This window comes from Flavobacterium sp. Root935, from assembly GCF_001429295.1.
Lineage (GTDB): Bacteria > Bacteroidota > Bacteroidia > Flavobacteriales > Flavobacteriaceae > Flavobacterium.
In genome coordinates, this window is record NZ_LMJL01000012.1 from 1559885 (window position 1) to 1616184 (window position 56300).

A 56300-nucleotide genomic window follows, 5' to 3' on the forward strand; every position below is an offset into this window, starting at 1 on the left:
GAAGTCATGCGAGCATCTAAAGAAGGAACAAACCTATAAAATCTGGCAAAATGGTTACCATGCAGAACATATTTACAGCAATAAATTTATTAAGCAAAAAATTGNTCAAAGACAAGAATCTTTGAGTTGTTTTTAAAATTAAAGATCTTCTAAGAAAACCCAAAAATTACATTTTAAAAACCAATTTGGAAACTTAAAACTATAGGTTTCCCTACTCTTCTATTGTCTTTATTTTTAAGCTAATACCCAAACCTTATTCTTTGTTTACATTCCTGTAAAACAAAAATCTATTGTGACGCCACTAACACAATTTTTAAACAATAATTTTTCAAGTTGCATTGTACATTATAAAAGATTATCAAAAAGTCTTTTTGAAGTATACTTCAGCTTGAATTAATTACGGTTACCCCTAAAATAACTGAATACAAGCCTGTAATTTTTAAAACCCGTAAATAATTAATTAAAAATGAGTACAAATCACAACAGAATTAGAGTGGCAGATTTAGAAACAAATCAGCGTAACAAAATTTTAAAGACCAATGAAAAAGGTGAATTAGAGTTTAGCGATCTAAACAATCTCCAAACAGAAAATTATAATGCTTTAGATTGTACAACCGAAGGAAAAGCATTAGATGCCAGACAAGGAAAAGTATTAAAAGATTTGGTAGAGCAATCAGATAGCAACAACATGAAATTATCTGGAAATCAGACATTTTCGGGTGTAAAAACTGCAACAAATACTTCTTATCCACAAAATGCCGGAATTGTAATTAATAATACTTCTGACAATAACGATTCAAAAAATATTGCTCTATCATCAAGTTCAGGAACGAGTTTGTTTTGTGACAACACAAAAGGAAAAGGTATTCTATCTCAAACCAATTCGGGCTATGCCGGGCATTTTTACTGTTACGGTAATGGAGTTGCTTTATATGTAAACTCTCCTAATTCAGCTAATAAAACTGTCTTAATTACAGGTAATACAAAAAATGACAATGTTAATATTTCAAACGCTGGAACAGGAGCAAATATTAAATCAATTTCAACAGGAACGGGTCTAGTCTTTGCAGGTAGTAACGGAACCGATACTACTTCTACAATTAGCAAAGAGGGAAATATTACTGCAAAAACACTTGAACTTAGTGCTGGAACAATTGACAAACCTGCATTAGTGATTCCTAGTGGTACTTTCACTACAACACCACAAAATGGAGCTATTGAGCGTGATGCTTACGGAAAACTTTGGACTACTAGGAATGGCATAAGATATATGCTTACAGAAGATGACAATAGCTACATTAAGATTCTATTAAATGGAGAACAAAAAATTATTGATACACCATCTCCATACATTACTACTAATACTACACAAGATACATTGCTAGGTTCCTTTAATTCAGGAACTTTATCTAATAGTTTTCTTGGTAGATTAACTATGATAGCTAATGTAGACAACACTATTTTCGGTAGCGGAAACATTCCTCCAGAAATCAGTAAATTTCAAATAGTGATAAAATTTAAAAATGCTTTACTTTCTCCAAATCATTATGGAGAAGGGTACCTTAATGAATTAATTTTGATTGATAGTATTAACAAAACAGACACTACAGCAACTTTAGTAGCAAGTCACACAGGATGGGATCAAAATTTAGGAATGTTTAATGAATATTACGTTTATGACAGTATAAACAAATCAAGTTTTAAAAACCTTGCTGATGTGTCAGTAGAAATAGTTTGCAGAAATTTAATAGAATTTAAAGATTCCACCAATACTAATCTTAAAAATCAAGCAATAAGGTCTTATATCAAAATTACTTCAACTTTAATTGAAAGAATTAGAAAATAATTCATAAATAAAAAGACAATATATTTTAGATTTTTTTCAATCTCGATAGCTCAGATATTCTAATGTAAGATCATTATAAAAAATTACATAATTTATTATATCTGGGCAATCTTGATTTGCTTCCCAAAAACAGAATCGCTTCTGTTAATTCCTAATTTAAACCGCAAGACTCATCCACTTCCTTTACAACTCTGTAAAGCCTCAGAACATCCATGTTAAACCACTATGCATCTGCTTTTTAAACCCCAATTTTAGACAGATCTTTACACTGTAATAAAGAAAAACACTTCAAAAACAATTCAAATCAGGCTGTTTTTTGAAACATCTTTTTGAACTCAAAAAAACATAAAACTGAACAAAAACTAATGAACGTTTTAATCATTTGCAAACCCTGTTTGTTTTATACTCCCAACTTAATCATGCCGAAACACGAACCAAAATAAAGTCAAAAACAAATTAGAATATGCCAACTAATCCTATTCCTGCACATCCAATTCCTGCAGCAAGATATTATCCTCGATTATCGGAGGTTATTACTGTAGACGACTTACCCGAATTTCTATCATTTGTTGAAAATGGTCTAAATTCTATTTTCGATAAAATACATTATAAAAATTTACAATATTCAAAAGGATATCGAGGTGATTCTGCTTTTTACAGTCTTGATATTGTAACCAGCAGTCAACTAGCGCTTCCGCTGCCATTTGATCTTAAACTTGTCCTTAATCCAGATTTAAAAGACGGAGATCAGTCTATTTCATCGTTTCCAATTACACTGGAATATCAATGGGAAATTTTAGCTTTTTTAAAAACATTTAGCTCCAGCAGTTTTTCTTTCTCTATACAGGATTTTTATTCTGTAGGTCTTCAGGTTTTCCGCATCAGCGAAGAACAAGTGATTGCCCACATGATGAATATTTTTGTTGAAGCCGAAGAAGGAAAAACCAAATACGAACAGCTTTTAGCAGATATTAACTCTTTAGATGAACTAAAAGAAGATCCAACTTTTGAAGAATTAGGATTTGGAGAAGATGTTGAACAATCAATCGATAGTATTATCACATTAATCAACAATAATAATGCAATTACAAAATCGATTCCGTTATTATTATTTGGTGTTTATATTGCTAAAGCAGGTTTCACAGTAAACGAAATCAAGCAAAGATTACAAGATTTTTACAACATTGTAGCTCCAGACGGAATCGAAGCTCATATTAAGAGAATCATTACTCCAAAAGCCAAAGCCACATTAGAATTAAGTGCTGGTATCGAATTCCCACAAAGCATTCTAAAGCCTGTTGAACCAGACGGCTCTGCTTTTCCAAATCCAGCAACAAAGTCCACCTTCGTATTTGCCAAAGCGCAATTGTATGCAGATACAGAAGCTGGTATTGGTTACCAGGCAGAATTAGGAGGTACATTAACGCCTGCAAATGCCATGATTGGTAATACAGGTTTAATACTGGAATTAGATACTTTAAAAGTCGATTTAAGCAAGAAAACCAATATTCCAGAAGCTGATGCAGATGGACGTCCGAATGATTTCGTTGGCGTTTATGCCCGCGCAGCTTCTGTTAAACTACCTTCAAAATGGTTTTATTCGAAAGACGATCCAGACAATCCTTCAACATTAAAAATTGGGGCTTCAGATTTGTTAGTGGGTTCTGGTGGTCTTTCTGGAAATATTTATCTGGAAAGTGTCCCAGCTCCAAAAAGTGGCTCATTTAATTATTTTAATGAAAAATTCGATTTCTACTACCCCATTACAATGTTTGAAAAAGACGAAGTAAATGGTGTTGTAAATGAAAAAGAAATTGCTGACTACCCTGCTTTGCTTGTTTATTTGCAAAAGTTATACGCAGCCAAATTACCGTACGTTTTTAAATTTCCATTAGCATTAAAAACAAAAGCTGGATTACAATCTTCAGTAATAAATGCGAATACAGATTATTCTTTTAGCAGCGCTATGGATTATCAGGCATTTTTGCTGGAAATAGAAGATAATACTCTTTGGAAAACTATTGGTTCTTCTGAAAAAGGTTTCAAAGTAGGTTTCAATAAATTTGATATAACTTTCAAACAAAACAAAGTTGTCAGCTCTAATATTAAAGGAGCTTTAGAAATCCCTAAACTTAAGGGAGAAGATAATAATGCATTAAAGGTTGGCCTCGAAGGTCACTTATACGATGATGGAGATTTCAATCTTACAGCTTCATTTGCTAAAGATAATAAGCCAAGAGCAAATCTATTTGATCTTGTAAACATAGATTTTAACAGTTTCGAGCTTGGTAAACAAGACGATGATTACTATTTAGGCACATCTTGTTCTGTTTCTTTTCCTAAAGAAACTTTAATGGGCAGTTTATTAAAAGGAAAAGGCTTTGAAGTTGAAAAACTTCGTGTTTACAGCGATGGAAACATTGAAGTCGAAGGAGGATCAATTCCTATTCCGATTAGTCTTTCTGTTAATTTGGGTCCTGTTCAAATGGCGGTTACCAATATTAACTTTGGTTCGACTCAAATTAACGGCCGTAAATATAATTTCTGGGGATTTGATGGTGCCATTAGTATCAATCCGCTTGGAGTAGATGCACGTGGTGAAGGTGTTAAATATTATTATGCTGTTGATGGAGGTCCTAAAGATTCATTTATCAGAATTCAAACTATTGAAGTTGATTTAATTATTCCAGGAACTGCTACAGAAGCTTCTGCTATGGCTATTATCCACGGTATGATTACGCTTCCTGAGCCTGGTAAATCTAAGGAGTTTATTGGTGAGGTTGGATTAAAACTTCCTAAAGCAAAAATTTCAGGAAGTGTTGGAATGCGTTTTATGCCCAAATATCCAGCTTTTTTAATCGATGCTAATATTGATCTACCTGTTCCTATCCCACTTGGATTCCTGGCTATTAATGCATTTAGAGGATTACTAGGATTTAGATATGTTGCCACCAAACAAGCCGCAGGATTAACAAAAGACGATTCTTGGTATGACTTCTATAAACATCCAAAGCCGGGTATTAACATTAAAAAATTCAGCGGACCGCCAGATTCGATGGAATATGACACTCCATTTTCTATTGGAGCCGGAGCTACTTTCGGTACAGTTGCAGATGGCGGTCATGTACTCTCTTTGAGAGCAATGCTGCTGCTGTCTCTGCCTACTTTGTTTTATATTGAAGCAGGGCTTAATGTTATTTCGGGACGTTTAGGACTTATTGAAACAGATCCTAGTAATCCGCCATTTTTTGCGATGGTTGCCTTTGGTGATGATTCGTTAGAATTGGCAGCTGGAGCAGATTTCAGCATTCCAAAAGACAGTGGTCAAATTATTAAACTTCATGCACTATTAGAAGCTGGGTTCTTCTTTAAGAATCAAAAGCCTTGGTATGTAAATCTCGGAAGCAAAAAAGACCCTATCACAGCAGAAGTCTTAACCTTATTTACAGCAAAATCTTTTATTATGATTTCTGCTCAGGGAATTGAAGCCGGCGCAAGATTAGATTTCAAATTGCAGCAGAGTTTTGGTCCCGCCAAAGTTAAACTTTGGGCGTATTTGGAACTAGGAGGCAAAATTTCGTTCAAACGTCCTCAAATGGGTGGTTATATTACTGCCGGCGGAGGAATCCAAATCAAACTTTTGATTATTAATGTAGAAATTGCTTTGGATACAATATTCTCTGTAGAGTCCTTTAAGCCGTTTTTAATTTATGCAAAACTGGAATTAAGTGTCCGAGTAAGAATTGGTTTTGTAAGAGTTCGTAAAAACTTTAAAGTTGAACTTCAGTGGGACATTAACCGAATTGTAGATCGTACGCCATATAGTCCGCTGCCAAAAGGAACAGTTGGAGATGGTGAGGACGACAGAACTTTAGAGAACGTAAAAGGAGTTCATATGTTAACCAATCAGGCATTTGCTCTTGATTATTTTAAATCTATTGGAGATAAAAATTACGATAAAGATAAAGTCTTTGCGAATGGTACTCCAAGACCCGAGTTTATATCCGCAGTAATTCCTTTAGATACTTATATCGATATTAAAATGGCTAAAGGTGTATTGCCTAATCCTGAGTTATCTAAAAAAATTGGAGGATATACCGCTGATGCTAAAAATTATACAGATAAGATACCTCCTGAAGAGACATCGAAAGCGGGTAGAAAATTGCGTCAGGTGAAACATGAATACGGAATTAAATCAATCAATTTAAAATCTTGGAATGGTTCTGCATGGGTAGATTATAATCCTTTTGAAGCAGTTGTATTAAAGAAAGAAAGAACCAATGACTTGAAGAGTTTACCTTGGGCACATTGGCAGAAAGCAATTGACCAATATGATTCTATTCGTGTATTAGCAACCAATCCGTTTTCTTTTTTAAGCGCAGGAGAGCCTGGATGGCATATTCCAGAACAATTAGGAATTACACCATCAAGATTATTTTGTGCCTCTTCTGAAATCGAAAAACAGCATACAGATTTCCTTAACAAGCAAATAGGGAAACGTTATTATGTGCCGATGCAGTATGAAGCAGATAAAATCAATGGATTATTCTTCAAACTTCTTGGTGAACTTCCTGAAATTACAGCAAATAATACTCTTGAAGGCGGAGATTTCATGAGTATTACAAGCGATAGAAATCCTTTTGGCTACAATAGATCTTTGTCATTTAGAAATGATAACGAATTAGAAATTATTTTCCCTGAATCAGCAATTGATCCTACAATTAAGCTAACAACTCAGGCAAAAGAAGTCGTAATTTCTGCTTACCAGTCTGTAATTGAAGATGGCGAAAAACTAACATCTTATATCCCTGTTCGTTTTAGAAAAACCGGAACTGAGCTTTCAGAACAACAAACGTATACCAAAGCAGAATTTTTAAATGAGATAACTTTATATAGTGAGGAGGTTGATGACCAGAAGAAAAAGATCGATAAAATTGTAATTAGTCCTCTTTCTGCAAATGCAAAACGTATTAAAGAAATTAGAAATGAAATTGCAGCATTATTTGATGAAACTTCTTATGATCTAACCGGAGAAACTGAAATTAAATTGACTGATCCAGAAAAGATTGATAGATATAATTCTCTTTTAGCCGATTTAGAAATCTTAAAATTGAATGCCGGTAATGACAATGCTAACTCTGGAGGTAATCCAAATGCATTAACGTTTACACATTATTACGGTTATAACGGAAGAATTTCGTATTCTTTTGATCAGGTAATTAAATTTAATGATTCGTATGTAATAACATTCCACCCTGAAACGAATTCAAAAACAACTATTCTGTTACAAGTTAATTCAGAAGGTAGTATTATCAGAGAGCGTTTGATTAACGGAGTTGTTACTTCTGTACAAGTTGTAAATGGTAATTTATTAGTAACTCAGGCTTTAAATGCAGAACAATGCAAAGGAATCGGAGAAGCAACTGTTGATCTCGATTTTATTGTAGGGTGCCTTTCTCCTATTGCAGCAACGGCAATTGTTGAAATGGATGAAGAATTAAATCCAATCTTGGGAACGCAATATTTGAACACTTATTCTTTAGGATTTAACAAAGTATTGCCACTAACAGGAAATGATTTGCTTTGGATAACTACATTATCAAATGAAACTCAGATATACTGGATTAAAGGAAGCGATCGAACAATTGTTTATCATTCTAATATAAACAACGAAGTAATTAAAGTTCTTCAGCATAATGATACCGAGTTTAGCCTGATCACGAAAGATAAAAAAATCATCCGTTTAGGTATTAACATCTCTTCAAAAGTTATTACAGTAACCGACACAAAGGTACTTTCAAATACTGAAATTGTTGAAATTGTTGATGCAATGACAACGAATAACAAAATTTTGCTTTCGGTTAAATTATCGAACGATAAATTTGGTTTAGCACAAATTGATGGTAATACTGTTTCACTGGTAAAAAATGATACCATTTTTGATTCAGCTGTTTATTTATCAAACAATGCATTAAATAATAATTCTATTGTCGCTTACAATGCACATTATTTGTTTGTATTTAATGAAACATTAGGTCTTACAAGATTAATTCAGAGAGAAAGCGACATTAAAAATGCTTCTATTATTCAGGTTCAAAATGAACCTTCTGTAAATGAGATCATGATGCTTTCTGCTAAATCAAACGAAAAAGGAATTTATTTTTCATTATTCAGTGATGCATTTGATAATTGTTCTTTATATCCTGCTGCTAATGTTACAGTGACAACATCAACAACTGCTTTAACAAACGGAAGTATTAACATAACCGCATTAAGCTCAGTTACCGGATTAGATTTTACAAGAAGTCTTAAAAATTCAAAAATAATTACGACTGATAATGTCATTTGTTCGAATACAGAAAGCTCCGAAGATCCTGAATTAGATTACACGACTTACATTCAAAGTGTAGAATGGCTGAGCAAAGAAGATTATTATCACAATAAAACTATTCTGGATATTCCGGCTGTAGCAGAGCGGTTTCAAGCCATGAAAGCAGCGGTCGAAAATACGGTACAGCCAATTTGGAGACCTAATACAACCTATTGTTTAGATTTTACATTAACTGATACTGTTGATGATAATAAAAAGAACCCAGCTGAATTTAAATATTATTATGGTTTTAAAACACTTGGACCAATCGGACATTATCCTGTTGCAGATCCTGTAACGCCAGAAAACCAAAGTCCACCGGCAAAAAATGAATTGACAGAATTGTCTAAATCTCCATTAACATCATTAAGAAGTTATCTGGATTATAACCGTTCTTATCCAAATGCAGATGGAAGTTTACTGCAGTCTAAACCTTCGTTCTATGGAAATAAAGAATGTACTATTTCTTTATTCTTTAACAGTCCGTATACTTCTCACCTGTTTAAAAACTGGGCTGAATATGATAATGGCAGACCTGAAATTAAAGGAGCATTAAATCTTTTCATTAAAGATCCGCTGACTGATTTGTTGATCGAATTTCCAATGAAGGAAATAGTAGAAGGAGAAGAAGAAATTATTTATCCAAAACCAGAGGAAGTAGATGATGAAAGTGAAAAATGGACCGGCGATAACGATCCAAGAATTCCGGCAGGTATTCAAATATTAAACAATTTTATTAAAGATACTTCTACAATGAAGTGCAGCTTAGAGTTAGGAAATCCTTTAAAACCAAAATCATTAAAATACAAAACGAGTTTAACCAATTTAAAGCCTTCTAAACTTTACACGGTTTTAGTCAATAACTATTTTGATGGTGCTCAAATAGGAGTTACCAGTGAAAGCAAAAATATTCTGGTACATCAATTTGGATTCCAGACTTCTCGCTATAAAGATTTCCACGAACAGGTTCAGAGCTATTTCTTAGATGAAGAAAAAACGAAAGGTGCAATGTATGATGTGAAGGTCAACATGAATCAAGATCGCATTGATGCTTTGTATTATTTAATCGCTCCTAAAAGTGAAAATATTACGAATGCTTTAAGTGATTCTATTGCTGCCAAATATCAGCATTTGTTTGACCGTGCCATTGAAGGAATCTTAAAATTGTCTCCTCTTGATCCTGCTCAAAACACTGAGGTAAATAGAATTATTAATACGAATTCTGGAGAGACCATAGCGCTTTTAATTCGTAATCCTGAGCCATTTAATATTCCGAAAATGCCATTAGAAGAAATTCAAAATACAATTGCAGTACTCGATGGAGCTGGAAATCTAAAATCTGAATACAGTGTGCTGCATTCAAAAGATTACTCTCAGGCATTAATAATGCACAGAGACAAAACAATTCCAGCAGAAGAGCTGAAAATCAAATTTGAATACAAAATGTGGAATACTGAAGGAAATGGAACTTCTGTAACAAACATTCTTGATACACAAATACTGCCATTATAAAATATAAATCTTTAAAAAATAAGACAAAAAATGAGTACTATAAATCCTCAAGAAAGTCAACTCTCGGGTTGTGAAACTTATGTAGCAATTGTAGTCGATGAATCGGGTTCAATCAATGGAAACGAAGCACAGCAGATTCGCTCAGGACTGACTTCATTTATCAATTCTCAGGCGCAAAGTAAAATCACCCTTTCATTAATTGGAATGTCTAACAGCGATACTGCTGTTAGACAAGATAATGTTATTCAGAAAAAAATTTCAAGCAATTATCAGGACTTTAAAGACTGGATTGATTTATATGGCAACGGAAGAGCTTACATACAATCTGATTACTGGGCATCTGGTTTAAATGCTGTTAAAAATCTGTCGGTTACTCCTGATATCGTTTTTGTAATTACAGACGGTATGCAGGTCAATAATTCTAATTTATTGAAAAGCCTATTTACTGATTTAAATCTTACTTCGAAAGTTTTTGTGTATGGAGTTACAAGCTCTGCTGAGAATATTGAAGAGTTGACAACGCCGCTGGCGAACTTTTTAGAAAGAACACCAATCTCTAAAAATGACAATGTTTCTGCGATGAATTCTGATTATATCAGAGTTTCAGATTTTAGTACTTTAGGAATTGAATTAAATAAACTTGCAGACGATTTATCTAAATTTCAAATAGGTTGTTTCCCTAATGTAAGCATTGTTGATAACAAGTTGATTTATCCTTCTTTGAAGAAAGGCACACGAATTAGCCAACCATGCGGAACTTTGGTTCTTACTAACAAAAACCGAGTTCCTCTGACGTTAAATGCAGGTACAAAAATTCATAGTGAAAATAATTTAAACGGACTTGTCTTTAAGCTTCAAAACTCGGTTACAATTCCTGGAAAATCTCAAGTTGAAGTTGCTGTTCAAATTGAAGGCCGACCTCTTGCTCTTGGTGTTTTTTCAGCGCTTGTAACTTTAAATAATGTCAAAAACCCTTCAGGAATTAGTATTAAATTTAATATTGGCAGAACGTCATCAATAATTGATATTTCATCAGAAAAAACAAATCTGCAGTCTACCTATTTACAAATTGCTACAGCCGGTTCGAGAGGAATTGACAGTACGAAAGGAATTCACCTTCGCTGGGTTCTGGCAGGCAGATTAGGAGAAAATCATCTTCCAAAAGGAGAATTATTTACGGGTGACAATTCTAGTTTAAGTTTTAATAAACCGAATGATTTTGTAAAAGTATACAGAGCGCCTTATACAAAAGTCAGTCAAACCATAAATCTAACCCAAAATCCTAATGTTGTCGACAACAAAAAGGCGCTTTGGATTTATAAAACAACAAATCCGCAGAGATCTGTTTATATTAATTTTCAAAATAAAACAAAATATAAAACCGTTAAACTTAGCATAGATCCACTAACAAATCCTACTGCTTTTATGCAGGCTTACGGAAACAATTTGATTGAAATTGAATCTAAAACAGATTTGTTTTTTGCTGCAGAATTGGATTTTTCGTCTTCAAATATTTCAAAAAATGTCAAGCTTGAAACTTTATCTGTAGCCGAAAATAAGATTACGGCTTCTAAAAGAGTTAGCAATCGTAAATCTTATTCTTCAGAACAATTAAATAGTACTATTCGATTAGTTGCCGAAAATGGCCGAAGTATTCGCTTTAAAGCAAATAATTGTCTTTTAAATACTATTCAATTTGAGTTTTATTCTGATTTCATTACAAATGCCAATGCTAACGGAGATTGGAACTTAAAAGGGAATTATGCCTTAAGCACAGAAGACATGACCGTTTTTGGACAGCTAGAACCAAAGCCAAATGCAGTTCATGGAAAATGGTTAAAATTTAATGATGGTGAATATGTAAATATTAAAAATTACAAAGACAAGTGGAATAAACCTACTAACGAAAATGATATTACTGATGAAAACATCAAATGTATTGTATCTAAATACATTGATTTAAGTAAGGAAGGAGATAATCCAACGGCAGAAAAAGATATTCCTTTTGGGGATCGTATTCCTATAAACGAACCAAAAGAAGGAGAAGAACAACAATATGCTGAAAACTTAACTAAAATATCTTATCTGGATCTTTTAAACATTGCTGCAAACGACTACCATGTTGCACGTATGCTAGGATTGGGTTGTATTGATCTTGATGATGAAGTTTTATCTGGAGAATATATTTATTTAACTGAATATACCACTTTTGGAAGTTTGGAAGAAGGTATTGAAGGAACTGAAGTACAACATCTTTCGATGAGTATTCCGACTTCAATAAATACAGAACGAATGCCTCTTCCTGTTCAATTAAGTAAGATTGTTCCTGGATTAAATGTGGACTCAGAAGAAAACCCAAATGCCAGGATTACAGATTCTGAAGGTTATAGTTTTGATGGAAAGAAAAGATATGTCAGCTTATTTATGGATGATGTTTTAGATTATGATATCAGTAAAGATAATAGTGATTTCTTTAAATCTTCAGCAGAGTACGATGGAAGTGCATTTACATTTCCCATTTATTTAGGAATTGATCATAAAACTGAAACAGAATCAAAATGGAAAAGTCCGGAATTATCGCATGATATCGAATACAAAAGTGTTAATCAAAATTTCAAAGAATCAGAATATGAAACCGTTCCGATTATTATTCCTGATGCTGGAAAATCAATTTTAAATGCAGTTCAGGAACAAACAGGAGAACACACTTATATCTATCAGGGATATGGAATTAATATTTTCTCAAGAGCAACATCTGGACGCCAAATCAGCATTAAATCTAATATAAAACCTGCCAATAATTTAATGCCTCCGAGCAACATTAACACACTTCTTGTTACAGAAGAAAAACCATTAATGTTTACCTCCTTGTCTGAACAGGAATTATTGGGTAAAATTACTGGAGAAGATAAAACATTAGTTAGAATTTTGTTTGATTATTATTCAGCTCAGGAATTATTGAGTTATCCTGTTCCTAATGAAATTTCTGTTGAAGAGGCTAAAACTAACAAAGAATCTATTTTTCCTGATGATAAGGAAATACTTGCTGACCATTTTAGACTGTATTATAAAGACGGGCTTCCTGAAGTTGAATACGGTCAAATTGAGAGTATTGATAACAAGTCTATAAATAATCTTACCTCTTTTGTTAAAATAAGAGAGTATAAAATTATCAGCAGCGGGCAAGAGGTTAAAATTGGATTAGACAACTCTAATAAATCACGATTTGACGGAGGAATATTAACGATTGGAGATCAAAATTATGTTATCCAGAATGTTGAAGTTGTACTTAAAAAAGATGCTCAAAATAACGATGTTTTTGATTATGCATTAGTTGAAGTATTAAAAAAGGAAGTAACCGACAAACTTCATGCTGATGGAGATGCAACAATAGATTCTGAACAGATCCAAAACATTCAGATACCAGAGAGTAGATTGTGTACACTGGTTCAGAACATGCAAACAGATTCTAACTGGCATCAGCCTCAAATTGCTTTTAAAGTTGAATATCCTGAGAGTTTGAATGTCATTCATAGAGAGGTTATTGAACATACAAGTGAAAACGGAACTGATTTACAGCTACAAAAAACAAGAGGACTCTGGAAAAATGCAGTAATAGAAAGGCATTTTGAAGTTTCTTATGAAATGAATTCAGACGGAACGTATAAATTGGATAAAGATGATAATCCAATTGAACTAGCTGAGAAAAAGCATTTAGGATTATACAAAATCATTTTCCCAAATTTTAATTTGCCTCAACATCCTCAATTTAAATCACAAAACCAAAACTCTGTAGAATGGTCTAATGGTATTGTACGATTGTTTACAAAAAGTGCAATGCAGGAAGGAAGTTCTGTTCCTGTAAAATCGAGAAAGGAGTTTAAAGTTTTTAAAACAGAAAATATTGGTACTACTGGAGATCTGGTCTTATATATCGATGATCCTGATTTTAAACTTGGTAATTATTCCACACAAACAATGGCGGATAATTATGATGAAATTATTGGTGCAATAGACGGCCCGCTTAAAGAAGATGACGTCCGAAATTATGATGATAATGATGCATCTCAAAGTGTAAACTATTATCCGAGCTATAAAGTTTATTTATACGCTGATGCAGTTTCCGGAATTACACAAGAAAATGTTCAGCCAAGAGAAAATGAAAGTACGCACTACTCTATCTTCGGAATTAGTACACATGCAAAAACTGGTATTGACTACAAATCGAAGATTAGTATTCCGAGTCCGATGTACGCTGTTAAAATTGAGAAACCGGAAAAACCTGAAGAAATTACAGGTGGTAGTTTGTATGCAACCCGCCCTGATTTTTACAACCGATCATCTTATACTTTTATTACTAAATACAGTCAAAAACGCAAGCCTTACGGATTATTACATTACAGAGCCAATGATGAAGACTTTTTAAACATTTTGTACCAACCTGAAACAGTGAGTACTATTCGTGAAGAATTAAACAAATTGGGTGGAAATGATGAAATCAGCTTTAATGAAAGATGGAAAGACTTTTTGGATTTTAATGGTCTTGCTTTGAGTGGGCATTATAAAACTTTGCCAGAAAATGAATCTCAAAATTACCAATTTCCATTGCCTGACAACGAAGATTTTATAAAACTGATTAATGATTTTATTGAATGGCACAATAAAGCGCAAGGTACACAAGAGCATACGATAACCTCTATTACATCATTAAATAAGGTTCTAATTTCACAAGGAGTTCAAGATCCTTTATTAGTAATTCATTTTGTAGAACAAGCTATTCATGCGGCTTTCGTTCCCTTAACCGAAGTACCAGTTGTTTATGAGTATATTAAAGGTAATGACTATGTACCTGTTAACAAGAAACAAACCATTAAAGATAAAAATGGAAACGCTCTAAAACCTACTGATACTGATTTTGAGATCGCACCAATGATGAAAATCATTAATGAAAATAAAAACATAGCGCAATTTACCGATTTCAATCTCGATGGAAATTCACAAAACATCTATTTCTACGCTGTTCGTGAAATGGATATTAAGATGAATTTTGGAGAGTTTAGTGATCTTATAGGCCCTGTAAAACTAGTTGCTTCTACTCCACCAAAAACACCAGAAATTAAGCGAATTATGCCAATTCTGGAAAATCAGGTTTTAGGAATTAAACCAGCAGTTCAAATTGAATTAAATGCTTATCAGCCAGAATATAAAATTAGAAAAATCAATGTTTATCGCGCAAACACAATGCTTGATGCGCAATCGATAAGAACAATGAAATTGGTGAAAGAAGTTTTAATTAATGAAGAAACTTTGTCTGCAGATTTTGAGAATGTATGGAATGTTTATGATGATTTTGAAGATTTAGAAAATGTACCATTTGGTGATGGATTGTTTTACAGGATTACCGTTTCAAAACAAATTGAATATGCAGATTCAGATTCGACAATTGATAATCCTATCATAAGCATCGATTATGCACCATCACAACCGTCAAAAATTACAGCTGTCGTTATTGTGGATAATGTTTCGCCAGAATCTCCGGACTTACAAGCTTCGGGAGTACCAACAGGAACAAATGGAGAAATCTTAAAACCAGTAGTTTTCAATTGGGAGAAAACAGTTCATAATGGTAAATATCATTTATATAAAATGAATAATCAGGGGAATTGGGAAAAAATTCATGAATTCAAGTCAAACTTAAATGAAGTTATTCTTCCTCTCAACGACATTGAAAAATTTACCGACGAATTAGTAATAAAAACAGAAGATGGAGACCGAATCTATCATCACTTTAAAGCGATTTCTGAAAATTCATCTGGTATGTACAGCAGTGATGAAAAAATCCTAACTCTTTAAAAAATTATTAAATACCAATGGCTTATCTCATTGGTATTTAATATCGAGTCTTATCAAAAAACATTTAAAAGCAAAGAAATAAAACTATATAACATGGCAACAAGCAGAAATGACTTTCGCAACAAATTCAATGACGGAGATATTCCCTCACACATTGACTTCGTAGAGATTTTTGAAAATTTCGTTCATAGAGACGATGATAAAGCAAATTTTCAAATGGTCGAAACAGGTACAGATAATGAACATTATATAACTCCAGCACTTTTAAAAGCTGCTTTTCAAAATGCCGGAATTATTTCTGGTAATTGTTATGTTCCTTTCAAGGAATTTCAGGATAACTTTTCAGGATCGTATATTCAGTTAAATCATACCCCTATTGAGGACAGTGTAAAGGTTTATAAAAATGGTCAGTTACTAAACGAAACTAACGATTACAATTTAAATGATAATGCCATCGTTGTTTTTTCTGATCCAATAAGCAACCGCAATATCGAAATAAACTATTGGGCTAAAAATATAGATACAGAAACAGATGATCCTAATTCTGATCCTATTCTTGGAAGTTTATCTGTTCCTTTCAAAGAAAATTTTGATCATGACACTTTTAATGATGATAAAATTACTTTAACAGAAATTCCTATTAAAGATAGTATTCGCATCTACAAAAATGGTCAGCTTCTTAGAGAGGGAACTGGTAAAGATTATATCGTAAACTACAACAATGGAATAATTACATTTTCTGCTGTAATAAGCAATCGTAATATCGAAGTTGATTATTGGTATAAAAGTTCTGTTTCTTTATCAGATTTGGAACTAGATAACAAATACGTTGATTTAACAACGGCCCAAACTATTGGAGGAATTAAAACTTTTACTGAAGCGACAGAAAGTAAAAGTTTCATTAAAACCGGCGGAACTTCAAGTCAATTTTTAATGGCAGACGGCTCAGTTTCGACCTCTCCAGGTTCAGATTATGATGCTGGACATTCTATAGGTTTAATCCCTTTTACTGGAGGCTATCAAAAATTTAGCAACGGATTAATATTACAGTGGGCTCATTTAATGAATAATGCCAATACGTACACTTTTCCTTTAACCTGGCCAAATGGTGCTTTGAGTGTTATGGTATCAACTTTAAGAACAAATTCGGGAAGCAGAGGATATAACCACGTGGGTAATATTACAAAGAATACTTATTATGCCCTTATCGATGCGAATGAAGGATATATGTTCTCAATTGGATATTAACAATAAACTTTAAAAAATGAAAAATACATATAAAGGAACTTACGACCAAAATGGGGAATACACAGGTTTTTATGTTGAAGGAATTCACGAAAACATTCCTCAACCTAATATCGAACTAACCGAAGAAGAATGGCAGCAGGCATTGTCAAAAAATTATAAAGTAATTAATGGAACTCACACTCACTTTCCTTTCATTCAAAGTCAGGAAGAACTTCTAGAAAATATTAGGGCTACTAGAAACACATTATTAACTGAAAGCGACTGGACACAAGTAGAAGATTCACCACTTTCTGAAGAGAAAAAAAGCGCTTGGAAAAATTATAGACAAGAACTTAGAGATTTAACTGATATCGATGATTTAACATCTATTGTCTGGCCAATACAGCCAGTTTAATCAAAATAATTGTTTAATGTCTTTTTTAATGATTTAAGAAAGCAAATTATTAATGAATATATGGAAGAAAACACAACATATAAGCCTTTTTCGTATTTAGACAATTATATTCCTGTTGAAGACGAAACTGTTTATTACAATACAGAAAAAACTTTAAAGAAAACCAAAAATGATTGTGCTGCAGGAATCGGAAGTTCTGTTACACTGATTGCTCCAGCAAATAAATTTGTATCAAATTTAAGCATTAACGATGCAAATGAGCAAGCACAGGAATGGTTAAATACCAATAGTCAAGCGTATGCCAATAATTTAGGAACATGTTTAATTGATTCTACTCCCCCAAATATTTTTTCTTTAAGTCAGACATCTATTACTGCAACTACAGTATTATTAACATGGACTCCTGCAATAGACAATATTGGAGTTGTTGCTTATGACATTTTCATAGACGATAGTTTTTTAGATTCTATTTCATCTAATGTGTTTAGCTATGAGGTCACAGAACTTTCATCATCAACTACCTACAATTTTTATATAAAAGCAAAAGATGCTGCTGGCAATTCGACTAATAGTAATATTCTAACTGTTACTACTCTGCCTATTACTTTAATTTTACCTGTAACTAAATCAGTAATATTTGAAAATAAAAATAGTAACTGGGCAATCTGTCACGATGCCGATGCAGCAACAACTTATTATGAAGGAAATGCTTACTTAGGAGCTGCAAAAGATTCATCAGGATTTTCCCTTAATAGATACAGAGGAGCAGTTGATACCTCATCAATTACATCGAACCCTAAATCTGCTAAAATAAAATTTAAGTTCGCGACAAATGCAGTTGGTAACGCATTAACTTTTAATCTTTATACCTCTAACATTCGAATTCCTTACTTTAAAAATTTTGAACTTATTGATTGGAACGATTGGGATTCTAATAATTTTCTTGGCAGTGTAATAGTACCTAGTAACTCAACTGCATATGTAGAAATTACATTAAATCCTGCTCAATTCTATTTACTAACCCAACGAGAAGGTTTTAATTTTTTTCTAATCTCAAATGGGGACAAAGATATGAGCACACCAACTACAAATAATAGACCAATCCTCTCTACTACAACAGATACTGGTGAAATTTATTTGGAATGTGAGTTTTAGATTTATTTAATCTCAAAACTTAATAATAAAAACAAATTTAAATACCACAAAAAATGGATACAAACTACAATAGAATAAAAGTGGCTGATTTAGAAACAAATCAGCCAGATAAAATTTTAAAAACAAATGAAAATGGCGAATTAGAATTTAGTGATAATGTTACTGGTGGTTCTCAGGATTTACAATCAGTTCTAGAAAATGGAGCTTTTGCTGTATTTGATGGTCGAAAAGTGATTTCTCTTTTTTCAGATTTAGCACCAGAAGATATCCTTTTGAGGGCTTCAAATGAAGATAATAGTAACATGTGTGCTCTTGATATAAATAAGGATTTGGTAAATCTTTTTTTTTATAAAAATGGCGTGCAAGGAGGTTTAAGTATTCAAGATGGATTACTTAAATTAAATCAATCGACTGCTGGATCTGCAAATACTCCTAATACAAATACTTCATTAAGTTTTGAAGCACCTGTAGGAGATTTAAATGATGGTGGAACTGTTATAAAAATTCCCGCAAAGCCTTCCAGAAAAGATGAAAACAACAACCCAATTCCTTATAAATTAGCAACTTTAGATGATGTTTCTATTCCAGTTTCAGCAACAATTCCAGGAATTATAAACAACACATCTCTTCAAGAATTAGGGGGAGTAGATAAAACAATATATGGAGTTAGAATAGGTAGAGGAAATTACTCTGGAACAAATAGTAATACGGCTTTGGGCGGAAATACTCTTTCATCTAACATATCAGGTATACGTAACACTGCGGTAGGTAGATCGGTATTACCCGCTCTAACCACAGCAAGTGATAATACAGGTTTAGGTTCACTTACATTGAATAGTGTAACTACTGGAACTGGGAATACGGGATTAGGATCTTCTAATTTGTATTATACAAAGACAGGAGGTTATAATACAAGCGTTGGTTTTGCTACAATGCAGAATAATATAACTGGATCATATAATACAGCTTTAGGTGGAAATGCAGGATTTAGAATAAATTCAGATTTTAACATTGCTATTGGTTATAGAGCTTTTGGTAGTGATGTTTCGCTTCCAGCACCTTCTACAGGGCAGTATAACACTGTTATTGGATTCCAAGCAGGTAGAGATTTGACAACAGGTTCGAATAATATTTTAATTGAAAATATTACAAACGCAAGTATAACATCTGGAAGCAATAATATTGTTTTAAATCCTCGACAAAAATCAGGAATAAATACAGGAAGCGGTAATACTATTATAGGCGGTTTTGATGGTGCATTTGCTCCGAATGATTCTGAACTAGTAGTTTTAGCTACTGGTACAGGTAAAATTGCTATAAGAAAAAATACCAATGATGAATTAATTGCACCAACATTAACAAAAGCCCTAATCGATTCGGGAGGTGCAAGATCTTTAATTACTAAAGAATATTTAGACGCTACTTTAGATATTATCGGTTTAATTAATAATTCTACAAATACGAGTTTAAACGCTGCAACATTAAATTCTACATATCCAAATGCAAGACAAGGATTAAGAGTTTATTGCCCTTCCATCTCTGGAGGAGCATTAATGTACGAAAAAACAGGAGACAACTGGATTCAATTTGCAGTTACAACCGTGCTTTAAGCATAAGTATATAGAAGAACAAAAAAAATACCACAAAAAATGGATACAAATCACAATAGAATAAAAGTGGCTGATTTAGAAATAAATCAGCCAGATAAAATTTTAAGCACAAACTCCAATGGCGAATTGGAGTTTAGTGATATTGATGCGATTAAAATTGATAGTTACAATGGTTTAGATTATACTGAAGAAGGAAAAGTTTTAGATGCTAGACAAGGGAAAGTTTTGAAAGATCTTATTGATAATATAAATACGATAATTGCGTCCGACAATATTAACTTAAATAGTCTTCAAGAAGTAGCGGATTCAATTGAATCAATAAAAATTTCGATTACTAATATATTAACTAATTATTCAAATAATAGGTCTTGGGCCTTAGGCATTGACAGTGTGTCAACACAAAACTATACTTTAACTTTCGATGATTATAAGAAAGTGAAAGTTTTTACAAATGCAAATCCAACAAACTTTATTATACCGATAAATTCGGTCATTCCAATTCCTATAGGATATGAATTTGAATTTACACAAAAAGGTGATGGAATTGTAACAATTGGAGGAAGTGGAATTACTTTTTTGACGAATATTTCTTTGGCAATGGTAAAAGGGGAAACAAGGATTTTACGAAAAATTGACACTGATACATGGACAATAAGGGGCTCAAAAAACGATATCTCACAGCTTAATGATTCAAATTTGTTATTAAGTCCAAAAATTTGGAACACGATTTTTGTAAACAATATTACAGGAAATGATTCTACTGCTCAATTCGAAAATCCAAATAAACCATTTGCAACTATGCAAAAAGCACTTGAATTCCAATCAAGTTTAGAAGGATATTTCCCCTTTGATATTAAAATAATAATTACAAGTGGTGGGACTTATAATATGGGACAAAAGATGTTGTCGAATGGACCAAACAGTGAAACCAATATTTTACTTTATAATGTGAACATTACTGGCATAAAGGGCACTCCAACACTTGTTTTTACTAATGGAATAGATGTTGGAAGCACAACATTAAATAATGTAAATATAATACATCAGCAATTGACAAATGTTCCAATTAGCGGCGGATTAAAATTTAACGCTGGTAATCCAAATAGCTTTATAAATATTAACTCTATTAGATTTAGTAACATTACTGGTTTAGGAAACGTTTTTAGTCCTGCTGGTTTATTTCAATATGTAAAAATAAATAATATAATTATTGATAGTACATGCACTAATTGCCAAATAGATTTGTCAAGAATTAACACTCTCACTTTTGCAAAAATTGACAATATAACAAACAATGCTAATTCTTTTTCGGCAAGTAGCTCGAATAGCATTTTTTCACCCCCTTTTCAAGATTTTGAATTCAGTTCTATTACCAACAACTCAACTGTACCAATTAGTTTATGGGGTGAATGGTCTTCAACAACAGCTACAATTAAAATTGGAAATATAAGCAGTCCCAATGCTTTAATGAGAATTCCCCTAGGAATAGCTGCGGGAGATTATGGTGTAAATACAAAACTTAAAATACATTTTAAGGACTCAATAATTAACAACTGCTGGCTTTCAGGAAATACTTTAAATAGTCAATGTTATGTATCAGGAAAAGCAAAATTTAATTATTCTCTGCAAACTCCATTCATGACCATTACCAGAAGCCGATTAAACACAGACTTTTCAAACAAGGATACTTGTGTTTTAAAAGATTTAGAATTAGTTATTGATTACTCTATTACACCAACAAATCCAATAATATCCATACCAAACGCTATTAACAATGGTTCTGCAGGAATGACAAACGGAGAAGCACAGGTGATTTTAGAAAATGTTAAAATTAGGACAAACTCACCAGTTGAAATATTTAGAATTCCAGCCCCGAGTAAATTGGACACACCGCGACTAATTGTTTTTCGAGGTTTTAATTCTTTTGACAATTCTAAAGAGCTGATTAATATAGCCGTAACACCAACGGAACCAAAATATATAATATCTCAAAAGGCAACTATTTATCATCCTTTTAATGTTCTTAGCAATAATCCTTCTTTAAGTATAACTCAGGAGCAATCTTATTAATTTAAAACCAAATGAGCACAAATCACAACAGAATAAAAGTCGCTGATTTAGAAATAAATCAGCCAAATAAAATCCTGACCACGAACTCCGAAGGGGAATTAGAATTTAATAATATCAGCAATATTAAAGTTGATAATTATAATGGATTAGATTACACTCAGGAAGGCAAGGTTTTAGATGCAAGACAAGGGAAAGTTTTAAAAGATTCTTTAGACAATCTAAATAATTCTCTAGATATAAAAGAAGACAAGTCTAACAAAGTACAAAATATTGAAGAAAACAAAAACTCAACATCTGCTTTTCCAAGTATTAAATCATTATATGATTGGAGCAAAAGTATTTTTAAAACATGGCTAACAGACATAGAGAATTTTTCGTCTACTGCATATACACTAAATATTGACAATATTAATAAGACAACAATTTTTTCATCATCAAGCCCAATTACAATTACCATTCCTTCTGATTCTGTAGTTTCATTACCTATTGGAACAAAAAAAGAATTTGTACAAAAAGGAACTGGTTTAGTCACAATTAACGGCTCAGGAATTTCTTTTATAGCAAATATTCCTTTAACAATGACAAGTGGAGAAACTCGAACATTAACAAAAATTGAGAATAATACTTGGATTGTAAATGGAAATAAACAATCTTCGCAAATAGTAAAAGGAGTTTACTTCGTTTCTTCGACCGGAAATAATTTAACTGCCGAACCAGAAAACCCAAACAAACCTTATCTAACATTAGATGCAGCGATAACATCCTTTTTTGCAGATCCTAATTCAACATACATACAGATTCTCTCGCCATCTGTTTTTTACATTAATGTTGCCATGAATAACGGAACTACAAAAAAATTTGACTTAAGAAGCGAATTCGAGTGTACAGTAAACGTGATGACAACTAATATTTATACTGTAGATAGGCAATATTTCAATGTAGAAATACCTATGGGAGGTATTAATTTCAATCCCAACACTTCATCAAGAAATGGTTTTAATAATTCATTTGTAGACATTAAATCTTCTTGGATTGAATTTTCCAGTACTTATCAAGCTGGTTCTGGAAACTCTTCCGAAGCTAACTTAGTCTGTAAAATTTTAAATGTAAAGATAACCAATCCTGATGGAATTTTTAGTGGTACTGGAGGATCTAGAAAAATAAACATAGAAGCTAATACTATAAATTTTAGAGGTGCAACATATCTAGTCGGGTCTTTTATGAATTTAACTTTAGAATTTGATAACTTAACTCATGATAGTTCATTTCTACTTTTAAACAGTGCTTTTACATCTGGTGATATTAACCATGGTAGTATTTCATCAGTGGTACCTCATGTAAATTCAACAAACTTTAGTTATTTGTATGGTAATAATGTCAACATTAAGTTTAAAGGAAATGCTCAAATAAATTCAAATATAAGCATAAATAGATTTAATTGTAATGGAAGTTGTATCATAACAGGTATCGCAAAATATACAAATTCTGATCAGTTTATTGCAGGCGGAAATAACTTCCCTGGTTTGATGTTTATTAATGCAAACATTACAGCTAAAAACTTAATAGCAGGACGAGATTTAACCAAATCAATATTATTTTCAAATTGTACATTTACTCTTTTAGGAGGCTGTTTAATTTCGTATGTAGAAACACGTTCATCGGTAAACTATGATGAAATCACAGCTGAATTCGTTGGCAGCAATTATATTATTGTCCAAAATGACAATCAATATATTACTTATGATGAACCTTTTTGGCTATCTACTAATCAGCCAACATGGAATATTAAAAATGGTATTTTATTTACTAATGGAGTAATTTCAGCAGGAGTAAATATACAGCGTAGAAATTTGAATCAGTATAATTCAACAACAATTATCTTATAAAAAAGCTTCATATATTTATTCCATTATATTACTATTTAAAAATAGGATTTATTTTATTTAAATATAACATTTAGAATTGTAATCAAAACAATTATAATGGAAATATTTTACAGAGGTAATTTTAAAACTCAAATAAAAACCCAACTCCAAAATCAGTTGATTTTGGAGTTGGGTTTTTAAAATTAAATACTAGAGCCATTCACTCCCTCTTTCTTACTTTCATATTCCAAAGATTATCCAAATTCAATTGAAATGGAATTACATATTTTCAGAAAATAAAAAAATAAGCATTTATTTATACTTTAAAGCTAAATCCAAATAAAAAAAGAGCTGCTTGCCGACAGCTCTTAAAAGGTCTTTCATAGAAAATGGCTTACTAATTCAGATTCTAAAATGAAATAATGAAAGACGATTACTGATTGATGATTTTAGTCTCAGTTTACAGTCACAGTTTACAGATTAGGTTACTAACTGAAAGCTGTGACTGTAAACTGCCACTAAAAAAACTACTTCAACGGATTACCGTTTTGGTCAAGAGAACCAGATTTGATTATAATCATTTTATCCAGTTGGATGTATTTCTTAATTGCATCGTTTACTTGCTGCAAAGTAGCCTTTTGAATGTCATTTGGGTATTGGTCAATATAGTTTGGCTCTAAACCTCTTTCAATAAAACTCAAAATTGTTCTTGCCATTCCGTTTGTAGTCGACATGCCAACTTTAAAACTTCCTATTAAGTTGGTTTTCTTATTTTCTAATTCTTCTGCCGTAATTCCATTTTTTACCCATTTATCAACTTGAAACATCGTCGCGTCTAAACCTTTTTGAAATAACTCTGGGTTGAAAGAAGCATTTACAAACCAGTAACCACCTGTCTGAATATTTCCGCCAATTCCTGAAGAAATGCTATAGGTCAAACCATCATTATCGCGAACTGTCTGCATTAAACGTCCTGCAAAACCAGCTCCCAAAGTATAATTAGCAATATAAAACGGAATATAATCTGGATCGGCTCTTTTTAAACCTGTAAACTGTCCTATAAATAATTCTGCACTTGGCTTTTCTGGAATTGTTACGACTTCTGTTTTTGCCGAAGATTTTGAAGCTTCTTCAAATTTTAAGTTTTCTGAAACTCCCCCATTCCAATTTTTAAATGATTTTTTTAATGAAGCATTTAAATTCGCTCCATCTGTGTCTCCTACAATTACCAGACGCATTGATGTTGTTCCGAAATATTTTTTGTGGAAAGCTTTAACTTCATCCAACGTTGCAATCTTAATATTCGAAATATTATCTTCAACGTTCAAGCTGTAATTTGGATTGTTTTTTGGATAAATGGCTTGAGATAAAGCAATGCTTCCTCTTTCGCCTGGATCGTTTAAACTTTGTTGTGTGTTTCCGATAAACTGTTGTTTTAGATTTTCAAACTCTTTTGTATCAAACAACGGATTTCTTAATTCTTCAGCCAATAAAGCAATTACTTGATCTAGATCTTTTTTCAAACATTTAAATCCAATATTTATTTTAAATGTTGATGCATTGACATTCAAGTTTACTCCTAGTTTTTGAAGCTTTTCTGAGAATTTAAATTTATCATTTAAAGTTGTTCCTTTAGACAACATAGAAGCAGTTAAAGCTGGAATAATCGGGTTTTTATGTTCTCCAGAATAATTTCCTAACGAAATGCTTGCTGCCACTGTCACAAAATCTTTAGCAGAAGTTTTAACAGAAACTACATCTATTCCAGAAACTTTTTCTCTTTTATAAACGGAGGCTGTTTTTTCAATATTTTCTTTCGAAATACTTTCCTCTAAAATATTTTTTATCGGTGAAGCAGCCACAGATGAACTTTCTTCCTGTACATGTCCTTCCTCTGAATGTCTGTAATAAAATGGTCCGTTTTCTGGTAAAAAATTATTTGACTGAGCTGTTTCTTTATTTTGAGAACCTGACTGTTTCGGAATGAAATATCCGGTTGTACTTTGATCTTCAACTAAATATTGCTGCGCTACGCGAATAACATCTGCCGGAGTAACTTTTTTCAAACGGTCAACTCCTGTAATGTAATCTGTCCAGTCTCCAGCTGCAATGGCTTCGTTTAATTCGGAAGCAATAACACCAGAACCGTCACGTGCCAAGATTGTTTGTGCGCTAATCTTTGCCACAACACGATTTACCTCATCCTGTGTTACGCCTTCTTTCTGAATTTTAGCTACAACTTCAGCTATTTTAGCATCGATATCTTCATGTTTTGATGTGGTTGGAAAACCAACACCAATTGTAAAAAGTCCGACTTCTTTAAAATTCGTTGCATTTGCATACGTATAAACTCCCATTCGGGTATCAACGAAAGTTTTGTTTAAAATAGCCGAAGGACCTGAACCAATGATTTCTCCCAAAATATTCAATGCCGGAAGATCTTCATGCAATGCACCTGGAATTTTATAGGCTTTGTTTACCACACCCAATTCTCCTGGTTTTCTAACCACAATTTTACGAGCTCCATACTGCTGAGGCTCTTCTGTATATGGCTGAGGCATGACCTGTGGCGCTTTCGTAATTTTTCCGAAATACTTTTCAATCAATTCAAAAACATTTTCTTTTTTGAAATCTCCGATAATTGTTAAAGTTGCATTATCTGGCCAATAATAGGTATTGTAAAAGTTTTTTAAGACTTCAATTGGCGCTTTTTCAATATCTGATTTCCATCCAATTGTTGAATGATGATATGGATGTGCAATATAAGCGGAAGCCCAGATTTCTTTATCTAATAAACTGTTCGGATCGTTTTCACCACGTTCAAATTCGTTTCGCACAACTGTCATTTCCGCTTCTTTATCTTCTTTTAATAATAAAGAATTTCGCATTCTGTCAGCTTCGATTTGAATCGCCAATTCGATTTTATCACTCGGAAGTGTTTCAAAATAATTGGTACGGTCGTACCAAGTTGTCGCATTTAACTGCGCGCCTGTATTTTGAAGGACATCAGTAATTGTATTTCCGTTTTTTTTGTTGAAAGTCGGAGTTCCTTTAAACATTAAATGTTCTAAAAGATGCGTTGATCCCGTGTTTCCTAAAACTTCATGTTTTGATCCTACGCGGTATACAATTTGTACCGTTGCAACTGGCGAAGCGTTGTCCTGCAAAAGCAAGATATTCATTCCGTTGGGCTGATATAAATATTCTTCGATTCCGCCGACTTCTTTAATTTTCTTAAAATTAACCGATTTATTCTGCGCAGAAACAAGCGTACAAAAAGCTAATGAGCAATAGCCCAAAAAGATGTATTTTTTCATTTTTTTGTGATGTTATTTTTTTAGTTTTCAGTCGCAGTTCCACTGGAAACTGAAAACTGTGACTGAAAACTAATTTAAGATTTACTGAAGATTTCTTTCAATTTTGATTGTAATTCAGCTTCTCTAAGATTTTTGGCAATGATTTTTCCGTCAGGTCCAATTAAGTAATTGGTTGGAACCATTTTTACACCGTATAAAACGGCAGCTTCGTTCTGCCAGCCTTTTAAATCAGAAACATGAGTCCACGTTAATCCGTCTCTTTCAATTGCTTTTTCCCAAAGTTTCTTTTTATCATCTAACGAAACTCCTAAAACATCAAATCCTTTATCATGGTACGTTTTATAAGCCAAAACTACATTTGGATTTTCTTTTCTGCATGGACCGCACCAGCTTGCCCAGAAATCAACCAAAACATATTTTCCTTTATAATCGGCTAATTTCACAACTTTTCCGTTTACGTCAGGTTGAGAAAATTCAGGTGCTTGAGAACCAACAGCGGTTTTATCATTAAGATCAATGGCTTCTTTTAACTGTTTTCCGTAAAATGATTTTTGTACTTCTGGAGACAAAACAGCAAAATACGTTTTTACTTGTGCTGGAGTTCCGTAAGAAACAATTCGATCATTAATTATTAAAGCAGCGGCTATTTTATCTTTATTTTTTCGGATAAACTTATCGGTTAAATCATCAGCGAAAGCGGCAAGATCTTTCCATTTTTTATCCATTGCAGTTTGCTGTTCTGCATTTAATTTTACTTTTCCCTTCTGAGTTAAAGAATCAGACAATTTGTAAATAGGACCAGCGATGTTTTGTATTTTTTTGAATTCGTTATCATAATACGACTTATAAATATCGTTTTGTGTCGCGCCGCTAACTTTAGCTTTAAAAATGGAATCTTTTTTAGCTTCTACTTTTATATCTTCATTATCCAAAAGAAAATAGGCACCGTATTCTTCTCCCTTTAGTTTAATAGTATGCAGCAATGGTTCTGAAACTTTTCCCGTAAAAGTAAAAGCTCCTTCTGGACTGATTTGTGCGGAATCGGTTATTTTCTTGTTTCCTTTTTCATCTGTGTTTTCCAGATAAACCGTTCCTTTATCTAATCCTGCGATTGTGCCATTGATCGTAAATCCTTCTTTTTTGGAACAAGAAGAAAGCGCGGTTATAAATGCCAAAGCAGTCAAACCTGATTTTAAGATTGTACTTTTCATGTTATTTTTTTGTTTTTATTTTTTATTTAAACACGTAGAATCATAGATGCTGTAAGCTTTAAAAAAGACATTTCATTTATTAAAACAAACATAGTTATAGTTCTGATCAAGTGTTTTTTAATTTTTAATTCTCAATTTTTAATTCCTAATAATTAAGATTTCAAAAGCTCTTTTAATTTTTCTTCCAATTCTGCACCTCTTAAATTATCGCTGATAATTATACCTTTACTATCTACTAAATAAGTGGCTGGAATTGTTTTTACATTAAACGATTTACTTACTTTATCATCGTCTAAAAGGTTGTGCCAAGGCATTTTTTCTATTCCTAGTGCTTTCTGCCAGGCTTTTTCATCTTTATCAATTGAGATACTTAAAATTTCAAATCCTTTATCGGCATACTCAGAATAAGCTGTTTTTAAGTTCGGAATTTCTTTTCTGCATGGACCGCACCACGAAGCCCAAAAATCAATTAAAATATATTTTTTTCCTGAAACGATTTCTTTAGCTGTATAAGCCTTTCCGTCTTTATCTTTTAATCCGAAATTAGCAACACTTGTTCCTATTAGAGATTTAGGATTCAAATCTTTGTCTACCAATTGTCCGTAATAACTTTTCTTTGCCGTTTCAGAAAATTGCTCAAAAAGCGGCTTTTGATCTGGCGTAAAATAACTGTATTGGGTCATCATGAAAAAAGGTCCCCACCAAGTTGTTTTATGTTTGGCGATAAGGTCTGTTGTTGTTTTTTGTACTTTGGTAAAAAATGCTTTTTCATCTGCTTCGAATTTTTTCCATTCTGGAGAATTTCCGATAGAGTCTATCAGCTTTTTATTTCCAGACGTTCTGGCTTTCGAATATAGTTTTCCAAGTTCTTCTGTACCTTTATGATAGTCTTCGTAATCTTTATTTAATTCAGCTTTAAAAGCAGTTTCCTTTTTATAATAGTCGTTTGATTTAGAACCTGTAATAACTTCATTTTTAAAGTTAATTCGCTCGTCTTCACTTTTTGAAACTTCTCCATCGGCCGTAACTTTTATTTTAGAATTTTCAACGATTAAATGAATGTATCCTTTATTCTTTCCAAAAACCAGATAAAAAAAACGCGGTTCATTTAATTTTCCTGTAAAGGTAAATTTACCCTCTTTCAAGGTTGTTTCAGCGACTGGCGATTCAGAAGAATGTGTTGCGCCCGGTGTTAATTGTACTGTTGTTCCGTCTGCAAGACCAGTAATATTTCCTTCGATCGAATAAGAAGCTGGTGCAGCCGTTATTGCTTTTTTCTTTTGTGCAATACCGTGATTTGAAATCACAAATAGGCAAATACACAATCCTAATATTTTGTATTTAATTGTATTCATTTTTTTGGATTGATGTTTAAAAAAAGCTCCCCTTTCGGAATTATTCCTACTCAGGAAGCTTTGGGATTTTTATTTCGCTACATTTTGAGTTATCGTTCCGTTTCCTGGATTTTGCGTTGCTCCCTGTGGAAATGGCATTGTCCATAAATGAGAATCTGATGATAATGTGTACGTAGTTCCGTTTGCTGTTTTAGTATAACTTACTTTATAAACACCTTCTGCATTTAAACGGCGTGCGTCTGCAAAAGGAATCAATGTGTTCGTAAGTTCATTGTTTTTTGTTCTGAAAATAGCATTCAAAGCTGTTGTTTTATCTGTAGTCGAAATATCCTGATAAGAAGCAGGCAGAATACGAGTTTTACGAACTGTATTTAAAACGTTCAGCGCCTCACTAATTTGTCCTGCACGAGCCAGACATTCAGCTTTAATTAAATAAACTTCTACAGTTGTGATTCCGCCGAAGTTAAAAAAGCCAGACAAAGTTCTTCTGTAATAGGTTTCTGCACCAACAGTGTAAATTTTCCAACGAGAAATAAAACGGGCATCACCAGTTTCAAAACGCTGTGCGCGCTCTACTGGAATACTATTTTCTGTCGATAAATTATTTGTAATACCATGACGATAATTATAATTTTCTACATAGTTAAATCCCATAGGAGAAGTTGTTGCTGTATAAGAATTTGGAACATCAATAATTGCTTTATTGGTATTGTAATATCCAATCCAATCATACAATTTATTATTTTCTGCTAATGCTAAATCTGCATATTTTAACGCTTCTGTATAATTATTCATTTGCAGATAAACTCTTGCATAAAAGGCATAACCCGCTCCTAAATTTGGATGTAAAGGCGTTTGAGAAACTTTCAACAAATAGGGTAAAGCTTCTTTGACATCATTCAAAATGAAATCATACATTTCCTGAATCGTTACTTGTTTGCTCGGTGCATTAATATTGGCACTTGTAATTAACGGAACTGATAATTTTGTTGAAGCTGATGAAGCGACATAAGTATCTGCATAAAAATTCACCAAATTAAAGTAATTCATGGCACGAAGTACTTTTGCTTCTGCCCATACTACTCTTTGTTCTGCTTCCGTTGCTTGAGTGGTACTTAATGCATTTTCAATAATTAAATTAAAAGTCGAAATTCCAGCATAACTTGAGTAATACATCGTTTCATCAGATACTTTTAATGCAATACGGTCTGCATTTTCGTCCCACATATAATTGGCAGCAAACAACCTATTATTTGCTAAAGAGGCAACAGTTACATATTGGTCATTTAATAATTGTGAAGCTCCAGTAATATCAACTCTATGATTTGTGTATTCGTCACGTAAAAAAGCTTCATAATCTGCTAATGTTGTTGGTGATTTTGATCCTTTTGGAATGTCACTCAAATAATCTTCGCAAGATGCTAAAGTCAATCCTAAAGCCAATAAGCACGCAATCTTTTTATATATATTTTTCATCGTCTAGTCTTTATAAATTAGAAATTAACGTTTACACCCAAAACAAAACTTGGAGATTGGAAACCATTTAAAAGATACTTTGCATCTCTGCTTTTAGCAAAAGTATATACGTTTTCTGCGTTTAAATTGAAACGTACACCGTCTAATTTTACTCTTTTTATAATGTCACTTGGCATTTGATAAGCCAATGAAATGTTGCTTAATCTTACATTCGATGCATCTAAAATATTAATATCTGCATAGGAATAAATAGTACGAGAATCTGAGCTAAATTCTGGATCATATTCGTATACTGCTCTCGGAATATTTGTGAAAGCTTCGTCTCCAGGCTGCTGCCAACGGTCTGCAATATGATTATTAACAACTGAAATATTGGTAATATAACCTCCCATTGCACCCGAATAAACATTATCTAACATTGGCAGAAACGTATTTCTAATTTTATGACCTAGTTCGTAAATGAAAAGTGCTGAAAGTGAGAAGTTTTTATAATTTGCAGAAGTATGGAAAGATCCACTGTGCGTAGGAACTGTCGAACCAAAATCCTGAATAGCATCTATTTGTCCCGGATTGTATTTTACTGCCGTTCCAGAAGCATCATAAACCTGAGGTATTCCTGTATTGCTTAAGCCAGCCCACTTGTAACCATAAATAGAATTAAAACTTGTTCCAACTCTAGGAAAAGCCTGTGGGTAATCTAATTGCAGGTAATAAACGGGCGCTTTTACATTTACGTAATCGACTTTGTTCTTGTTGTAAGCATATAAAACAGATGCATCCCAAGAGAATGAAGGCGTTTTTACAATAGTTCCTCTTAAAGTAACTTCGATACCTTTGTTCGTCATTTCTCCGTTGTTAAGCGTGTAAGTCGAATAACCCCATCCTTCTGTTGGAATTCCCTGGCTGCTCGCTAACAAATTTTCTCCTTTTTTATTATATAAATCTAGAGTTCCGCCTAATCTGCTCTTAAAAAATGAAAAGTCTAAACCGATATTAGTTGTCGTTGTTTTTTCCCAAGACAATTCTGGGTTTGGTCTCTTACTTACAGTTCCCTGATTTCCTCCAACATTGGAGTTAGAATTATAATATGCTGTTAAGTACGGCGCAGAATCTTTGGCGATATTTCCTCCAATACCATATGAAGCACGAAGTTTAAGCCCGTCTACCCATGCAGCATCAAAAAATGATTCTTTGTCAATATTCCATGCGGCTCCTGTTGACCAAGTTGGTTTGTTTTGGTATTCGCTGTCTGTTCCCCAAAGGTTAGAACGATCCCATCGAATACTTCCAGAAAGCGTATATCTTTTGTCATAAGTATAACCTCCCGTTCCATAAACAGAAACGAAACGATTTTGCAATTCTTTTTCTAATGAAAACTCGTTTTGTCCCATAGAACCACCAAATACAGTTCCGTACACTTTTAATAAATCAGCTTGATTTACTGGGGCAAAACCTAAAGTCTGAGCATCATATCCGTAACGTGTATTGTCGTTATATTCTTGTTTTGAATGACGGATTTCCATACCTGCAATCGCAGAGAAATCATGCTTTTCGGCAAAAGTCTGATTGAAGTTTAACTGTTGACGGAAATTATAAGCATTAGAATATTGATTCGTTTCTTTTATAATATCTCCGTAAGGTAAATTATAAACAGCTTTGTTATTGGCAATTGTCACCATTCCGTTTACCTTGCTTCTTACATAATAAGAGTCTTTACCAAATAATTGACTTGCACGATCTGAACCAAACTCGTATTGAAACATTGCATTGTATGTAAATGCGTTACTAAATTTCACATTAAACTTTGCATAGGTTCTGTTTAAGAAATTTTTGCTTTCAATTAAATTTCTTCCCAGCTCATCCATTGGAGTTATGTTCATATCATAAAGACCATAATTCTTTATAGAATTAAGTGTAAAACTATTGTAGCGGGATTCTGGTGTAGATACAAAATTAGTTCCATCATTATTAACTAATTGATTGTATGGCTGATGTTTATAACTCGCATTAAGGGTACTGGAAGACGAATTAATAGGATTGTAACTCTGCGTATCTCCTTTTCCGAAATTAACATAAGTCCCTAAGTCTAAAGATAACCAGCTGTTAATTTGAGTTGAGTTTTTTAAATTAAGACCAACCGTTTCATTTTCAGAATAAATATCTTCAAGCTGATTATTTTTATACGTTAAAGAAGCATTGAAAGTATTCGTTTCTGTTGCTTTTCCTAAACTAAGATTATGCTGTAAAAAATATTGATCGCGTTTTGCATATCGCGCCACATCATCATAATATTTATAACCTTGAGAGCCAAGCGCATCCAAACGATTGTTCATTTCTGCCATTGAAGTTTTTCCTGCATAACCATTTAAAATAGTCTGCATTCCTAAACTTGTAAATACGGCATTGTTTAGCAATGATTGTGCATACGTACTTGCATTAGCCGTTTTTAAATTAGGATTTCCGTCTGCCCATCCTTTTTCTAAACCAATAATATCAGCAGAACTCGTAAGGTTTCCGGTATAATTTCTATAAGGAGTAACTGTTAAATTACTTGAAAATGAAATAGTTGTTTTTCCTGCTTTTGCTTTTTTAGTTGTAATAACGACAACTCCATTTGCGGCACGAGCACCATAAATAGACGAAGCCGCAGCATCTTTTAGAACCGTTATCGTTTCAATATCTTCTAAGTTCAGACTTGGAAGATTTTCTTCTAGTGTACTATAAGGAGTTAGCCTAGTGTTTTCAACAGGAAACCCATCAATAACATACAAAGGCGCTGTTGACCCAGTCATTGAAGTTGTTCCACGAATTTTACCATCCTGATATCCTACGATACGTCCTTCTAAAATTTTATCTATACTGCTTAAACGTTGTTCTTTAAAGTCTGCAGCTTTTAAATTTGAAAAAGATCCTGTAGCCTTTTCTGCATCAATATTTTGATATCCAGTTTTTAATACTAAACCTTCTAGTTCTAGTACATCTTCTTTCAATACAACATTAATAACACTTCTTCCTTCAACTTTAATTTCTTGTCTTACATATCCTAAATAAGCAAATGCTAAAGTAGTTTCGCTGCTTACCGCTATAATTTGATATTCTCCATTAAAATCTGTCTGAACGCCTCTACCCGAACCATTATCAGAAATTGCGGCGCCAACTAGAGGCATACCTTTTTCATCGGTTACACGTCCTTTTACGATAAAGTCTGCTTCGGCTTTTACTGTTCTTTCTTCAGGAGCTTTTTTAGCCATTAAAACGATATGATTTCCAGAAACTTTATAGTCAGTTCCTGTATCTCCAAAAATGGTATTTAAGAGTGTCTCAATAGCAACATTACTTTCATTAATAGTAATAATTCTATTTAAATCGACAGATCTTACATTGTAAACAAATCTGTAATTGGTTGTGTATTCGAGCTTTTCAATAGCTTTAGCAACAGTCATATTATTAGCACTAAAAGAGATTTTAGCTTTTTGCGAATAAGTAGTTCCGGCGTGCATTATTGTTAAGGCGGTGAATAAAAATAATGTGGTCAATTTCATCTTCAAATCAAATTTCAAAAAAGGCTTGTCGAACCTGATTTTGTTCAATACTTTTTTCATACTTTTAAAATGTTTTTTTAATGTTGGTTGGTTAATTAACTGACCGCATTTACTCTACCGGGAAATGTTGGCGCATTTTCCGGTTTTTTTTATAAATAACGATCCATTTCATTTTTGGACTTTTGTTACATAGGCGCTTTATTTATTTTAGATTGGTGATTTTAGATTTTAGAGTATTAACATTCAAACTAACAACTAACAACTAACAACTAACAACTAACAACTAACAACTAACAACTAATAACTAATAACTTACTTAATCGTGATTTTATCCCTGTCAATGATATAATCTATTGCGTAACTATCACTAAAATATTTCAAAACCACTTCGATGGGTTCGTTATCAAAACGGGCATTGAAAATTTCTTTTCCGAGCATTTTATTTCGGTTTATAAACGTGACATTATAATGACGTTCCAGCTTCTTGATAATATCATTAAACGAAGCATTTTTAAACACTAAACTTCCTTTTACCCAAGCCGTATAATAGTCTGTATTAACTTGTTCTATTTTAATTTCTGAACGACTTTTTATAGTCGATCCTTTTTCACCGGCTTTTAAGTAAACAGGATTTTCTTTTGCTTTCTGATCTTTATAAAGCGATACTTTTCCTTCGACCAAAACCACATCAGTACTTATATTTTCAGTATATGTATCTACGTTAAATTTGGTTCCCAAAACCTCAACGTTTACATTTTGTGTATTAATCATAAACGGATGCTGCTTGTCTTTTTCTACTTCAAAATAGCCTTCTCCAAGAAGATAAACTTGTCGGTTTTGATTTTTTACAAATTGCACTGGATATCGAAATGAAGTCCCAGCGTTTAAATGCACCAATGTGCCGTCTGATAATTGCACTTCAAACTTTTTACCATAAGGAATTCTAAGGACATTATAAATCAGCTCTCCTTCAGAATAAGCTTTGTTATAAACCAATCTATTTTTTTCTTGTTTACCAATGATGTTTCCATTTTTGTCGATTACATTTCTGGCTTCATTGGGATCAAGAGTTTGCGATTCATTTCCTAGCTGCAGTACAATTTCATCTTCTCTCGGAATCACGACATTTTGCTTTGAAGGTGAAGATTCTGAATTTTTATAAAGATAAAATCCTCCCAGAGCCACAATCAAAATCGCTGCATATTTATAATAAGATGAAAATCTTCTTTTTGCAAAAACATTATTTTCGTTTTGAATTCTTTGAGAAAGCTGTTTTCTTACTTCGGTAGAATCAAAATTGTTCATAGCAGTATCTATTGCGTAATTGGTTTTCACAAAATCCTTAAACACAATTTGGTTTTCATCTTCTTTTAACCATTCTGTCAGCTTCTCAATTTCTTCCTGACTTGCCTGATTTGTGATAAATTTAACGATTAACCGCTCTGATTTTTTCACTGTCATTTTTGTTGTTTTTAATATTATTACGAAGCAAAAAAACAAAACCCTAACAATTTGATAAAGTTTTTTTCATTTTGCTGATTTTTTTTCTTTTCACAAGTTTTTTCTTTCAACAAACACTACTAATTCGACAGAAATAAAAGGGTAAATGTTTTACTTTTGCATATTTTGCTCCTTTTATTTGTAATAATTTTCAAATAGAAAATCAAAAAATCGGAGAAATTGAACCAAATACAGTCTAATTTAAGCCCTAAAACCTATTAATTTATATATTTGTTTCTATGAAAACTGATGATTACAACGATAATGATAAACTGATTGAGTCTCTCAGAAATGGAGATGAAACGGCGTATACTTATTTAATCGATACTTATCATCATCAACTTTGCGTTTACGCCAACAGTTTAGTCAAAAATGTGTACAGTGCCGAAGACATTGTGCAAAATGTTTTTATTAAAATTTGGGAACATCGTACACGATTAAAATCCGATCATGCCTTGAAAAGTTTTCTTTACAAACTGACTTACAATGAGTTTATAGATTTGTACAGAAAAAATCAATCTTTATTTTCTTTAGAAAAATCATATTATGATGCTTTGAACGGAATCGTTCAGGAAGATAATTCAGAAGCTTTTCAGAGAGTTTTAAATGCGGTAAATAAAGAGATTCAAAATCTTCCTCCAAAATGTAAAGAGGTTTTCATTTTGAGTAAAAAAGAAGGTTTGACTAATATTGAAATTGCAGAACATTTAGACGTTTCTATAAAAACGGTTGAAGCTCAGATTACTAAAGCTTTTTCTATTCTCCGTTCTTCTTTAGAAGAAAAAGTAAGGAGTGTATTGTTTTTGTTATTTTCAGCTAAAAAAAAATTCAGACTAAATAATTTAATCTGAATTTTCCTTTTATTGTTTTAAAGCATAAATAAATCCTGTTCCCTTTTTTCCGTTTTCGAGTTCATATTCCGTTTGAATTCGCATATAACCGTCGCCTTCAAATTCGTCAAGATAATCCCAATTTGCTGTTAGATCATTAGAAAAAAGTACATAACAATTGATAGTTTCTGCCTCTTCTGCATTGACAGGAATAAAACCATGATATCCTAGAGATGATCCCCAGCCTCCTTCCTGCAATTTCCCTTTTATAGCTGCTTTCTGCCATTCTCCGTTAATAGGATTCATAACAGAATGATTGGATTCGCCCGGTGCCAGCGAACCGTAAATAATTAATGCAGGCATTGATTGTAAATCTTTCATTTATGATACGTATTCCATTTTTTGTTCAAAAAATTCCAGAACTGGCATTTTCATATCGTGGTAAAAAAGCACTTTCCAGTTTTCGTCTTTTGCCTGCTGTTCCCATTTTTTTCGTGATTCCATAGCGCGTTTTCCATCAAAGTCAGTTTTGTAAGCAACGTGCATTGACCAGTATATTTTTTGAGGCAAATCGTCTGCGCCGTAAAAAACAATTTCATCATCGGCTTTGATCCAGAAAACTTGATGATATTTGGTATGTCCGGCTGAAACTTCGTAGAAAATTTCATCAGTAATCTGCCCGCTGTCATTATGCAATAATTCTACATTAGGCAGTTTTTTCAGCTCATTTAAAATCTCAAAAACATAAGACGGATTATTGATTTGCTCTAAAGCAAAATCTATCTCCCGTTCCTGAATGTAAATCTTAGCATTTGGAAAATTACAAACGAAATTTCCATTCTCAAAATAACCAATTCCTTCGATATGATCTTTATGCAGATGTGAAACTAAAACTTTTGTTATTTGGTCTGGTGTAATATTATTCTTTTTCAGCATTTCATGAATAAACGGAATTCCATCATTCATAAATCCTAAACCCAAATCTAACAATATGACATCATTATCTGTAATGACCAAAAAAGGTTGTATTGCCATTTTAAGACCTGTATCGGTTGTTTCTTTTGTAATCAGCTTAAACTCCTTTTTAGAATTAGCTATATAATTTCCTTCTTGTAAAGCTATAATTTTCATTTTTGTTCTGCTTTAATTTTGCGACAATACAAAGTTCTTAAGATTTTTTATATTTGTAAAACCTTATTTTTCGATAAAATCAATCGATAAAACCGATTTAGAAATGGAACTTCGACAACTTAAATATTTTCTGAAAGCAAAAGAATTACTGAATTTTACAGAAGCCGCAACTGCGCTTCATATCAGTCAAAGCACTTTATCACAGCAAATTAAACAATTGGAAGATGAATTGCAAGTACCTCTTTTTAATAGAATTGGAAAACGAATTACACTTACAGAAGCAGGAGATTTATTTTCGGTCTACGCACAGCAGTCTGTCAACAAAGCAACTGACGGATTTGAACTTTTAAAAGATTTGAATAATCTTGAAAATGGAAAAGTAGCGATTGGTGTGACATACGCACTTCGTCATGTGGTTACAAAAGCTTTGATTTTATTTAGTTCAGAGTATCCTAAAATTCAATTCGAAATCGTCTTTGGAACTTCGCAGGAACTGATACAAAAACTAAATCTTTTTGAGCTTGATGTGATTCTCACTTTTGAAGAAATTGCTTCTGAAGCACATTTTAAATACAGGGAATTATTTACATCTCCAATGGCTTTGGTTACCTCAACCGAAACATCATTTAGCACTAAAAAAAGTATTTCTTTGAGTGAAGTCAGTTCTCTGCCGCTCGCACTTCCTTCAAGTGGTTTCAGTACTACACAGTTTATAAATAAAGCTTTTAAAAAAGACAATCTCAATCCGGAAGTTACGATTGAAATTAATGATATTCCCACTTTACTTGAATTAATCAAAACGGGAAAATGGCATACCATTTTAACTAAAACAACAATCGAAAACGAAAAAGATTTGCATGCGATACCCATAAAAGGAGAAAACATGACCAGAACTGCGATGCTTATTTCTTTGAAAGAAGTGTATGAGAAAAAAGCGGTGATTGCGTTTTTGAAAACGTTAATGGAGAATTTGAAATAAGTTTTTACATCATTATTTTAAAATTTGTTATTGATAAAATTCTCTGCATCACTTAAAAAAAAAGCCCTTTTCAGTGCGAAAAGGGCTTAGGTCCATGCTGTATTTAGAGTTTAGAGATTCATTTTTTTAGCATCTTCAACAAATTGTTTCAAACCAATATCTGTTAGCGGATGTTTCAACAAACCTTTAATTGCCGAAAGAGGTCCAGTCATTACGTCTGAGCCTACTTTTGCACAATTTACAATATGCATAGTATGTCGTACTGAGGCTGATAATATTTGAGTTTGGTAATTGTAATTATCGTAGATTTCTCTGATTTCTTCAATTAAATGCATTCCATCTGTAGAAACATCATCTAATCTTCCTAAAAATGGAGAAACATAAGTTGCGCCGGCTTTCGCAGCTAATAAAGCCTGACCTGCAGAAAACACTAAAGTTACATTGGTTTTAATTTCTTTTGATGAAAAGTATTTACAGGCTTTTATACCATCGCCGATCATAGGCAGTTTTACCACAATCTGCGGATGAAGCGCAGCAAGCTCCTCTCCTTCTCTCACCATTCCTTCATAATCGGTTGAGATTACCTCAGCAGAAACATCGCCATCTACAATGTTACAAATGTCAAGATAATGTTTAAGGATATTTTCTTTTCCGGTTATACCTTCTTTCGCCATTAAAGACGGATTGGTTGTTACGCCGTCTAAGACACCCAAAGATTGTGCTTCTCGAATATCTTCTAGATTCGCAGTATCAATAAAAAATTTCATAGTTTTTTGGTTAAATAATTTGATTAAATAGTGGTTTATTTTGAGTATAACCTTGTAATTTGTCGTTTTGATTCCAAGGATCGGAATCGAAATGACAAGATTGTGTATAAACTTTAGTGAGAACAAATGTGCATTTCGATGATTCTGTTCTTCAAAAAACCTTCAATAAAATGCTTTCTTATTATTTTATTAAACTGACTTATTTCCTCGTTTCATTATAAAAAATAGTAACTAAACCTTCGAGCTATTTTTATCAAATTTCAATCTAAAAAAAAGTCATAATCTTAATACACATTTCTCAAATTTCATCTTAAAAAAATATTTAAAATAGTTTCAAAAGAACTTAACGTTATTTGACTATCTCTTTAAATTTCAGGTATACTGTCTCACTAAATATTTTTTGTAGAAACCTAACAGGCTCTGAAAACCTGTTAGGTTTGATATGAAGATCTAAACCAATTAAATATATTGGTTGATGATATTTTCAAACAATTCTTGTTTACCGCTTTGAAGTGTTAATTCTCCATTTTGGTTCGCGATATCATATAAATCTTTAAGGTTTAATTTTCCGTCAGCAAAATCTTTTCCTTTTCCAGAATCGAAAGAGCTGTATCTTTCTTTTCTTAATTTTTCATAAGGAGAAGAAGTGATAATTTTATCTGCAGTCAATAAAGCTCTTGCAAAAGTATCAGCACCACCAATATGAGCTAAGAAAACATCTTCTAAATCTGTAGAATTTCTTCTAATTTTAGCATCAAAGTTAACTCCTCCGCCTTGTAATCCGCCAGCTTTTAAGAAAACCAACATTGCTTCAGTCGTTTCCTGAATATTATTTGGGAACTGATCTGTGTCCCATCCGTTTTGATAATCACCTCTGTTCGCATCGATACTTCCTAACATTCCAGCTTTTGCAGCCACTTCTAATTCATGTTGAAAAGTATGCTGTGCCAAGGTAGCGTGGTTAACCTCGATATTGATTTTGAAATCTTTATCTAAACCGTATTCTTTTAAGAATCCAATTGCAGTTGCCGAGTCAAAATCATATTGGTGTTTTGATGGCTCCATTGGTTTTGGTTCGATGAAGAAAGTTCCTTTAAAACCTTGTGATCTAGCATAGTTTCTAGACATTGCTAAGAATTGCGCCATGTGGTCTAATTCTCTACCCATATCTGTGTTTAGTAAAGACATATAACCTTCTCTACCTCCCCAGAACACATAATTTTCTCCACCTAAAGCAATTGTCGCATCCAAAGCCAATTTTACTTGTCCTCCAGCTCTCGCTACAACATTAAAATCAGGATTTGTAGCTGCTCCGTTCATAAATCTTGGATTTGAGAAACAGTTTGAAGTTCCCCAAAGTAATTTAATTCCAGATTCTGCTTTTTTCTGTTTTAAATAATCTGTAATGAATGCCAAACGTTTTTCAGATTCTGCGAAAGTTGAACCTTCAGCAATTAAATCGTAATCGTGGAAACAGAAGTAATCGAATCCCATTTTGCTGATAAATTCAAAAGCAGCATCTGCTTTATCTTTAGCGGCCTGATATGGATCTGAAGATTGGTCCCAAGCAAATTGCTGTGTTCCAGGTCCGAATGGATCACTTCCTTGTCCGCAGAAAGTATGCCAGTAAGCGATAGCAAATTTAAAGTGCTCGCGCATTGTTTTTCCAGCTACGACTTGGTCTGGATTATAATATTTAAATGCCAACGGATTATCAGATTCTTTACCTTCAAATTTAATTTGGCCAATACCTTTGTAGTATTCTTTATCTCCTAAAACTATCATTTGATTTTTTTATTTATTTGTTAATATTAATTCTAATTCTTTTTTCCATTTTTGATAAGCAGTCTCATATGGTTCTTTGTTGTGAAGTGGTAAAAATGTCATTACATGATCATTGTCACTCACATTAGCTCCAAATTTGCTATAATCACCATCTTTTAAACCAACCGCTCTTGCAGCACCAACTGCTCCTGTTGTATTGTAAATTTCAATTTCGTGGCCAATTAAAGTTGCCACAGTATTAGAGAAAATTTCAGAACGGAACAAATTATCGTTTCCAGCTCTAATGACATTAATCGTCGCATTATCATCTTTCAGACATTCCATTCCGTATACAAACGAAAAGGCAATTCCTTCAAGAGAAGCTCTAAACAGATGGGCGCTGTTGTGAATATTCAGGTTTAGATTTAAAAAATGTGTTCCGATATTTTTGTTGTTGAACATACGCTCTGCACCATTTCCAAACGGAATTACCACAACACCTTCTGATCCTACTTCAACATTTGAAGCTTTTTCATTCATTACTTCGTAACTTTCATTCCCCATATTATTACGAAGCCATCTGTATTGAATTCCTGCTCCATTAATATTTAAAAGTTTACCAACTCTCGGCGTTTCTAATTCGTAATTTACGTGAACGAAATTGTTTACTCTAGTGCTTTTTCCAGAAGACATTTCGCTTACTGCATAAAAAACTCCAGATGTTCCGCCTGTTGCCGCTACTTCTCCAGGATTTAAAACATTTAATGACAAAGCATTATTCGGCTGATCTCCCGCTCGATACACAATTGGAATTCCAGCAGGAAGCCCAGATGCTGCCGAAGCTTGCTCTGTTACAATTCCTTGATTCGTAAAATTTTCTACAATTCTCGGCGTCAAAGACCGATCTATTCCGTAGTATTCTAAAAGCCAGTCGGCTACTTTGTTATCTTTATAATCCCAAAGCATTCCTTCAGACAAACCGTTTTTGGTTGTCGTTACTTCGCCTGTCAATTTCAAAGCGATGTAATCTCCAGGAAGCATGTATTTGTCAATTTTGTTATAAACTTCAGGCTCGTTTTCTTTTACCCATTTTAGTTTCGAAGCCGTAAAATTTCCTGGAGAATTCAGTAAATGCTCCATACATTTTTGCTCTCCAATTTCGGCGAAAGCCTTATTACCAATTTCTACCGCACGACTGTCACACCAGATAATCGAATTTCGAAGTGCCTTTTTTTCTTGATCCACGATCACCAATCCATGCATTTGGTAAGAAATTCCAATTCCCTGAATTTTCGATGCATCGATATTTGATTCTTTAATTGCTCGTTTAGTTGCCGTACAAATGTGCTGCCACCAGATTTCAGGATCCTGCTCTGCCCAATCTGGGTGAATAGAAAGGATTTCCATTTCGTTCTGCGGTTCATTCAAAACGATTACTTTTTTACCCGTTTCTGCTTCCACCAAGGCTGCCTTGACAGAAGAACTTCCAATATCATATCCGATATAATACATAATTTACAATGATTCTCTTAATATTAAATTTGTCGGCACATAACAATGAGTATCTTCGTCATGCGTAATAAATGCCGCTGCTTTGGTTCCTATTTCTTTAAAATCAGTTGACACAACCGAAATTCCTTTGTATATAAATTTCTTCATTGGCGTTTCGTTATAAGACAAAAATCCAACGTCTTTTCCAGGTTCTAAATCTTTCTCTTTGCACTGCTCCAAAAAATATCCTAGAATCCTGTCACTTACACTGATATAAGCAATTTCTTTTTCGATATTGAACTTTTTCGGATCTGTAATAATTCCATATTCAAAATTAAAATCAGCACAAAACTTCTTAAAAAACTCAACCGTTTCCCAAGGATGATTCGTGAAATCGGGATAAACAAAATCTATTTTTTTATACTTTTTAAACAAATCAACCGCTTGTGTCAATGAATCATAAAATGCTTTACCAAAATCCTGAAAAACATAATTACTCGCTTTATCAGCTTGAATATTCCAGTCAATTAAAAGCAGTTTATCGTTTGAAATCGCAGACAAAGCTGGAGCAATAGCTGCGTGGTCAAAATTCATCACCACATATTTATAATACTTTCCGATTCCGTTGTTGATAATCGTTTTAAAAACATCAATATTATAATGATGAAACTGCACATCGATAATCACATTGTCTGGCAGATTATTCACAACCGAATGGTATAAAACCTCCTTATATGCTTTAAAAGTGTCTAAAACCAAAAGCACTTTTCTCGTTTCGCCTGCCACATAATAGCCCTTATTCGGAACCGAATCAATTACATTCTGCTCTTTCAAAATCGAATAAGCCTTAAAAACTGTATCTCTCGAAAGCTGGTACGTTTTACAAATCACATTTACAGACGGAAGTAAATCTCCCTTTTGCAAAATATTCTCAGCAATCGAATTTGTAATTCCGTCAACCAGTTGCTGGTACTTCGGGATATCACTATCATGATTGATTATAAATTCAAATTTTTCTTCTTCTTTTAGCATACCGTTCTGTTCCGTTCTGTTATGCTAAAGTAGATAAAAATATTTTATAAAAAATTCTTTTTGACATTAAAATTGTTAATTTTTAAATCAAAATAATTTGGGCGTGTCCTTCGGCCGGGCTATCCGCTTCAAGTCCTCGCTCTTCCTTCGTCAGGCTGTGGGCTTTCCACTACTATCCCTCACGCAGACGGTTTTCAAAAAAAAAGCTAGATATTCTTTTCTATATAATTTTAATAGCTTCGGAGGGAGCGAAATATTTTCAAGATATATTTCGCTCGTTTGGAGTTCGTTACTAATACAATAAATGTTTCTATAAATTTTCGCCCCGCTGGGAATACTAGAATTATTTATAAATAAATTTCTCTAAAGCTCCAGAGGACATCCTCATCGTCGCAAAGCTCTAGCTGAGCGACCTATTATTATATTATTTCATTTCAAACTTCAAATTTCATTTCAAACTTCAAACAACACAACCGATTGTGATTTTTGTGAAATTTTTTTATACTAAAAAATCTTAATCAAACAATCTCCTTATCCCATAAGGATCAATCGTCACTATCGAACCATCTTCAAGATAATCGATTTTGGTAACTTTCATGCTTCTTAAATGCGTTACACCTTTTGACAAACTCGAATCGTGGTAAAATAAATACCATTCACCTTCAACTTCACAAATTGAATGATGCGACGTCCATCCTACAACCGGATTCAAGATTCTTCCCTGATACGTAAATGGTCCATAAGGATTATCGCCAATAGCATAACAAATAAAATGCGTGTCACCTGTAGAATACGAGAAATAATATTTTCCGTTATACTTATGAACCCATGAAGCTTCAAAGAAACGACGGTCATTATCCCCTGCTAAAAGATCTTTTCCGTTTTCATCCAGAATTTTAATTTCTCTTGGATCTTCTGCAAACTCAAGCATATCATCACGAAGCAAGGCTACGATTGGTCCTAAAGCAGGTTCATTTCCAGAAGGTTCTTCGTTATTTTGATTGTATTTGTTATTTCTATATTTCTGTAATTGCCCGCCCCAAATACCGCCAAAATATATATAATGCTTTCCGTCTTCGTCTTCAAAAACCGCAGGATCAATGCTGTAACTTCCTTTTATGGCGTCTGGCTGAGGTAAAAAAGGTCCAACTGGAGAATCACTTACAGCAACTCCAATCTGAAAAATTCCGTTGGCACGTTTGGCAGGGAAATACAAATAATATTTTCCGTTTTTATGCGCAGCATCTGGCGCCCACATTTGTTTTTCGGCCCATCGAACATCATTCACATGAAGTGCAACACCATTATCAACGGCTTTTGATGAAATGTCATCCATCGAGAAAACATGATAATCTTCCATTCCGAAATGATCTCCATTATCGTTAAAAGGAATTCCCGCATCAATATCATGCGACGGATAAATATAAATTTTACCATTAAATACATGCGCAGACGGATCTGCAGTATAAATATGAGAGACTAAAGGCTTTGAAATTGCCAGTTTATTAATTTCTTCGAAATTAATTTGTTCAATACTATCTTCAGGCATAGTGATATCTTTGTTTAATAATTAAGTTCTTCTTTCTTTTAATTCTGTTTCAATCTGCACTTCCATCTGTTTATTTATTTTATAGAAAAACAATAATCCAGCTCCAATTAAAAATGGAATTGCAGGAAAGATGCTGACCAATAATTTGATTCCGTTAATGGCAGTTTCTGTCTGTACAGCCGAATTTGGAGCGTAATGAAAATAACCTAGAAACAATGTTGTTAAGGCTCCGCCAATACTCAATCCTGCTTTTAAACCTACCATCATTGCAGAGAAAATAATTGCAGTTGCGCGGCGGTTGTTCAGCCATTCTGAATAATCAGCTACATCAGCAATCATCGCCCAAAGAATTGGAATCGTGATTCCGTAGAAAAATCCATGTAAAATTTGGGAGAAAAACATCAATCTGACTGATGTTGGAGGGTAGAAATAGAATGCGATAATAAATAAGGTTGAAATAAATAAAAACAATCTGAATACATTTCGCTTTCCGTATTTATCTGCCAGGTTTTTAGATAATGTAATTCCGACGATCATAAATATAATTCCGCCGGCATTAAACAATCCAAATCCTGCAGAAACGGGATCATTTCCAAAATGATTCAACCCGATATTTGATAAAGTATCCAAAATAGGCTGAATAAAAACTGCCAACTGCTCTTTAGCTACATAGTTTTCAAAATAATAAACATACGAACCGCCTTTCATCGCCAAGGTAATGAAAACCAAAGTAGTAAGAGAAAGCATAATTACCCAAGGTCTGTTTTTGACTAAGTCGCCTAAATCTTCTTTTACACTCGATTTTTGTTCTGGTTTTGGAATAATCCTTTCTTTGGTAGTCAAAAATGTAATTAAAAGCATGATGGTTCCAATAACTGCTAGAACTGTCATTACTTTTTCAATGCCAATTGCCTTGTCTCCGTTTCCTGCACTTTTTATAATTCCAAGCATAAAAACCTGAACAAAAAACTGAGCAAACATAACCGCTACAAAACGATAGGAAGACATACTGTTTCTTTCGGACATATCGCCTGTTATAACGCCGCTCAAAGCAGAATAAGGCAGATTATTTCCTGCATAAAAAAGTAGTAATAAAGTATAAGTTACTACTGCGTAAATTACTTTTCCTTTATAAGAGAAATCTGGAGTTGAAAAGGCTAATAATGCTACTACTCCAAGCGGAATTGCAGTTGCTAAAATCCACGGTCTGAATTTTCCCCATTTTGTACTGGTTCTATCTGCTAAAACTCCAATAATTGGATTAAAAATAAAAGCGGCAACTAACCCAACGACTAGCATTATAATAGATGAATCTGTTGGCGATAAGCCGTAAATATCGGTGTAGAAATAAGCCAGATATGTCATCAAAGTCTGAAAAACTAAATTGGCAGCTAGGTCTCCCAAGCTGTACCCAATTTTTTCTTTGATAGATAATTTTTGTGAAATGTTAGTCATTGGTGGTTTTGTGATTAGTTAGCTTATCTCCTACAAGTTTTCAAAACATTGTAGGTCTTGGTTCGAACTGCTTTTTTAGTCATTACTGCAAGGTTTTCTAACCTTACAGAAATAAAATCTTTATTAAAACAATCGGTTGTGTAAAATTAGATAAAAAAACATATTATGCAAATTTAGTTTACTTTATTTCAATAATATTTTAAAAAACAACCGCTTGTTAGTAATTTTCTAATAGAAACAATATTTAACTAATTATTCTTCAGCATTTTTTAACTTCAAAATACTATCGTAAGCAAGTTTGTGTTTTAAATTAACATCAAAGGGCAGCGGATAATTGGTTCTGCCTTTAATTGGCCAGTCATTTAACCAGGATTGCCCATCGTAAACACCCCAAAAAGTAACTCGGCTAATTTTGTCTTTGTGTTTTAAAAATAATTTAAAAATAGATGCATAGCGTTCTGCTAATTTTGTTTGAATAGAATCTGGCAACTTTTCAGAATACGGATTCATTTTTGGATTTCCCTCAAATTTCTGATTGACATCTGCTCCTTTTAAATCCCACGGATTTGGTAAAACCGTAATATCCAATTCTGTAAAAGCAACTTTAATTCCCAATGCAGAATACTCTAAAATACTTTTCTCGATTTCTTCAATCGATGGACTTTGCAACCTCCAATGTCCTTGAATCCCAACACCATCAACTTTTCCGCCTTCGGCTTTTATTCTTTTTATTAAAGCAATCGCTCCAGCTCGTTTTGCAGGTTCTTCGATATTATAATCGTTGTAATATAACTCTGCTTTTGGATCTGCCTTTTCTGCCAGTTTAAAAGCATCAACTAAATATTTTTCGCCCAGTGCTTTCAAAAAAACAGACTGTCTCAAAGTACCGTCATCGTTTAAAGCTTCATTTACGACATCCCAAGAATTGATTCTTCCTTTATACTTAGAAACAATAGTTGTGATATGATCTTTCATAAAAGCTTTCATTTCTGTACTGTCTATAATTTTCTCCATCCACGGCGCTAATTGACTGTGCCAAATCAAAGTGTGCCCATGAATAAACATTTTGTTTTTCTCGCCATATTCCACAAATTTATCTGATAAAACAAAATCATATTTATCTTTCTGCGGATGCGTGAACATTGATTTCATGATATTTTCTGCTGTAATTGCATTAAATTCTTTTTTAATCAACGAATCTACTTTGGTATCTTTTTGTTCGATTTGATCTGCACTTAAAGCTGTTCCTATGTAAAAATCATTTTTGTAAACATCTTTTAGTGAAGCGGTTTCTTTTTGAGATGTACAGCTTACAGTCAGTAAAGTTGTGACGGCAAATAAATAAGGTTTAATAAATTTCATATATTTTTGGTTTAATAGTTAATAGTTTTTATCTAATCTACGATCACAGTTTTATCATTTCGAAGTAAGGAAAAATTGCACTCAGGATTTGACAAAGATTAGCGACATTATACAGAGTTTCTCGTGCGATTCCGCGTTCCTCGGAATGACAAATAGATCACTGATCTCTTCTAAACCGTAAGTTTATTTTATTTCAATTTATAAGCAATTCCCATTTCTAATCCTCTTAACTCAGCAAGACCTTTTAGTCTTCCTACCAAAGAATATCCAGGATAGGTTTCTTTCGTTTCATCTGCTGAATGCAGAAATCCGTGATCGGGACGCATTGGCAAGCTTATTTTTGTTTTATCCATCAGCATCAATAATTTTTCTACAATAGCTTCCATATTCGCATCACCATTTAAATGTTCTGATTCCCTGAAAATAGTTTCGCTTTCGCGGATGGTATTTCGGAGATGCAAAAAATGAATCCTGTCTCCAAAATCGTCTATCATTTTCTCCAGGTTATTATTAGGATTTGCACCCAGAGAGCCTGTGCAATAACACAATCCGTTTGCATGTAATGGAACAGCTTCAAAAATGGCTTTAATATCTTGTTCTGTAGAAACAATCCTCGGCAATCCTAAAACAGAAAACGGCGGATCATCAGGATGAATCGCTAATTTTGCGCCAATTTCTTCTGCAATGGGAGCAACTTCTGATAAAAAATAAATCAAGTTTTCTCTCAATTTTTCATTATCAATATTGGCATAATTATCTAATAAAGATAAAATCTGTTCTGCCGTAAAATTGACCTTACTTCCCGGCAATCCCAACAAAACATTTTTAAATAATAATGCTTTTTCATCTTCTGAAAGTTTATTCCCAAAGTTTAAGGCATTGTGTTTTTGAACCTCAGAATAATCGTTTTCAGCATTTGGTCTTTTTAAAAGAAAAACATCAAAATAAGTAAAAGCATCCTGATTATAAAGTAAGGCTTTACTTCCATCTCCGTTGATAAAATTATGATTTGTTCTAACCCAGTCCAAAATCGGCATAAAATTATAGGTGATAATTTTGATACCGCATTCTGCCAGATTTCTTAAACTAATTTTATAATTTTCGATGTACTGCAGGTAATTTCCTGAGGCTCTTTTTATTTCTTCATGCACAGGCAGACTTTCAACCACAGTCCATTCTAATCCATAATTCCGAATGATTTCTTGCCTTTCCTTTATTGCTTCAATCGTCCAGATATCACCAACCGGAATTTGATGCAAAGCGGTTACAATTCCCGTTGCTCCAGCTTGCTTAATATCAGTCAAACTTACATTGTCATTAGGACCGAACCATCTCATGGTTTGCTGCATTTTTATCATACTTCTTTTTTTTACGCCACGAAGGCACTAAGTCACAAAGTTTTTCCCTTCCAAATATTTTAAAATAAACCTTTGTGACTTAGCGACTTTGTGGCATTTTCACAATTAAAACCCAATACTATTTCCTCCATCAACTGGCAAAATCGTTCCTGTTGTATATTTTGACTCGTTTAAAGCAAAATAATAAACAGCATCTGCAATATCTGAAGGTTCTCCTAAAAATCCCATTGGAGTTCTTCCCAATACTTTATTTTTTCTTTCTGGATCATTATCCAAAGCTGCCGCTGACATTTTAGTTTTAATAAATCCTGGAGCAATACAGTTTACGCGAATGCCAGACGGAGCCAATTCTGTTGCCATTGCGCGTGTCATAGATTCAATTGCGCCTTTACTTGCAGAATATGCAATTACTTTTGGAATTCCGTATTGCGATGCCATTGAACTGATATTAACGATACTTCCTCCGCCATTTTCTTTCATGTTTTTAATCACTTCTCTACTTACTGTAAAAACACTCAAAAGATTGGTGTGAATTACCGAAAGAAAATCTTCGTCCGTCACGTCTGGAATTTCTTTTTTAAGATTGATTCCTGCATTATTTACCAAAATATCTATTGAACCATGTTTTGTAAGACTTTCAATCATTGCAGGAATTCCAGCCAAATCATTCAAATCAAAAATCACTGGAATTGCATTTTCACCAATTTCACGACAAGCATCTTCGGTCTTCTCTTTCGATCGGCCAATTATATACGTTTTGATTCCGTTATCACACAGTTTTTTTGCTGTGGCATAACCTAAACCTGAATTTCCTCCTGTAACAATTGCAGTTTTTTTACTCATAATTTATTATGTAATTAATTTCCCGGCGCAAATGGGAATTTTAATGATTTAAAATATTCTAATGTTTGTGTTGGTTTTTCAACTCCTTCAGGAAGTTCTTTTCCAGAAAACTGCTGAAAATATAATAAGCAGGCATCGCGCCACCATTTTGCTTCTTTTTGTTGAATTTCTAATAACATTTTAACTTCGTTAAAACGTTCGTAGTCAATATATTTTTCTGTTTTATTCCAAACATTTTGCATCTCTGTAACCTGATTTACACCTTCCTGATATTTAAGCGAAAGTCCGTTCCAAAGTGTCTGACCGTTTTTCAGTTTATAATCCCACGAAATATGATGAAACCATAGTAAATCTTTCTCAGGACAGGTTTCTATATTATCAAAAAGCTTTTCTAGTTCTGGCGCGTATTGGGAAGTGGCATTTGTTCCCGACTTTGACCTGTCGAAACCAATTCCATTTTTGTCCGCTTTATGATAGTAAGTAGGATTCCATTCTGGACGTGATAAATCTGAAACCCAAGGTCCCGGTCCGTAGTGATGACCTGTATCCATAATATGATGCAGACCAAGCGGTGTCATATAATTTACAATGGCTTCACGCGAATCGATCATCATCTTTTTAACTGGTTTTATAAAATTTTCATCGTTTGAAAAAGTACATCTCAACCACTCATCGGCAATCGTTTCTGAATCCAAATACGGATTCCAAGCCAGTCTTCCGAAACCATACCAATTTGCCTGTGCAAAAGGATGCCCAGTCCAGTTCAAATCGTTGCCGATATTGGCAACACCAGCAATTCCAGTTAGTTTATTTTCATATAAAGTACCATCTATAACTTTGGCAACGGTTGAACCTTTTCCTTTTTGATACGTATCTGATTCTAAAACTTCCTGAAATAATTTGGGCAGAAAAACCAAATGCGTGCTAAATCCTAAATATTCCTGAGTGATTTGAAATTCCATCATTAAAGGCGTTTTTGGCATAGCACCAAATAAAGGATGAAATGGTTCTCTAGGCTGAAAATCAATTGCTCCATTTTTTACCTGAACAATTACGTTTTTTTTGAATTTTCCATCATACGGCTGAAATTCGGCATAAGCCTGTTTTGCACGATCATTTGTGTCGTGTTCTGAATATACAAAGGCTCTCCACATAATTACACCTCCAAAAGGAGCAACTGCATCTGCAAGCATATTGGCGCCATCAACATGATCCCTTCCGTAATTTTGAGGCCCAGGCTGACCTTCTGAATTGGCTTTCACCAAGAACCCTCCAAAATCAGGAATTCGTTTGTAAATTTCTTTTGCTTTATTTTTCCACCAATTCATCACTTCAGGATCTTTGGGGTCGGCAGATTTTAGTTTTCCAATTTCAATTGGTGCCGAAAATCTTGCAGTTAAATATACTTTAATTCCATAAGGCCTGAAAATATTCGCTAAAGCTTCAACTTTTTCTAAATATTGTGAGGTCAGGATTAAAGCATTTGCATTCACATTATTTAAAACAGTTCCATTAATTCCAATTGAAGCATTCATTCTTGCATAATCGATATAACGCTGATCGATAAAATCAGGAAGTTTCTGCCAATTCCATAAAGAAAATCCTGCATAACCTCTTTCAATTGTACGGTCGAGATTATCCCAATGATTTAAGATGCGGATATTTGTTTTTGGAGAATCAACAATATTTAAATTCTGGATTGATTTATTGGTTTGCAATATTCTCAGGAAATTAAAAACTCCGTACAAAACTGCAATGTCATTATTACCCGTAATAATGATTTGTTTTTTGCTTTTAAGGGAAATAGATTTAATAATAAAACCTTCTGTATTTATTTTATCAAAATCAGACTGTACTTCTTTTTTAACTTCAGCATTTAAACTCGATTGTGAACCAATTATTAAATTGTTCTCTCCTTTTATATCCGAATTAATTTCAAGAATATTTCCGAACAAATCTAAAAATCCTATTTTGAGTTCCTTTTCAGCAATTTTTATGGTTTCGGAATTTCCTAAGACTACAATTTTTTTAAGATTGTTTTTATATTCTGAAGCAATTGCAGAATTGCTCACAACATTGTACTGAAGCCACAATTTATAATCCTTTTGGGCCCAAGCTGAAAAGGAAATCAAAATAAACAAGAAAACAAATCTTAATGAAGTCATTGGTTTTAATTTATTCTTTACAATTTTATTTTAAAAGAATCAATATTTAATTCCTTAATAAAAGTATTTGACAAAATTTTAATTTAAAAAATACATTATCTGAAATAAAATACTGATTGCAATCGGTTGCGTAAAAATATAAGATTGTTATATAAGAAAAAAATTTTAGCTGTCTTTTTTTCAAAAAATAATTAGTATAACAAATAAAAGCAGGATAATTATAAAAACTATCCTGCTTTAACTGGGTTGAATTTGTATTAAAATCCTATTTTTAACTTTTCTGCGAAGATTCTCTAGCTAATACTTCTGTATTTAAAAAAGTAATTTCCTTGGCATCATCATTTTTAGATGATTTCAGGTTTTTGATAATAATATCAGCTGCTGCTTTTCCCATTTTCTCAGCGGGATGTGTAATTGTAGATAAATTAGGATCAATAATCTGTGAAATTGGATCGTTATTAAAGCCAATTACCTTGAATTCTTCTGGCACTTTAATACCTCGTTTCTTTGCAGTCTGTACAGCACTTACTGCCAGGATATCTCCAGGTGCAAATAAACCGTCTGGAATTGGATTTAAATCAAACAATGCATTGCTGGCTTTTACACCATCTTCGTAAGTAACCGAATTCAAGTTAATAATCAATTCTTCTTCAACTTCTATATTATGATCTTTCAAAGCTTCGATATAACCTCTTTTTCTTTCGTTGTACAAATTACCTAATTCTGAACCAGCCGTTAAATGAGCAATTCGAATACATCCTTGTTCTATAAGATGTTTTGTAGCTTTGTACCCTGCTGTATAATTATCAATAACAACCCTAAAAGTGTTATAATCTTTAGGAACCCTGTCCACAAATACCAACGGAATATTATTATTTGAAAACTGATGAAAATGAGCTGTATCTCTGGTTTCCATTGCAAGAGAGCAAATCACACCACTTACACGATTGCTGTATAGTGATTTAGCCATATTGACTTCTTCTTCGTAAGAATCATGCGACTGCATAATAATTACGGTATAATCCGACTTTTGAGCTGTAATTTCTATACCGCTAATTAGTGATGACAAAAATGGCTGAGTAACAGTCGGAATCAAAACACCAATAGTTCTGGTTTTATTGCCTCGCAAACCTGCTGCTAAAGTATTAGGAACAAATCCCATTTCTTCAGCAGTTTTTTTCACTTTCTTTATTGTTTTATCACTTATGGTATGATGATCTTTTAAGGCCCGTGAAATGGTCGATGTAGCCAAATTTAATCGTTCAGCAATATCATAAATCGTTACATGTTTATTTTCTTCCATGAAATAAAAAATAGAAATGTAAATATAAACTATTTTCTCCCAAGATTAGCTTTACTGAAATGGTTCAAAATAAAATGTCCATCTAAAATAAGCCCTTCTTTTAATTTGAAGATTTACTTTAGACGAACAAAGCATAGTAAATATCAATTTTATTTTTCTTTTATGCCATTTTTTTTGTCTTTAAGGATTTTACCTTCTTTAGTGAATTCCAAATCAATATCATTTGTTAAATCCACATCCAAATCTTTATGCCCATAATCAATATGAGTAATTTTTTCATTCGGATAATTTTTTGACACATACTCTTTAATATTATCTGAAATAAAAGCAGTTGGAATTGGTTTGTCTCCGCCGTCTACTTCTCTATATGATCCATCCTTCCAGAATTCTACTTCTGTTCCGTCTTGCAATTTTACCTCAAAACCTTTCTCACCGTGTTCTGCATCTTTACTAGCACTTGTGACTGTCGTTTCGCTAAAATGTTTTTTCAAAAATTCCTGAGCTGGTTTTGGCAATTCTGATACTTCGATCTTCTTCTGTGCGCTGACCGAGATTGTTAAGCTTAACAATCCTATGGCTAAAAATATTTTCGTTTTCATAATGATTTATTTAAGTATAGTATTACTAATTTACTACAAGAAAATTTTTATTCAAATCTATTTAAGATTTTTTTAGTGTTTTAAAATGCAATGTATACAACTGATTACAAGATTAATACATTGCAATTTCACCAAAAAAAGAAAAAAAATCGATATGGAAAATAATTTGTAAATTAGTTCAAACTACTAAATTTTAAACCCATGCGTTATATCCTGATCTTTGGAGTTTTTTTACTAACAGCATCCTGTAAAAAAGAAAACCAATCGAATGAACTTACTAATTATTTCAGCTACAATCAAGGTGATGTAGAATCTGCAGGAGTAAAAATGATCCCAATAAAGACTCCACTTGGCGAATTTAAAGTTTGGACAAAACGTTTTGGAAATAATTCAAAAATCAAAATACTTCTACTACACGGCGGCCCTGCAATGACGCATGAATATATGGAGTGTTTTGAAACATTCTTTCAACGAGAAGGCTTCGAATTTTATGAATACGATCAGTTGGGATCATATTACAGCGATCAGCCTAAAGATAGTAGTTTATGGACAATTGAACGATTTGTCGATGAGGTAGAACAAGTACGTAAAGCAATAAATGCAGATAAAGATAATTTTTATGTTCTGGGAAACTCATGGGGAGGAATTCTTGCAATGGAGTACGCCTTGAAATATCAAAAAAATATGAAAGGATTATTAGTTTCTAACATGATGGCAAGTGCTCCAGATTACGGAAAATATGCTGATGAGGTTTTAGCAAAACAAATGAACCCAGAAATTCTTAGGCAAATAAGATCTTTAGAAGTTAAAAAAGATTTCAATAATCCAAAATATATGGAATTACTAATACCCAATTTCTATAAAAAGCATTTGTGCCGATTAAAAGAATGGCCAGACGGATTAAATCGTGCCAGCAAACATATAAATGGAGAAATTTATAGCTTAATGCAAGGTCCAAGTGAATTTGGCATCAGCGGAAGATTAGCAAAATGGGATATTAAGAGTAGATTACATGAAATCACAATTCCAACCTTAATGATAGGAGCCAAATACGACACAATGGATCCAAAAGCTATGGAAGAACAAAGTAAATTAGTTCAAAATGGACGATACTTATATTGTCCAAATGGCAGCCACTTAGCAATGTGGGATGATCAAAAAATCTTTATGAATGGAGTAATTAAATTTATAAATGAGGTTAATGACAAGAAAATCTAATGGCATAAGCATAAATCAGGATTTAGATTCAAAATCAATAAATACAATCCGAAATTACATTAAACTAAAAACCAATAAAAACGAAAAAACCCTGTTTCGATTAGAAACAGGGTTTTTGAAAAAAAGGCGG

General features: G+C 33.1%; 32 protein-coding genes and 1 pseudogene. 13 read left to right on the forward strand and 20 right to left on the reverse strand.

Annotation, left to right across the window (positions count from 1 at the left end):
- From ASE40_RS22455 to ASE40_RS21500, 10 genes and pseudogenes are all read left to right on the forward strand, one after another.
- Positions 1-104, forward strand: a pseudogene (locus ASE40_RS22455) (transposase); the annotation flags it as partial.
- A 362-nt stretch (positions 105-466) separates the two neighbouring features.
- A complete protein-coding gene (locus ASE40_RS21460; RefSeq protein ID WP_057119698.1) occupies positions 467-1846 on the forward strand; it encodes a hypothetical protein in 1380 nt (459 codons plus the stop codon).
- A 463-nt stretch (positions 1847-2309) separates the two neighbouring features.
- Entirely contained in the window at positions 2310-9728 is a 7419-nt protein-coding gene (locus ASE40_RS21465; RefSeq protein WP_057119702.1) for a hypothetical protein, read from the forward strand.
- Positions 9729-9758: 30 nt separating this feature from the next.
- Entirely contained in the window at positions 9759-15581 is a 5823-nt protein-coding gene (locus tag ASE40_RS21470) for a hypothetical protein (RefSeq protein WP_057119704.1), read from the forward strand.
- Between the two features lie 93 nt (positions 15582-15674).
- Positions 15675-16829: a hypothetical protein gene (locus tag ASE40_RS21475; RefSeq protein ID WP_057119707.1), complete on the forward strand. Its 1155-nt coding sequence runs from the start codon at positions 15675-15677 to the stop codon at positions 16827-16829.
- A gap of 16 nt (positions 16830-16845) precedes the next feature.
- Entirely contained in the window at positions 16846-17223 is a 378-nt protein-coding gene (locus ASE40_RS21805) for a tail fiber assembly protein (protein ID WP_082586852.1), read from the forward strand.
- A 60-nt stretch (positions 17224-17283) separates the two neighbouring features.
- Positions 17284-18378: a DUF5977 domain-containing protein gene (locus ASE40_RS21485; RefSeq protein ID WP_057119709.1), complete on the forward strand. Its 1095-nt coding sequence runs from the start codon at positions 17284-17286 to the stop codon at positions 18376-18378.
- A gap of 53 nt (positions 18379-18431) precedes the next feature.
- Positions 18432-19988, forward strand: coding sequence for a hypothetical protein (locus tag ASE40_RS21490; RefSeq protein ID WP_057119711.1), 1557 nt, complete (start codon positions 18432-18434; stop codon positions 19986-19988).
- 39 nt (positions 19989-20027) lie between these two features.
- Positions 20028-22058 carry a hypothetical protein gene (locus ASE40_RS21495; protein WP_057119713.1) on the forward strand — a complete coding sequence of 677 codons (2031 nt, stop codon included), beginning with the start codon at positions 20028-20030 and terminating at the stop codon, positions 22056-22058.
- Positions 22059-22069: 11 nt separating this feature from the next.
- Entirely contained in the window at positions 22070-23944 is a 1875-nt protein-coding gene (locus ASE40_RS21500) for a hypothetical protein (RefSeq protein WP_057119715.1), read from the forward strand.
- Between the two features lie 506 nt (positions 23945-24450).
- Here the strand turns inward: ASE40_RS21500 and ASE40_RS21505 are convergent.
- The 6 genes from ASE40_RS21505 to ASE40_RS21530 all read right to left on the reverse strand — a co-directional run bounded on the left by ASE40_RS21505 (position 24451) and on the right by ASE40_RS21530 (position 36285).
- Positions 24451-27240: a M16 family metallopeptidase gene (locus ASE40_RS21505; protein WP_057119717.1), complete on the reverse strand. Its 2790-nt coding sequence runs from the start codon at positions 27238-27240 to the stop codon at positions 24451-24453.
- 74 nt (positions 27241-27314) lie between these two features.
- Positions 27315-28451: a TlpA disulfide reductase family protein gene (locus ASE40_RS21510; protein ID WP_057119720.1), complete on the reverse strand. Its 1137-nt coding sequence runs from the start codon at positions 28449-28451 to the stop codon at positions 27315-27317.
- A gap of 152 nt (positions 28452-28603) precedes the next feature.
- The gene (locus ASE40_RS21515) at positions 28604-29806 is read right to left on the reverse strand and encodes a TlpA disulfide reductase family protein (RefSeq protein WP_082586853.1); all 1203 of its coding nucleotides are present in this window, start codon (positions 29804-29806) and stop codon (positions 28604-28606) included.
- 69 nt (positions 29807-29875) lie between these two features.
- Positions 29876-31282 (reverse strand): RagB/SusD family nutrient uptake outer membrane protein, encoded by a 1407-nt coding sequence (locus ASE40_RS21520; RefSeq protein WP_057119725.1) that lies wholly within the window; start codon positions 31280-31282, stop codon positions 29876-29878.
- Positions 31283-31299: 17 nt separating this feature from the next.
- Entirely contained in the window at positions 31300-34884 is a 3585-nt protein-coding gene (locus ASE40_RS21525; protein ID WP_057119728.1) for a SusC/RagA family TonB-linked outer membrane protein, read from the reverse strand.
- 252 nt (positions 34885-35136) lie between these two features.
- Positions 35137-36285, reverse strand: a complete 1149-nt coding sequence (locus ASE40_RS21530) for a FecR family protein (RefSeq protein WP_057119730.1) — start codon at positions 36283-36285, stop codon at positions 35137-35139.
- A gap of 278 nt (positions 36286-36563) precedes the next feature.
- On the opposite strand from ASE40_RS21530, the gene ASE40_RS21535 reads away from it, so the two are divergent.
- Positions 36564-37175 carry an RNA polymerase sigma factor gene (locus ASE40_RS21535; protein WP_057119733.1) on the forward strand — a complete coding sequence of 204 codons (612 nt, stop codon included), beginning with the start codon at positions 36564-36566 and terminating at the stop codon, positions 37173-37175.
- Positions 37176-37184: 9 nt separating this feature from the next.
- Here the strand turns inward: ASE40_RS21535 and ASE40_RS21540 are convergent, their stop codons facing one another.
- Together ASE40_RS21540 and ASE40_RS21545 are read right to left on the reverse strand one after the other, a co-directional pair.
- Complete coding sequence (locus tag ASE40_RS21540; protein WP_057119736.1) at positions 37185-37535, reverse strand: gamma-glutamylcyclotransferase family protein; 351 nt, start codon at positions 37533-37535, stop codon at positions 37185-37187.
- Entirely contained in the window at positions 37536-38285 is a 750-nt protein-coding gene (locus ASE40_RS21545) for an MBL fold metallo-hydrolase (RefSeq protein ID WP_057119738.1), read from the reverse strand.
- 103 nt (positions 38286-38388) lie between these two features.
- Here ASE40_RS21545 and ASE40_RS21550 point away from each other — a divergent pair, with 103 nt between their 5' ends.
- A complete protein-coding gene (locus ASE40_RS21550; protein WP_057119740.1) occupies positions 38389-39264 on the forward strand; it encodes a LysR substrate-binding domain-containing protein in 876 nt (291 codons plus the stop codon).
- A 110-nt stretch (positions 39265-39374) separates the two neighbouring features.
- On the opposite strand, the gene fsa is transcribed toward ASE40_RS21550, so the two are convergent.
- The 12 genes from fsa to ASE40_RS21610 all read right to left on the reverse strand — a co-directional run bounded on the left by fsa (position 39375) and on the right by ASE40_RS21610 (position 54952).
- Entirely contained in the window at positions 39375-40031 is a 657-nt protein-coding gene (gene fsa / locus ASE40_RS21555) for a fructose-6-phosphate aldolase (protein ID WP_057119742.1), read from the reverse strand.
- A 459-nt stretch (positions 40032-40490) separates the two neighbouring features.
- A complete protein-coding gene (xylA, locus tag ASE40_RS21560) occupies positions 40491-41816 on the reverse strand; it encodes a xylose isomerase (protein ID WP_057119744.1) in 1326 nt (441 codons plus the stop codon).
- A 9-nt stretch (positions 41817-41825) separates the two neighbouring features.
- Positions 41826-43307 (reverse strand): xylulokinase, encoded by a 1482-nt coding sequence (locus tag ASE40_RS21565; protein ID WP_057119746.1) that lies wholly within the window; start codon positions 43305-43307, stop codon positions 41826-41828.
- Positions 43308-43310: 3 nt separating this feature from the next.
- Positions 43311-44318, reverse strand: coding sequence for a GntR family transcriptional regulator (locus ASE40_RS21570; protein WP_057119748.1), 1008 nt, complete (start codon positions 44316-44318; stop codon positions 43311-43313).
- Between the two features lie 514 nt (positions 44319-44832).
- On the reverse strand, positions 44833-45867 hold the full coding sequence (locus ASE40_RS21575; RefSeq protein WP_057119750.1) for a glycoside hydrolase family 43 protein: 1035 nt from the start codon (positions 45865-45867) through the stop codon (positions 44833-44835).
- A gap of 21 nt (positions 45868-45888) precedes the next feature.
- Complete coding sequence (locus ASE40_RS21580; RefSeq protein WP_057119752.1) at positions 45889-47322, reverse strand: MFS transporter; 1434 nt, start codon at positions 47320-47322, stop codon at positions 45889-45891.
- Between the two features lie 252 nt (positions 47323-47574).
- Complete coding sequence (locus ASE40_RS21585; RefSeq protein ID WP_057119754.1) at positions 47575-48684, reverse strand: endo-1,4-beta-xylanase; 1110 nt, start codon at positions 48682-48684, stop codon at positions 47575-47577.
- Between the two features lie 188 nt (positions 48685-48872).
- Positions 48873-50033: a mannonate dehydratase gene (gene uxuA / locus ASE40_RS21590; RefSeq protein WP_128415017.1), complete on the reverse strand. Its 1161-nt coding sequence runs from the start codon at positions 50031-50033 to the stop codon at positions 48873-48875.
- A 114-nt stretch (positions 50034-50147) separates the two neighbouring features.
- Positions 50148-50885 (reverse strand): SDR family NAD(P)-dependent oxidoreductase, encoded by a 738-nt coding sequence (locus tag ASE40_RS21595; protein WP_057119757.1) that lies wholly within the window; start codon positions 50883-50885, stop codon positions 50148-50150.
- Positions 50886-50899: 14 nt separating this feature from the next.
- Positions 50900-53050: an alpha-glucuronidase family glycosyl hydrolase gene (locus tag ASE40_RS21600; RefSeq protein WP_057119759.1), complete on the reverse strand. Its 2151-nt coding sequence runs from the start codon at positions 53048-53050 to the stop codon at positions 50900-50902.
- Between the two features lie 271 nt (positions 53051-53321).
- Positions 53322-54353, reverse strand: coding sequence for a LacI family DNA-binding transcriptional regulator (locus ASE40_RS21605; protein ID WP_057119761.1), 1032 nt, complete (start codon positions 54351-54353; stop codon positions 53322-53324).
- Between the two features lie 149 nt (positions 54354-54502).
- A complete protein-coding gene (locus tag ASE40_RS21610) occupies positions 54503-54952 on the reverse strand; it encodes a PepSY-like domain-containing protein (RefSeq protein ID WP_057119764.1) in 450 nt (149 codons plus the stop codon).
- A 201-nt stretch (positions 54953-55153) separates the two neighbouring features.
- On the opposite strand from ASE40_RS21610, the gene ASE40_RS21615 reads away from it, so the two are divergent.
- A complete protein-coding gene (locus tag ASE40_RS21615) occupies positions 55154-56170 on the forward strand; it encodes a proline iminopeptidase-family hydrolase (protein WP_057119766.1) in 1017 nt (338 codons plus the stop codon).
- Positions 56171-56300: the final 130 nt, after the last annotated feature.

Excerpts from the sequence above, each read along its gene's own strand:
- ASE40_RS21460 (WP_057119698.1), top strand. The coding sequence starts at position 467 with ATGAGTACAAATCACAACAGAATTAGAGTGGCAGATTTAGAAACAAAT.
- ASE40_RS21465 (WP_057119702.1), top strand. The coding sequence starts at position 2,310 with ATGCCAACTAATCCTATTCCTGCACATCCAATTCCTGCAGCAAGATAT.
- ASE40_RS21470 (WP_057119704.1), top strand. The coding sequence starts at position 9,759 with ATGAGTACTATAAATCCTCAAGAAAGTCAACTCTCGGGTTGTGAAACT.
- ASE40_RS21475 (WP_057119707.1), top strand. The coding sequence starts at position 15,675 with ATGGCAACAAGCAGAAATGACTTTCGCAACAAATTCAATGACGGAGAT.
- ASE40_RS21805 (WP_082586852.1), top strand. The coding sequence starts at position 16,846 with ATGAAAAATACATATAAAGGAACTTACGACCAAAATGGGGAATACACA.
- ASE40_RS21485 (WP_057119709.1), top strand. The coding sequence starts at position 17,284 with ATGGAAGAAAACACAACATATAAGCCTTTTTCGTATTTAGACAATTAT.
- ASE40_RS21490 (WP_057119711.1), top strand. The coding sequence starts at position 18,432 with ATGGATACAAACTACAATAGAATAAAAGTGGCTGATTTAGAAACAAAT.
- ASE40_RS21495 (WP_057119713.1), top strand. The coding sequence starts at position 20,028 with ATGGATACAAATCACAATAGAATAAAAGTGGCTGATTTAGAAATAAAT.
- ASE40_RS21500 (WP_057119715.1), top strand. The coding sequence starts at position 22,070 with ATGAGCACAAATCACAACAGAATAAAAGTCGCTGATTTAGAAATAAAT.
- ASE40_RS21505 (WP_057119717.1), bottom strand. The coding sequence starts at position 27,240 with ATGAAAAAATACATCTTTTTGGGCTATTGCTCATTAGCTTTTTGTACG.
- ASE40_RS21510 (WP_057119720.1), bottom strand. The coding sequence starts at position 28,451 with ATGAAAAGTACAATCTTAAAATCAGGTTTGACTGCTTTGGCATTTATA.
- ASE40_RS21515 (WP_082586853.1), bottom strand. The coding sequence starts at position 29,806 with ATGAATACAATTAAATACAAAATATTAGGATTGTGTATTTGCCTATTT.
- ASE40_RS21520 (WP_057119725.1), bottom strand. The coding sequence starts at position 31,282 with ATGAAAAATATATATAAAAAGATTGCGTGCTTATTGGCTTTAGGATTG.
- ASE40_RS21525 (WP_057119728.1), bottom strand. The coding sequence starts at position 34,884 with ATGAAAAAAGTATTGAACAAAATCAGGTTCGACAAGCCTTTTTTGAAA.
- ASE40_RS21530 (WP_057119730.1), bottom strand. The coding sequence starts at position 36,285 with ATGACAGTGAAAAAATCAGAGCGGTTAATCGTTAAATTTATCACAAAT.
- ASE40_RS21535 (WP_057119733.1), top strand. The coding sequence starts at position 36,564 with ATGAAAACTGATGATTACAACGATAATGATAAACTGATTGAGTCTCTC.
- ASE40_RS21540 (WP_057119736.1), bottom strand. The coding sequence starts at position 37,535 with ATGAAAGATTTACAATCAATGCCTGCATTAATTATTTACGGTTCGCTG.
- ASE40_RS21545 (WP_057119738.1), bottom strand. The coding sequence starts at position 38,285 with ATGAAAATTATAGCTTTACAAGAAGGAAATTATATAGCTAATTCTAAA.
- ASE40_RS21550 (WP_057119740.1), top strand. The coding sequence starts at position 38,389 with ATGGAACTTCGACAACTTAAATATTTTCTGAAAGCAAAAGAATTACTG.
- fsa (WP_057119742.1), bottom strand. The coding sequence starts at position 40,031 with ATGAAATTTTTTATTGATACTGCGAATCTAGAAGATATTCGAGAAGCA.
- xylA (WP_057119744.1), bottom strand. The coding sequence starts at position 41,816 with ATGATAGTTTTAGGAGATAAAGAATACTACAAAGGTATTGGCCAAATT.
- ASE40_RS21565 (WP_057119746.1), bottom strand. The coding sequence starts at position 43,307 with ATGTATTATATCGGATATGATATTGGAAGTTCTTCTGTCAAGGCAGCC.
- ASE40_RS21570 (WP_057119748.1), bottom strand. The coding sequence starts at position 44,318 with ATGCTAAAAGAAGAAGAAAAATTTGAATTTATAATCAATCATGATAGT.
- ASE40_RS21575 (WP_057119750.1), bottom strand. The coding sequence starts at position 45,867 with ATGCCTGAAGATAGTATTGAACAAATTAATTTCGAAGAAATTAATAAA.
- ASE40_RS21580 (WP_057119752.1), bottom strand. The coding sequence starts at position 47,322 with ATGACTAACATTTCACAAAAATTATCTATCAAAGAAAAAATTGGGTAC.
- ASE40_RS21585 (WP_057119754.1), bottom strand. The coding sequence starts at position 48,684 with ATGAAATTTATTAAACCTTATTTATTTGCCGTCACAACTTTACTGACT.
- uxuA (WP_128415017.1), bottom strand. The coding sequence starts at position 50,033 with ATGCAGCAAACCATGAGATGGTTCGGTCCTAATGACAATGTAAGTTTG.
- ASE40_RS21595 (WP_057119757.1), bottom strand. The coding sequence starts at position 50,885 with ATGAGTAAAAAAACTGCAATTGTTACAGGAGGAAATTCAGGTTTAGGT.
- ASE40_RS21600 (WP_057119759.1), bottom strand. The coding sequence starts at position 53,050 with ATGACTTCATTAAGATTTGTTTTCTTGTTTATTTTGATTTCCTTTTCA.
- ASE40_RS21605 (WP_057119761.1), bottom strand. The coding sequence starts at position 54,353 with ATGGAAGAAAATAAACATGTAACGATTTATGATATTGCTGAACGATTA.
- ASE40_RS21610 (WP_057119764.1), bottom strand. The coding sequence starts at position 54,952 with ATGAAAACGAAAATATTTTTAGCCATAGGATTGTTAAGCTTAACAATC.
- ASE40_RS21615 (WP_057119766.1), top strand. The coding sequence starts at position 55,154 with ATGCGTTATATCCTGATCTTTGGAGTTTTTTTACTAACAGCATCCTGT.